Source organism: Streptomyces sp. NPDC088400 (assembly GCF_044753355.1).
Classification (GTDB): Bacteria; Actinomycetota; Actinomycetes; order Streptomycetales; family Streptomycetaceae; genus Streptomyces.
Genome location: NZ_JBIVMZ010000003.1, coordinates 724,253 through 780,823, shown reverse-complemented (window position 1 = coordinate 780,823; position 56,571 = coordinate 724,253). Strand labels below are relative to the sequence as shown.

The following is a 56,571-nucleotide window of genomic DNA, read 5'->3' as shown; positions in this document are numbered from 1 at the left end:
CGTACGGTCCTGGACGCCCACAGGACCCAGCCCAGGGCGACACCGATCAGCGACCCGACGACGAAGCCGAACGCGATGTTGCGGAGCGTGTAGCCGAGGTTGGGCCAGAGTTGGCCGTTCCGTACCAGTTCCACCGCCGCGGACCAGACCTTGTCCGGCGCGGGAAGCAGGTAGCTCGGAACGTCCGCAGTCCGGACGTACACACTCCAGGCGGCGATGACCACGAACAGGTAGGCAGCGACGGTCAGGATCCGCACCGCTGCCCGCCCGAGCGGCGCGCGCTTGCGGGCCGCTCGGGACTTCGCCGGCTGCCGCTCGCCGCCGAGGGGTGGACCCTTCCGCGTCACCGTGCCGCTGCTCATTCCAGCTCCTGTCGGAGCATGCCGGCGAACTCGGCGAACTGCGGCAGCTGTCTGGTTCTGGGAGTACGGTCGCGGTCGAGCGGCACCTTGTGCACGGCCTTGATCCGGCCCGGCCGCGCCGTCATCACCGCCACCTTGTCGGCCAGGTAAGTGGCCTCCTCCACGCTGTGCGTGACCAAAATGATGGTCTTGCGCGTGGTCTCCCAGATACGCAACAGGTCGTCGTGCAGCCGGTCCCGGGTGATCGCGTCGAGTGCGCCGAACGGCTCGTCCATGAGCAGGATCTGCGGGTCGTAGGCCAACGCCCGCGCGATGGCGGCGCGCTGGCGCATACCGCCGGAGAGCTCCTTCGGGAACGATCCGGCGAAGTCGTCGAGACCGACGAGTTCGAGCAGTGAGCGCACCCGCTGCCGGCCCGCGGGCGACTTGTCCCGCTGCGCTTCCAGTCCCAGGGAGACGTTGCGTTCCACCGTCCGCCACGGCAGCAGCGCCGGTTCCTGGAAGACGTAGCCGATGTCCTTGCCGGGGCGGGGCTGCCTGGACCAGGCGAGCTCGCCCTCGAAGTCGGTGTCCAGCCCGGCGATCATCCGCAGGAGCGTCGACTTCCCGCACCCCGACGGGCCGATGAGGGCGACGATCTCCCCGTCCGCGACCTCGAGGTCGACATCGTCCAGCGCCACGACCCGTGAACGGTTCGCGGCCACATACGTTTTGCTGACGCCACGTACGGACATGAAGGCGCTCATCGGCCGACCACACCCGTCCGTATGGACCGGGCCGCGCCCATGGCTCCGGGCCGGCCGCCGCCGGCCCACGTCCTGTGGCGATGTCGCACGAAGACCTCCAGGTCTCTCCAGATCCGTCACGGCCGGATCTCTCACTGGCCGGATCTGTCACGGCCGCCATGAACATGATGGTCACAGCGGCGTCGTGCTCGACTTCCATGGATGGAAATCGCCTTTCCGACTACGAAGATCAGAGCCTGGACCGGTTTTCGGCCATCGTCAAGCTGTGGCACCAGTGGTTACATGCGAGACATTGCTGGAAACATCCACAAAACCTACACAGACAGATGTGTCAATTCGGCAACCCTCGGCGCTATTGACGCCGAATTTAGTGATGGTGCACACTTCCGCTGCTGGAAGCCAGTCATCCACATATGGAGGTTCACCGATGGCCAGAAGTGCCCAGGATCCCTGGCAGGACGGAGCGCCACCGCACCTTCCGGCCAAACTGGGCATGCTGCCCCCGGTCTGTCTGCTGCCCGGCGACCCGGCCCGCGTCGACCTCGCCGCCGAAGTGCTCGCGGACTTCGGCATCGTGGGCGACAACCGGGAGTTCAGAATCGGAGTGGGAAGCCTGGACGGGACACCGATCGCGGTGTGCTCGACCGGCATCGGCGGACCCTCGACCGAGATCGCCGTGGTCGAGCTGGCCAGGCTGGGAGTGACGACCGTGCTCCGTACCGGAGGCATGGGAGCACTGACCCAGCGGATCGCACCCGGTTCCGTCTGCGCCGTGACACGTGCCGTCCCCGGGAGCGGCGCCGCCGCGTACTATGCCACAACGCCCGACGGCAGCACGGCGGATGACGAGGTTCTCGCCTCGCTGCGCGCCGGAGCCGCCTCCCTGGGGACCGGCCTGACCGAGGTGACCGTCGCCTCGACCGACTCGTACTACCTGGGCCAGGGCCGTCCCCTGCCCGGCCACCAGGAGAAGGCGGCGGAGCGGCTGTCCGCCCTGGTCCGGCTCGGCGTCGACGGTCTCGACATGGAGGCCGAGACCGTACTCGCGGTGGCGCGGGCCATGGGCGTACGGGCGGGTGCCCTGCTGGTGGCGCACGCCAACCGGGCCACGGACGACTGGCTGGAGGACTACCGGCCCGCGCAACTGGCCATGCTGCGGCTGGCGGCCCACTGCGCGCGGTCGTTGTCGGTGGTGGGGTGACCCACGTTCATGGTCGCGGGCCGGGGGGCAGGACCGGCATGCCAGGCACACACGCATCTCCGGATGAACGGACGGCTGAGGTATGCAGGTCACACGGGCCCTACGAGTCATCGGAACGCTGGCGGCCAGTCGCCGGGGCATGACCTTGCAGCAACTGCATGAGCAACTGGACATCCCTATCGGCAGCATGCACCGGGTGCTGGCCGCCCTCACGGAGGAGCAGTACGTCACCAGATCGCCCATCAACCGCTGCTACTTCCTCGGCCCCGCCTCCACCGAGCTGGCCGCGATCTCCTCGGGCGGCGGAGGCTCCATCGTCACTCCGCCCGCGCCCATGGAGGAAGCCGCCCGCGAGAGCGGCGAGACGGTGTTCCTCACCGAACTCGTCGGGCTGCGGCTGATCTGCGTCGCACTCGTCGAAGCACGTTATCCGCTGCGGCTGTTCGTCCGGGTGGGCCAGGAGATGCCCCCGCACGCGGCGGCCTCGGCCCGCAGCGTCCTGGCGTTCCTCCCGCCGGAGACCGTTTCCGTGATGCTCCGCGACCGGGATCTCACCGCGTACTCCGAGGAAACGCCGCGCACGGCGCAGGAGATGGAGGACCATCTCGCCGAGGTCCGTTCGCGGGGGTACGACGTGTGCGCGAACGAACTCGACGACAACGTATGGGCGGTGTCCGCTCCCGTGTTCACCTCCACCGCGCAGACGTTCTCCAGCGTGACGCTCGCCGCTGCCGGTCACCGGATGCGAGACCCGCTGGAGCGGGCCCGAGCCACGGAGACCGTGCTGCGTGCCGCCCGTACGATGTCGCAGGAACTCGGCTACACCGGCGACTTCCAGGTGCACTGAGTCAGGTCGGCGCCGGCGGCGCGGTACGCCCTGCCCGGGGGAGCGGGCAGGGCGGTCCCGGCACACCGAAGGTCTCGGCCTCGCGTGGGTCCAGGCCTCGCGCGGGTCCCGGTCCCGGCGCGCTGCCGGTCAGAGCATCCGGCGCCGCCGTCCCAGCCAGGTCTGCGCGATCACCACCACCGCCAGGAACGCCCCGCTGACCACCTGTTGGTACGCCGAATCGAGCGAACCGATCTGGTTGATGACGTTCTGGATGACCTTCAGCAGCAGGACGCCCACGAGCGATCCGCTGATGAAACCGAAGCCACCGCTCAGCAGCGTCCCGCCGATGACGACGGCGGAGATCGCCTCCAGCTCCATGCCGTTGCCCAGAATGGTCACTCCGGAGACCAGCCAGGCCGCGTTGAGCGCCCCGGCGAGCCCCGCGCAGAGCCCGGAGAGGGTGTAGACGGCGATCTTCGTACGGGCCACCGGGGCGCCCATCAGCGCCGCCGCGTCCTCGTTGCCGCCGACCGCGTACACGAACTGGCCGAACCGGCTGCGGCGCAGCAGCAACGCGCCCAGCGCGAACAGCGCCACCGTGATCCACACCGGAATGGCGATTCCCAGCAGTGTGTCCTGGCCGAGGCGGGCGAAGAAGGATGTCTCGTCCACCAGATAGGTCCTGGAACCCTCGTCGGTGACCGACAGCAGTACGCCGCGCGCCAGGAGCATCGCGGCCAGTGTCACGATGAACGGCGCCAGCCGGGCCCGCGCGATCAGCAGGCCGTTGACCAGGCCGATCAGTCCGCACACCGCGAGCGGGAGAAGCAGGGCGACGCCCGTGCCGTACCGCGAACCCCACGCGGCGAGCACACCGCCGAGCGCGAACAGCGAACCCACCGAGAGGTCGATCCCGCCGGTGATGATGACGAAGGTCATGCCGAGCGCGACAACGGCGAGGAAAGCCGAGGAGACGGCCATGTTCTCCAGATTGTCACCGGTCAGAAAGGTGTCGAAGCCGATCGAGGCGGCGACGGACACCAGGACGAGGGTGACGAGCGCGCCGTGTTGCTGGGCGAGCGCGCTCAGTCGCTCGGCCCGGCTCGCGCCGAGCGGTTCCTCCTCCGTCCGCGCCGTGTCACTCGCCGCGCTCTTGACCTGCACAGTGGTCACCGCTTCCCCCGTTCCCGTGCCGCGTACACCGCGAGCACGATCACCACGGCCTGGGCGATCTGCGTCCAGGACGGAGGCAGATCGTGCTTGATGAGCGTGGCGGTCAGCAGCTGGATGAGGACGGCGCCCGCCACCGTGCCGCCGATCCTGATCCGGCCGCCGCTCAGTGGCGTACCGCCGACGACCACGGCGGTGATCGCGGACAGTTCCATCAGCGTGCCGAGCGAGGTCGGGTCGCTCGCCTGGAGCCGGGCGGTGGCCAGCACCCCGGCGATCGCGGCGAGCACGCCCGAACAGACATAGACGAGGACCAGTACCCGGCGCACCGGGAGTCCCGCCAGCCGCGCCGCCGGCCGGCTGTCGCCGATCGCGAGGAGCTGCCGGCCGAAGGTCGTGCGCCGTACGGTGAAACCGACGGCGAGCGCCAACCCGGCGGCGATCAGCACCAGATAGGGGATACCGAGCAGATCGCCGGAGCCCAGCGAGGCCAGCCCGGGGTCCCGTACGTCCTTGAGCTGGGGGAGCAGGACCAGCGCGATCCCGCGCCCCGCGACCATCAGCGCCAGCGTCGCCACGATGGGCTGCACCCCGATGAACGCGATCAGCGAGCCGCTCGCGAGACCGACGACGGCCCCGCCCAGGACCGCCACGATCAGCGCGACCCACGGCCCGTACCCGAGATACAGCGAGAGCAGGGACGTCGACAGCGCCATCACCGAGCCGACCGAGAGGTCGACGCCCTCGCTGCCGATCGCCAGTGCCATACCGAGCGCCACGATGAGGACGGGGGCGACCTGCACGGCCTGGGTACGGAAGTTCTCGGCGGACAGGAAGTTGGGAGTGAGGACGGCGTTGGCCAGCAGCAGAACGGCCACGCCGGCATAGACGCCGTACTCCTGAAGGAGTGTCAGGAACCGTGCCCGGTCCAGGGGGACGCGTCCGAGCGTTGCCAGGTCAGTCATGGTGCTCCCCGTCCTCTCCGCGACCGCCTTCTCCGTGACCGCCTTCTTCGCGACCGCTCTCCTGGCGGTGGTCCTCTCCGTGACTGCCCGTCTCATGACCGCTCTTCGAAGCGATGGCGTGCAGCAGCCGGTCCTCCGTCACCTCGCCCCCGGTCAACTCCGCCACGACCGCGCCGTCCTTGAGGACCACGACCCGGTCCGATCCCTCGATCAGCTCCTCCATGTCGGACGAGATCAGCAGCACCCCGAGCCCCTCGTCCGCGAGTTCGTCGATCAGTCGCTGCACCTCGGCCTTGGCGCCGACATCGATGCCCCGGGTGGGCTCGTCGAGGAGCAGCACCTTGGGCTCCATGGCGAGCCAGCGGGCCAGCAGCACCTTCTGCTGATTGCCGCCGGACAGTTCGCCGACCTTCTGGTGCGGCCCCGACGCCTTGATCCGCAGCCGCTTCATGAAGGTGTCCACCACCCGGTCGATCCGGGCGTCGTCGACGAGGCCGAAGCGGGAGAGGCCGGGCAGCGCGGCCAGGGCGATGTTCTCCCGTACGGACAGTCCGGGGACGATGCCCTCCGCCTTGCGGTCCTCGGGGAGCAGGCTGATGCCCGCCCTGATCGCGGCGGGTGTGGAGCCGGTACGTACCGGAACGCCCGCCACCAGCACCCGGCCGGAGTCCGGTGGCAGTGCTCCGGCGATGGCCTTCGCGGTCTCGCTGCGACCCGAGCCGAGCAGCCCGCCGAGTCCCACCACCTCGCCCGGACGCACTGTCACCGACACCTGATTCAGGATGTGACGCAAAGTCAAATTCTGTGCTCGCAGTACGGGTTCGCCGCCGGTGTCGTGAGTGCCGGTGAATTTGGTCAGGCCCTCGTCGCGGACCTCGCCCATCTCGCGGCCCAGCATCAGCGATACCAGTCTCAGCCGGTCGAGATCCGCGATCGGGCCTGTGTGGACCCGCTTGCCGTCGCGGAGGACGGTGACGGTGTCGCAGACCTCGTACAGCTCGTCGAGCCGGTGACTGACGTAGACCACCGCGATGCCGCGCTCCCTGAGCATCCTGATCACCCCGAACAGGGTGCGTACCTCGCGCGGTTCGAGCGAGGAGGTCGGCTCGTCCATGATGACCACCCGCGCGTCGACCGAGACGGCCCGCGCCAGTGCCACCATCTGCTGGGCGCCGACGCCGAGCGAGCGCAACGGCCGCCGTACGTCGACCCGCAGCCCGAGCGCGCGCAGCGCCTCGTCCGCCTCCCGGTGCATCCGGCCGAAGTCGATCAGCCCGAGCCGGCCGCGGGGCTCACGCCCCAGGAAGAGGTTGCGGGCCACGCTCATCAGCGGGACGAGATTGACCTCTTGGTAGATGGTGGAGATCCCGGCGTGCTGTGCCTCCAACGGCGTTCCGAAGCACACCGGTTCGCCCTGGAAGACGATCTCGCCCTCGTCGGGCCGGTAGACACCCGTGAGCAGTTTGATGAGGGTGGACTTGCCCGCGCCGTTCTCGCCGATCAGCGCGTGGACCTCGCCGGGCCCGACGGCGAAGTCCACCTCGTCGAGCGCCCGGGCGCCGGGAAAGGTCTTGGTCAGTCCGGTGACCGAGAGGACGGCCGGCGGTGCGGCGGGCGGCACGGCCGGCAAAGCGACCGACGCCACGTCAGAAGGCCTTGTTCAGATCGGACGTGGCGTTCTTCTCGGTGTAGGCGCTGTCCTGGATGACGACGTCCTGGGCGACCTTCTCACCCTTGGTGAAGGTGTCGAGGGTCTGGAAGGCCAGCGGCCCGAAGCGCGGGTTGGACTCGATGACACCGGAGATCCAGCCGTCGACGATGCCCTGCACCGCGTTGCGCGTCCCGTCGACCGTCACGATCTTGACGGCGCCCGCCTCCTTGCCCGCGCTCTTCAGCGCGTTGACGGCGCCGAGCCCCATCTCGTCGTTCTCGGCGTAGATTCCGGTGATGTCCGGGTTCGACTGGATCAGCTGCTCGGTGACCTGCTGGCCCTTCTCCCGGGCGAACTCACCGGTCTGCTCGAACACCACCTGGAGGCCGGGCGCCTTGGCCTTGATCTCGTCCTTGAAGCCCTTGGTGCGCTCGGTGGTGACATTGTTCCCGGCCGCGCCGAGCAGAATGGCGACCTTGCCCTTGCCGCCCGTCGCCTCGATCATCCGGTCCGCGGCGCGCTTGCCCTGCTCCACGAAGTCCGAGCCGATGAAGCTCACATAGTCCTTGCACGCGGTCGCGTTGATCTTCCGGTCGATGGTGACGATCGGGATCTTCTTGGCGGCGGCCGTACGCAGGACAGGGCCCCAGCCGTCCGAGTTGAGCGGGGCGATCACCAGCAGGTCCGCGCCCTTGGCGATCAGGTCCTGGACATCGCTGATCTGCTTGGAGAACTGCGACTGGGCGTTGGCGGTGAGGAGTTTGACGCCCCGCCTCTCCGCCTCGGCCTTGATGGAGGCGGTTTCGGCGATCCGGAACGGGTTGGCCTCCTTCTCGGACTGGGAGAAGCCGACGGTCGCCCCGGCGAGATCGGTCTTCTTGCCACCGAACTGCTCGACGGTGCAGGTCTCGGCCTCACCGGCGCCGGGAGTGGCGACCACCTGGCCCGAGCCGCCCCCGGTCGCGGAGCCGGTGTCGCCCGTGGCGCTGTCCTCGGACTTCGCGCACCCGGTGAGAGAGAGCGTGGCGAGCAGACTTGCCGCGAGAACGTTCGTGGTGGTGCGGCGGACGGCGGACGACGACTTCATGGTGGAACCCCATCTCGGCGCGGTCCCGTCGCGCGAGGCGCTGACGGGAGGTCAACTCGTGCGTACGTGCTGGTGCGGTGAGATCGTTCGGAAGGTTTTTACATCGTTGTACGGATCCTGTAAACCCTTCGCGCGATAACAGCTGGACACGGCGCCGTCACTGCCTGCCGATCGTGCTCTCCCGCTCCACCAGCCGGAAATCCGCCCGGAGTTCACGCCTGCCGGCGCCGACGGTGTTCCCCGATGCCTCCGCCGAGTCGGGTGCCTCCGCCGTTCCTCGGATGTCCGCTGTTCCCCGGGTATCCGTCGTTCCCCGGGGTTCCGCCGCGACTCCCAGCCGCTCCACCACCGACTGCACCGCCAGCCGGGCGATGGTGTGCTTGTCGGGCGCGATCGTGGTCAGGGTCACCGCGCCGTAGCGGCCCTCGGTGACGTCGTCGAAGCCCACCACCGCCACATCCTCGGGTACCCGCAGCCCGCGCTCCGACAGCACCCGCATCGCCCCGATCGCGATCAGGTCGTTGTACGCGAAGACCGCGTCCGGCAGTTCGCCGGCGTCCAGCAGGTGCCTCATCGCCGCCGCGCCGTCCGCGTGCTCCCAGCCGCGCGTCGGGGCGATCAGGGAATCCGGGGCGGGCAGTCCGGCAGCCGCCAACTCCTCGCGCCAGCCGCGCAGTCGAAGATGGGAGGGTTGATTGACCCGGTCGGTACGGGCCCCCAGGAAGGCGATCCTCGACCGGCCGAGAGCGAGCAGGTGCCGGACCGCCGTCCTGGCCGCCGCGACATTGTCGATCGCGATGTGGTCGTAGGGCAGGTCGTACTCCCGCTCACCGAGCAGCACCAGCGGCGCGTCGTGGTCACGCCCGCGCAGATCCTCCGGCTCCAGTTCGATGGGGCTCAGGATCAGCCCGTCGATGACCCGCGCCCGGAACCCCTGGCTGACCAGGATCTCCCGCTCACGGAGACCTCCGGTGTGGTCGAGCAGCACGGTGTACTCGTGCTCGGAGGCCGCGTCGATGACCGCGCCCGCCAGTTCGGCGAAGTACGGATTGCCCAGTTCGGGCAGCGCCAGCGCGAGGATGCCCGTACGGCCCTTCCGTAGGTGACGGGCCGTCAAGTTCGGCCGGTAGCCCAGTTCGTCGATCGCCTGCTGGACCCGGCTCCGCATCGCCGGGGTGACATGCCGGTAGTGATTGACCACATTCGACACGGTCTTGATGGAGACGCCCGCGCGTTCCGCGACGTCCTTGAGGCTGACGGTCACCGACACTTCCCCTCCGAGGCGGACCCCCGCGGGCCGCCTTTCGTCCAATTTTGCACACCGTTGCATACGGAGCCGGCCCGTGCTCTGTCATGACCCTGGACAGCGGGCGGAACGGCATGTTGTCATGCCAGCTGCCGTTCCTTCCAACGTTGTACAGAGTGTCGCAACGAGCCGCCACCCTCAGCCGCAAGGAGGATTTGTGCTCATCCGAAGAAAACTGGCCCTCATGCTCGCCGCCGTTCTCGGTGTCGCGGGACTGACCGCGGTTCCGGCCGCCTCGGCCGCGGACGACCCGGTCGAGGCCCATGGTCTCAAGGGCGAGTACTACACCCAGTCCGCCCCGGGAGCCTTTGACTTCCACGAACTCAAGGCCACGGGATTCGACCCGTCCCTCGACTTCGCCAACCTCGAACCGAGGCTCACCGCCGCCACCGGACGGGCGGACGACGTCTCCGTACGCTGGACCGGCAAGATCGTGCCGGAGACCACCGGCGCGCACACCTTCTCGATGACCGGCGACAACGGATTCCGCCTCTGGGTGGACGGCCGGCTCACCATCGACCACTGGGTCGACGACTGGGACAAGGAGCAGAGCGCCCCGCCCGTCGAACTCACCGCGGGCAAGGCCTATGACATCAAGGTGGAGTACTTCGAGCACTTCGGAGGCTCGAACCTGCGTCTGAGGTGGACCGAGCCCGGCGGGGCCAAGGAGCCGGTGCCCTCGTCCGCGTTCCGGCTGCCCGACGGCTTCTCGTACGACGGCGCCGTCGCCGCCACCGTCCTGCCCGACGGCCGCACCCTGCGCCTGGACTTCGCCCAGCGCCTCGCCTCGCCTCCCGCCGGCCTAGCCGACCGTCTCAAGGCGGTCATCGGCGGCGCCGAATGGCCGCTGGGCACCGTGAAGAGGGATGACTCCGACGCCCGTCGGCTGCTCGTGTCCCTCAAGGAACCGGTCGTCGGCAAGGGCGGGTCGGCAGACCTCCGTTACGACGGAACAGGTGGCCTCACGTCCCAGGAGGGCAAGCCGGTCGGGGCCTTCTGGAGCAGCGGACCCAACAACTCGGAGTACGAGCTGAGCACCCCCTGGGCCAAGGACGTCCGGCCCGGAAACGCCCATCCCGAGTACCCCAGGCCGCAGTTGACCCGCGACGCCTGGCAGAACCTCAACGGGCAGTGGCAGTTCGCCGCGGCCGAGGAGGGCGAGAGCCCGCCGGTCGGGAAGAAGCTCGCCGAGAAGATCCTCGTCCCGTACCCCGTGGAGTCACAACTCTCCGGTGTGGAACGGCACGAGGACCGGATGTGGTACCGCCGCACCTTCACCGTGCCGTCCAACTGGCAGATCGGCCAGGGCAAGCGGCTGAACCTCAACTTCGACGCCGTCGACTGGAAGTCCGAGGTGTACGTCAACGGCACCAAGGTCACCGAACACAAGGGCGGTTACGACCGGTTCACCGTCGATGTCACCGACGCCCTCAAGCCCGGCCGTACCCAGGAACTGATCGTCGGCGTCTACGACCCGACCGACGCCAAGGACGGCGAGAACCCGCCCATCGGCAAGCAGCGCCTGGACCCGAGCGGCATCTGGTACACCCCGTCCTCCGGTATCTGGCAGACCGTGTGGATGGAGCCGGTCGCGGCCGACCACGCCGGTTCGCTCAAGCTCACCCCCGATGTGGCGGGGGAGAAGCTCGCCGTCGAGGTGCGCGGGATACGCGACGGTGTGCCCGTCACGGCCACCGCGTACAACGGGAAGCGCAAGGTGGGCACGGTCACCGGCCGCAGCGGAACCGCCCTGAGCGTGCCGGTCCGCGACCCGCACCTGTGGTCGCCGGAGGACCCCCACCTGTACCGGCTGGAGGTGAAGGCGGGCAAGGACAAGGTCGGCAGCTACTTCGGCATGCGCTCCATCGCCGTCGAGAAGGTCGACGGAGTGCCGCGTACGGTCCTCAACGGCAAGCCGGTGTTCATGATGGCCACGCTCGACCAGGGCTTCTGGCCCGACGGCCTGCACACCGCGCCGACGGACGAGGCGCTCGCGTTCGATCTCAAGAAGCACAAGGAGCTGGGCTTCAACTCCGTACGCAAGCACATCAAGGTCGAGCCCGACCGGTGGTTCTACTGGGCCGACCGGCTGGGGCTGCTGGTGTGGCAGGACATGCCGGCGATGAACACGGTCACACCGGACACCGCATCGCGTGCCCAGTACGAACACGAGATGAAGAAGATGATCGACCAGCACAGCAGCAGCCCCTCGGTGATCATGTGGGTCACCTTCAACGAGGGATGGGGCCAGTACGACCAGGCGCGTGTCGCCGCTCAGGCGAAGGCCTGGGACCCGACCCGGCTGGTCAACAACATGAGCGGCGTCAACTGCTGCGGAGCGGTGGACGGCGGGAACGGCGACATCGCCGACGCCCACGGCTATCCGAGCCCACAACTGCCCGCGCCCGACGGCAGACGGGCACTGGTCAGCGGGGAGTACGGCGGACTCGGACTGGCCGTGCCCGGCCACGCCTGGCCGGTGCAGCACACCTATGTGGGTGTCGACCAGTCCAAGTACACCGAGGAGTATCTGGGCCAGCTCGCCAACGTCCGGAAGCTTGCCTGCCAGGGCAGCAACGGGGCGGTCTACACCCAGATCACCGATGTGGAAGGCGAGTTGAACGGATTGCTCACCTACGACCGTAAGGTGATGAAGCCCGATGTGGAGCGGCTCAAGGCCGCGCACGAGGCACTGATCGACGAGGTCGCGGATCCGGCGTCGATGGAGTGCGGCACGTCCTGACCGAACGAGTGGCCCCGGTCCGTCGCACGCCATGACGGACCGGGGCTACACGGCTGCCCGGGGGAGGATCCCGCCGAAGCCGCCGCGCTCCCGCCCGCACCGGCCGTCGAGCACACCGCGACGCACACCGCGAGCCCCCGGGAATAGGCTGCCGGGTGATCGGCATTGCCGTTTGTCGTACGGAGCGGCGACCGATCGTTGTCCAGAGCGGCAACCGACGCCATCGGCCACAGCGAGGAGCCCCATGCCCCAGGCGTATGTCTTCACCGAGCACGGCGGCCCGGAGGTGGAGGCCTTCATCGACCTGCCACCCGTGAGCCCCGGCCCCGGCCAACTGCTCGTGGCCGTCCGCGCGGCGGGCGTCAACCCCGTCGACTGGAAGCTGCGGAACGGCTACCGCCGGCCCGGCTCCGCGCCCGCGGAGCTGCCCGCGGTGCTGGGCAGCGAGGCCGCGGGCGTGGTCGAGGCGGTCGGTCCGGGCGTCGAGGGCTTCGCCGTCGGTGACGCGGTCTTCGGGTCCACGCTCACCGGCGGCTACGCGCAGTACACCCTGCTGCCCGTCGAGGTCACCGCGCACAAGCCGGACGCCCTCTCGTTCACCGACGCGGCCGCGCTGCCGGTCGCGGCGGCGACCGCGTACGACGCCGTCAACCAGGTCGGCCTGGCCCCCGGCGCCACCCTCCTGATCACCGGAGCCGGTGGGGGCGTGGGCGTGGCCGCCACACAGATCGCGCGCGGCTTCGGGCTGCGTGTCATCGGCACGGCGAGCGCGGGAAAGAAGGAGTTCGTCGAGTCCCTGGGCGCCGTCCATGTCCCGTCGGGCCCCGATCTCGCCGGGCGCGTACGAGCCGTGGCGCCCGACGGCGTCGACGCCGTCCTGGACCTCGTCGGCGGCGCCGCTCTCCAGGCCGTGGCCGAGCTGGTCGAGGACCGTACGAAACTGATCAGCGCCGCCGACAAGGGCACGGTGCCGCAGCTGGGCGGCGCGGCGGTCGTACGGCTGCGGACGGCCGCCGTCCTCGACGAGGTCGCCAAGCTCGTGGTGGCCGGCACCTTGCGGCCGTACGTGACCCGGACCTTTCCGCTGGAGCGGGCGGACGAGGCGCTGCGCGCGATGGAGGACGGGCACGCCCAGGGCAAGATCGTGATCGAGGTCGGACCGTGAGCGGCACCTCACGATCCGTACCGCACCCGTCGGCGGCGGCCGTACCGCGCCCGTCCGTGCCTCCCGGCCCGGGCCCGTCCATGCCGCGTCCGCGCGTGTCGGATTCCCCGGTGCCCCACCGCCACCCGCTGGACAACCCCGTACGCTCCGCGCTCACCGGACCGCACGCCCACTTCGCCGAGCTGTGCGGCCGGCTGCTGCGCTACCCGCCCGAGGTGTCGGGCTGGCTGGCGCTGCCGGACGAGCCGGGCGGCCCCGTCGAGGCGGACTGGGCTGACGCGGCCGCGCTGGCGGGCCCCGGCGGGTTCCTCGCGCTCGCCGGATTCCCGGTCCCTCCGCCCCCGGAATGGGAGGTCACCTTCCGTATCGAGGGCGTACAGCTCGTCGGTGCGGGGATGGCCACCGCGCCGGACGAGGAGGCCGTACGCCTCGGTCCCGCCGATGTGCCGGAGATGCTCGACCTGGTCGAGCGCACCAGGCCGGGCCCGTTCATGGTGCGCACCATCGAGATGGGGGCGTATCTCGGCATCCGTCGCGGTGGCGCGCTGGTCGCCATGGCGGGGGAGCGGATGCGCCCGCCGGGCTGGTCGGAGATCAGCGCCGTCTGCACCGACCCGGCGTTCCGCGGCCAGGGGCTGGCCGCCCGGCTCGTGCCGGCCGTCGCCGACGTCATCCGCGCCCGGGGCGAGGAGCCGTTCCTGCACGCCGCCGCGGACAATACGAACGCCGTCAGGCTGTACGAGTCGCTGGGCTTCCGGCTGCGCGCGACGCCCACTTTCCTCGGACTGCGCATCCCGGCCTGACCGGGCCGGACGGGCCGCTGTTCTGCCGCGAGAAAGCACCGACGCGGCGGGACCACCCGACAACCGGATAAGATGTCGGCATTTTGTTGACCCCTGGCACGTCGGTATGCTCCTGACCTGCGGGGATCGCCGCAATAGCCAATAAAAGCCCCATCCGGGACTACGGCGTACGAGTGATCGAGGAACGGCAACAGCGATGACGGTGACAGAGGACAGCCCTGGGTACGGCGGGAGCCAGGCGCGTGGCGAGAGCCCGGAGTACGGTCCCGGCATCGACCCCGAGCGCATGGCCGTCTGCCTGGGCGTGCTCGACGAACTCGACAAGCTCGACGTCGACCACCCCGACGCGATCGCGGTCCGGCGCGCCACGGCCGGTATCTACCGGACCGTCAAGCAGCGCCGTCGCCAGGAGCGCAGGGCCGCCAAGACCGCCCACGACAAGGCCGTCACCGAAGCGACCGCCACCGGCTCCGCCGAGCGCATCGACGACGAGACGCAGGGCCTGCTGCCCTCCTCGTCGGTCAGTGGCGAGATCGCGGGCATTCTCCAGCGGCCCCGCTCCTGCTACATCTGCAAGGCCCGCTACACCGAGGTCGACGCCTTCTACCACCAGCTCTGCCAGGCGTGCGCCGCCGAGAACCGCGCCCGTCGTGACGCCCGTACGGACCTCACCGGACGGCGCGCGCTGCTCACCGGCGGCCGGGCCAAGATCGGCATGTACATCGCGCTGCGGTTGCTGCGTGACGGTGCCCACACCACCATCACCACCCGCTTCCCCGGCGATGCCATCCGTCGCTTCAAGGCGATGCCGGACAGCGCCGACTGGATCCACCGCCTCAAGATCGTCGGCATCGATCTCCGGGACCCGGCGCAGGTCGTCGCCCTGGCCGACTCCGTCGCCGCCGAGGGCCCGCTGGACATCCTGATCAACAACGCCGCGCAGACGGTACGCCGCTCCCCGCAGGCGTACAGCGAGCTCCTCGCCGCCGAGTCCGCGCCCCTGCCCGCCGGTGAACTCCCGGCCTCCCAGGTGATCGGAGCCTTCGGCAGCGGCGCTCGGGCCGTCCTGCCGGCCGCCGGGGCCCAGGCCCTGAGCGCCTCGGACGTCACCGGACTCGCGCTGGTCGGCGGATCCGCCACGCTCGCGCGGATCGAGGCGGGCACGGCGATCGACGCGGGTGGTCTCGTACCCGATCTGCACGACAGCAACAGCTGGGTGCAGACGGTCTCCGAGGTCGACCCGGTCGAGCTGCTCGAAGTGCAACTGTGCAACTCCACCGCGCCGTTCATCCTCATCAGCCGGCTCCGTCCGGCGATGGCCGCGGCGGGCGCCGGTGCGGGGGCCGGTTCCGGGAGCGGTGCCGGAACCGGGGCCAAGCGCGCCTACGTGGTGAACGTCTCCGCGATGGAGGGCGTTTTCAGCCGTGGCTACAAGGGCGCGGGACACCCGCACACGAACATGGCCAAGGCCGCGCTGAACATGCTCACCCGCACCAGTGCACAGGAGATGTTCGAGTCCCACCGCATCCTGATGACCGCCGTCGACACCGGCTGGATCACCGACGAGCGACCGCATCCGGACAAGATGCGACTGGCTGACGAGGGCTTCCACGCGCCGCTCGACCTGATCGACGGCGCTGCCCGGGTGTACGACCCGATCGTGCGGGGCGAGGGCGGCGAGGACCTCTACGGGTGCTTCCTCAAGGACTACGCGCCTGCCAACTGGTAGTCGGCTGGTTGGCCGGAATGTCACCCGAACGCGGGCCCTATAGAGCGGCCTGACGCTCATTTGGTTACTCTGACATGAACGACCGGCCAAGCAGGGGATACACCATCCCCGCGGCCGTGCTGGGACAGGCCCACTACCACGGCCGCGATCCCGTTCCTGAAACGGCGCCACCGCGACGAAGCTGCCCCTGTCCCAGAGTTACCCGACACAGAGGAGTGCGCGGTGACACCAGATCTGACGAAGCCTGAACAGCCCTTGACGGAACCCCGCGAACGGATCCGTGGGCCCGAGAAGCTCGGCAACCTCGAAGTGTGGGCGAGGTCCGCCCCGATCAGGCTGGCTGGTTACGAGGACGACCTCGCGGAGCCGCACATCCTGCCCGGTATCGACTGACGGAGCGTTCCGCGTCCCGTACTCCAGCCGTCCCGCACTCCGGCGACGGCCGGGGTGCGGGACGCTTCCGGTTCTGCCGCCGGTTCGGTCGTGGGCTCATCCGCTGGTCCGGTCGTCGGTCCGGCCAGGAACCGGACGTCGGCCACCGGCGGCGTAGTGCGCGGGGACCTGGAGCGGCGGCGCCCTCCGGCGGTTCCCACGGGTGCGGCCACGCGGTGTCGATCACCGGCAGGCCGTCGCCATGATCGGGCTGACCAGCGCGGACACCCCGCATCACCTCCAGACTTGAACGTGTTTGATTCCGCCGTGAACGAGATGTCGAGGCTTGAACGTGTTCAAGCCTCGCGCCTGTCGGCACCGGCCCGGCTTGCGGGCCGGAGGTGAATCCGGCAGACATAAAAAGGACATTCCTGGAGGAAGAGGCGGGAGATTCTGGTGCGTTCACCCATCCGTCGTCGGCATGCCGCGATCGTCGCGCTGTCCGTAGGCATTCTGATCACGGCCGGCTGCGGTGGGAGTGGTGGTGGCGAGGGTGAGAGCGCGCCGGGCGCCAAGGAGCTCTTTTTCCAGCGGGCGGCGGCCGAGGGACCCGACCCGTTCACCGTGTCGACCGCCGCGGTCCAGCCGCGCCCCGGCTCGGGGGCCCGGCCCGGCCCCGGGGTTCGGCCCGCGCGGGAGGGTTCCGGGTCCGGCACGGGCGACGGCGCCGCGCGGACGTCCCGCTCCCTGCCCGGCTCCACGCCCGGTCTGTACGGCGGAACCCGGTCCGTCTCCAGCTGTGATGTGGAACGACAGGTCCGCCTCCTCACCGAGGAGCCGGCGAAGGTCCGCGCCTTCGCGCAGGGGGCGGGCATCACCCGGACGTCCGTGCCGGGCTTCCTGAGGGGGCTCACCCCGGTGGCTCTGCGGGTCGACATCCGGGTGACGAACCACGGCTACCGCGCCGGATCCGCCCGTACCTTCCAGTCCGTCCTCCAGGCGGGCACCGCCGTCATGGTCGACAACCGAGGGCTGCCGAGGGTGCGCTGCGCCTGTGGGGGTCCGCTGAGCCCGCCGGTCGTCACGCGGGGCTCCGTGCGGCACAGGGGCGACCCGTGGCCGTCCTACCGGCCCGACCGGGTGGTCGTCATCCAGCGTGCCCCGCGGATCCTCGACAGTCTGGTCATCGTGGACACGGCGAACAACGCCTGGCTCGAACGCGGGACCGGCACCGACGGGGACGGTGACCGGACTCCCGGGACCTCGCCGGCGTACGGCCCGGAGGCCGACATCACCGATCCGGCCGTCGTGAAGCCGCCGGGGCAGGCCATGCCCGAAGCCCCCGCCGGCAACGCGCGGCCGTCCTCGCCGCAGGAGCCCGGGTCTCCGGGTGATCCGGGCGACCTGGGGGTGCTGGAAGGTCCGGATGTGGAGACAGGCCTGGACGCGGGGCTGGACGGGCCGCTGGGCGGCTCACCGGACGGGACGCTGGACGCGCCTGGGGGCGGTCCGCTCGAACCGGGTGGTGAGTCGATCCTCCCGGACGCCGACGCCCCGGCGGACCCGTCGGGGACGGCCGACGGGCTCGCCCGGCCTGATGACGCCCCGGGGGGCGTGCCCGGGGACGGGCCGGTCGGAACCGACACCTCGCAGGGTTGACGGATCAGTTCAAGACAGACCGGACCACTCGAAGAATCCGACAAATAATGACAGAGTGTCTCCATGGCTGAACGGGCAGCGGGTCCCCTGTCGCTCCCCGACGACTGGCCGGCTCATCCGGACATCAGCCTGTCCCTCAACAGGATGGGCACCTTCGACTGGGATCTCGGTCGCGAGCGGCTGCATCTCGATGCCTCGGCCCTCGAAGTCTTCGACCTGCTCCCCGACGAGTTCGACGGGCGTCCCCGGACCCTTGAGGCGCGGGTTCCGCACAGCGAGGGCATCCGGCTCGATGACGTCATCAAGCAGGCGCTCAAGGACGGCAGCGAGGGCTACGGCTCGTACCTCCGGATCCGTCGGCGGGACGGAACCATGCGCTGGACCCATATCCAGGGCCGCATCGTCCGCGACGCCGAGGGACAGCCCTGCCGTGTGATCGGTATCGTCCGCGACGCCGCCCGGGAACTCGTCGACTCCACCGCACGCCTCGAGCTGGCCGCCGTACGCCGCGTGCAGACCAGTGTCGTCGAGGGCACGGCGGCGGCGCTCGCCCACGCCAGGACCGTCAAGGACGTCATCGACGTACTGAACGAGTCCGACGGGCTCGAACACCTCGGCGCCACCAGCCTCGTCATGGGGCTGCTGGAGTCGGGACGCATCCGTCTGGTCGCCGAGGGGCCCGACGGTTCCTACGTGCCGGGGACGCGCATCACGCGGATCGACGAGGGATACCCGATGAGCGAGGTGCTGCGGACACTGGTTCCCCGCTTCATCGAGTCCGCCGAGGAGTTCGCGGCCTCCTACCCGTTGCTGTGGCCGCACATCAGTGAGCTCGCGATCAACGCCGCCGCCTATCTCCCGCTGATCGCCCAGGCACGTCCCATCGGCGCGCTCGGACTGCTCTACCGCGACAAGAACGGATTCACCGCCGAGGACCGCAACCTGCTGGTCACTCTCAGCAGCAGCATCGCCCAGAGCCTTCAGCGCGCCATGCTCTTCGAGCAGGACCACGACCTCGCGGAGGGGCTCCAGCAGGCGATGCTGCCGCGCCGGATCCCCGCCGTGTCCGGGGCGGAGATCGCGGTCCGGTACCGCTCGGCCCGGCTCGGCCAGGAGATCGGCGGCGACTGGTACGACGTCATCCCGCTGCCCGGTGGCCGGGTCGGGGCGGTCATCGGGGACGTGCAGGGCCATGACACCCACGCGGCCGCCGTCATGGGCCAGCTGCGCATCGTGCTCAGGGCGTACGCCGCCGAAGGACACGCGCCGGCCACGGTGATGGCCCGGGCGTCGGTCTTCCTGCACGAGCTGGACACCGACCGCTTCGCGACCTGCACCTACGTGGAGGCCGATCTGTCGACGGGAGTGGTCCAGCTGGTCCGGGCCGGCCATGTCGACCCGCTGATCAGGGACACCGACGGAAGCTGCCGCAGGCTGCCGGTGCCCGGCGGGATGCCGCTGGGTCTCTCGGCGTTCTTCGGCTGGCTCGACTACCCCGTGGAGACCATCGAGCTGGACCCGGGCCAGACTCTGCTGCTCTACACCGACGGACTGGTGGAGCAGCCGGGCGCGGATCTGGACGACGGGATGCTGCTGCTGGCCGGGCTGGTACGGGACGGGCCGCACGATCTTCAGCTGCTGGCCGATCAGCTCTGCGGGGCGGTGGACGAACAGGGCGGCGAGGACGACGCCGCCGTCCTGCTGCTGCGCCGTGGCGGCGCCCGGTCCCCGAGGACCGGCGGGCGGCTCCAGCAGCATGTCGGCCAGGGCGATCCGGAGGTGCTGAGCACCACACGGCACATGATCCGGGCGGCGGTGAGTGCCTGGGGAGCGAGGCAGCGTGCGGACGAGATCGAACTGGCCGCCGACGAGCTGATCACCAACGCGCTGGTGCACACCGACAACGGAGCGATCGTGGTCGTACGGGTGCTGCCCGGGGCGGAGCGGCGGCTGCGGGTCGAGGTCGAGGACCGGTCCAGTGCGCTGCCGCATCGCCGCGAGGCCGGTGAGTCGGGGGTCTCGGGCCGGGGGCTGCTGCTCGTGGATCAGCTGGCGGACGAGTGGGGAGTGGAGTCGCGCGGCAGCGGCAAGTGCGTGTGGTGCGAGTTCATCGTCCCGGAACGCTCACCACATTGAGCGAAACACATCGTTAACTGATCGCGCTTTGATCGTACTTGAACGTAACGGACAATTGGCGATTGTCTGTGTTCCCGCACTCCTCACCTTCCAGGATCTGGGGTTTCTTTGACCACCGAGCTGCTGGCACCTCTCGATCTGGCTTTCTGGCACCTCGAATCAGCCGACCATCCCATGCACCTCGGTGCGCTGGCCTTCTTCACCACGACGCCCGGAACGCCGGACGGCGCGGGTGTGCTGGAGCTGCTCGCCGCACGGGCCGCCGCCATTCCCCGGCTCCGGATGCGGGTACGGGGCGTCTGGCTGCCGGTCGGCGGCGCGGCCTGGGCGGTGGACAAGGACTTCGACGTACGACGGCATGTCAGGACGCTGTCCCTGCCCGAAGGCGACTTCGAGGCGGAGGCCGCGCGGCTGGCCGGAGAGCTGATGGAACGGCCGCTGGAGCGCGGCATCCCGCCCTGGGAGATGTACGTCCTGACGGAGCGGGGTCCGGCCGGGGGAGAGGACACGGCGGCCGGCCGGCCCTTCGCCGTCCTCGTGAAGCTGCACCACGCCCTGGCGGACGGCATGCGCGCGGTCGCCATCGGCGCGGGCATCTTCGACCAGATCGCCGACGCGCGGGCGGCCGGGGTGCGCAAGGTGCGGCCCGTGCCGCCCCGTTCCTGGCTGCCGGGACCCTGGCAGGTGGCGGGGCTGGCCCGGGGCCGGATCGAGGAGCTGGGCCGCGCGGTCGGCATCGGAGCCTCGGTCGTACGGGCCAGCCGGCTCGACCCACGAGGAACGCCCGCCCTCACTGCCGGGTCCAGCGGTACGCGCCGGCTCGCCACCGCCGTACTCGACCTGGAGGACGTCCGGCGCATCCGCAGAAGCACCGGTGGCACGGCCAACGATGTCCTGCTCGCGACAGTGGCCGGGGCGCTGCGCCGCTGGATGCTCGAACGGGGTGACCAGCTGCCCGCGGCCTCTCCACGCGCGCTGGTGCCGGTCTCCCGGCGCCGTCCCGGCAGCCAGCCCGGCTCCGGGAACAAGTTCTCCGCCTATCTCCTCGGCCTGCCGGTCGCCGAGGCCGACCCCCGGGCCAGGCTCGCCGCCGTCCGCCGGGGCATGGACCGCAACAAGTCCGGCGGCCCGTCGCGGGGGGCCGGGGCCGTCGCCGTCCTCGCCGACCAACTGCCGCCGCTCGCCCACCGGATCGGGGCGCCGCTGGCGGGCAGCGCGGCCAGAATCCTCTTCGACATCCTGGTGACGAGCGTGCCGCTGCCGCGCTCGACACTCTCGCTGGGCGGCTGCCCACTGCGCGAGGTGTATCCGATGGCGCCCCTGGCGCGCGGACAGTCCCTGGCGGTGGCGATGTCCACGTACGGCGGGCGGGTGCATGTGGGACTGGTCGCCGACGGCAAGGCCGTACCCGATCTCGACCGGCTGGCGCGGGGCATGAACGACGAACTGGCAGAGCTGCTCCAGGCCACCGGACACGTGGGACAGGCCGGCGGATCATCCTGATGAGGAAGGTGAGCCGGGGCAGGAAGACCGGGCGCGTCAGGCGGATCGGACAGGCCGCTGCCGAAAGATCGGACAGTTCGCTTCCGAAAGAGCCGTAGAAGCTCCTCCCGGGGTGTTGACGGCCTGTCAGCCATCCGATGAATATTCATCGTGATCGAACGGCGGACCACCTTCGGGAGGCGGTAGCGGTATGCGGCACACCACGCTCGGACGCGGTGCGGTCAGCGTGAGCGGACTGTCCTTCGGGGCGGCCGGGATCGGAAATCTCTACACCCCGGTCTCCGCCGAGCAGGCCCTGGCAGCGGTCGACGCCGCCTGGGACGCGGGCATCCGTTACTTCGACACCGCACCGCACTACGGCCTCGGGCTCTCCGAACAGCGGCTCGGCGAAGCGCTGCGGGACCGGGCGCGCGACTCGTACACCCTCTCCACCAAGGTGGGCCGACGCCTCGAAGCCGTGAGCGACACCACGTCGGCGGGCGACGATCTCGCCCATGGCTTCGCCGTACCGGCCACGCACCGCCGCGTATGGGACTTCAGCGCCGACGGGGTACGACGCGCCCTGGACGACAGCCTCGGGCGGCTCGGCCTCGACCGTGTCGACATCGTCTATCTGCACGACCCGGACGACCACGAGGACGAAGCCTTCAAGCAGGCCTATCCGGCCCTGGAGAGGCTGCGCGCCGAAGGGGTCGTCGGTGCGATCGGAGCCGGGATGAACCAGACCGCGATGCTCACCCGCTTCCTCCGCGACACCGACGTCGATGTCGTCCTGTGCGCCGGGCGCTTCACCCTGCTCGACCAGTCGGCGCTGACCGGACTGCTGCCCGAGGCCGGGGCGCGCGGCCGGAGCGTGATCGTCGGCGGGGTCTTCAACTCGGGCCTGCTCGCCGACCCGCGCCCCGGCGCGACGTACGACTACACCGCCGCACCGCCCGCCCTGCTCGACCGGGCCCTGCGCATGGACGCCGTCACCCGGCGGTACGGACTCCCCCTGCGCGCCGCCGCGCTGCACTACCCGCTGCGCCAGCCGGCCGTCGCCGGCGTCCTGGTCGGCACCAGATCCGCGGCCGAGGTGCGGGACGTGGCCGACCTCCTCGGCCGTACCGTTCCCGAAGAGCTGTGGGCGGAGCTGCGCGCCGAAGGCCTGCTGAGTGAGGAGCCCGCGCCCGGAGAACCGACGGCCGAGGGCGGAGCCGCGTCATGAGAGTCGCTCTGCACACCCGGGTCCGCGCCGACCGTGTCGCGGAGTACGAGGCCGCGCACCGCGAAGTGCCCGCCGAACTCACCGGCGCGATCCGCGCGGCCGGCGCCACCTCCTGGACGATCTGGCGCAGTGGTACCGATCTCTTCCATCTGCTGGAGTGCGAGGACTACGCACGCCTGCTCGCCGCGCTGGAGCGGCTGCCGGTCAATATCGCCTGGCAGGCCAGGATGGCCGAGCTGCTCGATGTCGTGCACGACTACTCCGAGGGCGGCGCCGCAGCCGGACTGCCCGTGGTCTGGGAGCTCTGACGTCCGATGCCCCGGCCGGCCCTCGTCGATGCCCACCACCACATCTGGGATCTGTCCGTACGCGACCAGGACTGGATCACCGGCCCCGCGATGGCGCCGATCCGCCGGAACTTCACCCTCGGCGAGCTGGAGACGGAGGCGCGGGCAGCCGGAGTGACGGCGACCGTTCTCGTCCAGACCATCGGTGTCCCCGAGGAGACACCGGAATTCCTGGCGGCCGCCGCAGGCAGTGACCTCGTCGCGGGGGTCGTCGGCTGGACCGATCTCACCGCGCCCGGCATCGCGGACACTCTCGCCGCGCTGCGCGGACTGCCCGGCGGGGACCGGCTCGTGGGGATCCGCCACCAGGTGCAGGGCGAACCCGATCCGCGGTGGCTGCTGCGCCCGGACGTCCTGCGTGGGCTCGCCGCGGTCGCGGCGGCGGGGCTCGCGTACGACCTGCTCGTCCTCCCGCACCAGCTGCCCGCGGCGATCAGGGCCGCGGAGCTGCTGCCCGGCCTCACTCTCGTCCTCGACCACCTGGCGAAACCACCGGTCGCCATGGGCGAGACGGAGCCGTGGGCGGGCCGGATCCGAGCGCTGGCCGCCCGCCCCAACACCGTCTGCAAGCTCTCCGGGCTGGTCACCGAGGCCGCCTGGGACTCCTGGACGGCCGACGTGCTGCGGCCGTACGCGGACGTGGTCCTGGACTCCTTCGGGCCCGGACGGCTGATGTTCGGTTCCGACTGGCCGGTGTGCGGGCTGGCCGCCACGTACGGCGAGGTGCTCGACGCGGCCCGGACGGTGACCGACGGGCTGAGCGAGGACGAGCGCGACGCGGTCTTCGGGACCACCGCGCGGCGCGTGTACGGCCTGTGAACAGGTCCTGCGGCTCATCCGCGGGCGGCATCGCGTGGTCGCGGCCCGCCGGCAGGTCCACCGGCTCACCGCGCGGTGGTACGGGGCCTGCGGCACGCTGGACGCATGCCGGAAGTACCCGAGGTCGAAGCGCTGCGAGAATTCCTCGACGCCCAGCTGGTGGGCAAGGAGATCGTCCGCGTCCTGCCCCTGACGGTCAACGTCCTCAAGACCTATGACCCGCCCGTCTCCGCGCTGGAAGGAGTCACGGTCACCTCCGTCGCCCGGCACGGCAAGTACCTCGACATCGTCGCGGGCGACGCCGGACTGCATGTCGCGATCCATCTCGCCCGCGCGGGCTGGCTGCGCTGGAAGGACTCGTTCCCGGCCGCCCCGCCGCGGCCCGGCAAGGGACCGCTCGCGCTGCGGGTCGTGCTCAGCGAGGGGGACGGGTTCGATCTGACGGAGGCGGGCAGCACCAAGCGCCTCGCGGTCCACGTCGTACGCGCCCCGGCGGACGTCCCCGGCATCGCGCGGCTCGGTCCCGATCCGCTGGACGACTCCTTCGACCGCGCCGCTTTCGCCCGGCTGCTCGCCGGTGAACACCGGCAGCTCAAGGGCGCCCTGCGGGACCAGCGGCTCATCGCGGGGATCGGGAACGCGTACAGCGACGAGATTCTGCACGCCGCGAAAATGTCGCCGTTCAAGCCGGTGAAGAACCTCTCCGAGGAGGAGATCACGGTCCTCTACGAGGCGATGCGGTCCACTCTGAGTGAGGCGATCGAGCGCTCGCACGGGGTCGCGGCGGGGCGGCTCAAGGCGGAGAAGAAGAGCGGACTGCGGGTGCACGGCCGTACCGGCGAGACCTGCCCGGTCTGTGGTGACACCATCCGGGAGGTCTCGTTCAGCGATTCCTCGCTCCAGTACTGCCCCACCTGCCAGACGGGCGGCAAACTGCTCGCCGACCGCAGAATGTCCCGGCTCCTCAAGTAAGACCGACTCAAATAAGACCGACCGGCAATAAGACCGACCGGCAATTGGGGGGCGGCGTCGCCGGTAGGTTCCGTACGTCGCGCGGCGCGGACCCCGGTCATCCGCCGATGACCACCAGCCTGACGCCGTCCGTGCACCGCACCTCGAAGTGGTCGATCTGGCCCCGCCGCAGTGCCGCCCCGCCCCGGATGACCAGTGGTTTCCTGCTGCCCGTACGGGCAGCCCAGGTCGTCACCGTCTCCTGCGACCCGTCCTGCCCCACCGCGACCAGGGAGCAGACTCCGGAGTCGGCGGGGCGGACCAGTTCGAGTCCGACATCCGTCCCCCAGTCCCTCTCCACGACGGTCACCACGGCCGATGTCCCCGCCGCCCGGTCCGACGCGGCCCACCGCGCCGTCAGGGGAGTTGCCAGCAGTACCTCCTGCCGCGAAGACGCGCTGAGGACGGCGAGCGGAGCGCCCACGGCGAGCACCGCCGCCACGGCCACCAGCGCGAACCGCCGCCTGCGGCCCCTGCGCCGCTCGGCCGCCGTACTGCCGAGCAGCTTGGTCAGCAGCTCCGGGTCCGCGCCCGTTACCGGCGTCATCCCCTCGGGAGTCCGCCGGGCGAACGTGTCGAGCTGTGTCTTCAATCCGTCGAAGTCGGCCAGCAACAGGGTGCATTGCGGGCATTCCATCAGATGATCTTCGAAGCGGAAGGCGTCCGGGGCGTCGAGCACGCCAAGTGCGTAGGCGCCGACATCGCGATGGAGGTCCAAGGTCCGCATGATGTCTGGTACGTACCGGAGCCCGGATTCATTCAAGGCATATGCAGGTCCTGTCCGGCCGATCTCTGCCGCGCCCGCAAGACCGGCCGGGCAGGACCTAAACTCCGGCACATGCTGCGTGTACTGGCCGTGGACGACGAAGAACCCGCCCTCGAAGAGCTGCTCTACCTGCTCCGGGCCGATCCGCGGATCCGCGCCGCCGAGGGGGCGACCGGTGCCACGGACGCGCTGCGCCGGATCGGGGCCGCGCTCGACGCGGGCGCAGGCGACTCCGCCGCCGTCGATGTGGTCTTCCTCGACATCCATATGGCCGGGCTGACCGGACTCGATGTCGCCCGGCTGCTGGCCGGCTTCGCCGAGCCCCCGCTGATCGTCTTCGTCACCGCCCACGAGGACTTCGCCGTCCAGGCCTTCGACCTGAAGGCCGTCGACTACGTCCTCAAACCCGTCCGCAAGGAGCGGCTCGCCGAGGCCGTCCGCCGGGTCGCGGAACTGGTGGGGGAGCGGGCGCCGCTGCCCGCCCAGCCCACCGACCAGATACCGGTCGAACGGGGCGGTGTGATCCGCTTCGTGGCCGTCGAGGACATCGCCTATGCCGAGGCGCAGGGCGACTACGCCCGGCTGCACACCGACACCGGCAGCCACCTGGTGCGGATCCCGCTCAGCACGCTGGAGGAGCGCTGGCGGGCCCGCGGGTTCGTACGGATCCACCGCCGCCATCTCGTCGCCCTGGCCCGGATCGACGAACTGCGCCTGGACGCGGGCGCGATGAGCGTTCGCGTCGGTGACGCGGAGCTGGCCGTCAGCCGACGCCACTCCCGCGCCCTGCGCGATCTGCTGATGCGGCAGGGCGGGCGCTGACCAGGGCCTTCCCGCCGCGACGCCGGGCTGCGTACACTCCGGGCGACCGGGCCGGCCGGACGGGGAGGAGGCACCATGACGGAAGAGCCCATGTCCCGCTCGTCCACGTTCCGGCAGTCGGCGCCCCGCACGTCGGCGCCTCGCTCGTCCATGCCCCGGCAGCCCGCGCCCCGGCGCGAGGTCGTCACCGGTGAGCCCCGTCGCGTACGCCCTCTGCCGCGCTACCGGGCCCAGGCCGAGATCGAGGAACAGACCGCGCTCGGCGATGCCTATGTCCGTTCTCTGATGCGCAGTCAACTCCGGGCCGGGCTCACGGCGTTCGGCGTACTCGTCCTGGTCGCCGGCACACTGCCGCTCGCCTTCGCCACGCTCCGCGACGCGACGGTGGTCTGGTCTGTGCTCGGCTTCGCCGCCTACCCACTGCTCACCCTCCTCGCCTGGTGGTACGTACGGCGCGCGGAACGCAACGAGCGCGACTTCGCCCGGCTCGTGAAGGGCCGGCCCGTCCCGTGAGCCAGAGCTACACGGTGACGGCCATCGTCGTCGTCGTACTCGCCACCGTGCTCGTGGGCGGCTTCGGGCTGCGGATATCCCGTACCACCTCTGACTTCTACGTAGCCTCCCGTACGGTCGGACCCGCGCTCAACGCCGCCGCGATCAGCGGCGAATACCTCTCCGCCGCCTCCTTCCTGGGCATCGCGGGCCTGGTGCTGCTGCACGGTCCGGACATGCTCTGGTACCCGGTCGGCTACACCGCCGGTTATCTGGTCCTCCTGGTCTTCGTCGCCGCCCCGCTGCGCCGCTCGGGGGCGTACACCCTCCCGGATTTCGCCGAGGGACGGCTCGAATCCCGTCCGGTGCGCCGACTGGTGAGCGTGTTCGTGGTGGGAGCCGGCTGGCTCTACCTGGTGCCCCAACTCCAGGGCGCGGGAATGACGTTGAAGATCCTCACCGGGGCGCCCGACTGGTTCGGCGGGGTGCTCGTCGCGCTGGTCGTGGTGGTGGCGGTCGCCGCGGGCGGCATGCGCAGCATCACCTTCGTCCAGGCATTCCAGTACTGGCTCAAGCTCACCGCGCTGCTCGTCCCCGCCCTCTTCCTGCTGCTGGCCTGGCAGGGCGACGACCGCCCGGGTGCCGATCTCGATGTGACGGCCGCCGTCGCGGGACGCGCCGACCATCCGCTGTACGCGACCTACGGACTGATCGTGGCGACCTTCCTCGGCACGATGGGGCTGCCCCATGTCGTCGTCCGCTTCTACACCAGCCCCAACGGCCGGGCCGCGCGCCGCACCACCGTCGTCGTGCTGGCGCTGATCGGCGCGTTCTATCTGCTGCCGCCCGTCTACGGCGCTCTGGGCAGGCTGTACGTACCCGAACTCCCGTACGGCACAGACGCCGACGCCGCCGTACTGCTGCTGCCCGAGCGGGCGATCGGCGGACTCGGCGGAGACCTGCTCGGCGCGCTGGTCGCGGGCGGGGCCTTCGCCGCGTTCCTCTCCACGGCCTCCGGCCTGACCATGGCCGTCGCGGGAGTCCTCACCCAGGATGTCCTCCCGTCGCGCGGCGTACGGCACTTCCGGCTGGCCACGCCGCTCGCCATGGCCGTACCGCTCGGTGGATCGCTGCTGGTCAGCGGAATGCCCGTGGCCGACTCGGTGGCCATGGCCTTCGCGGTCTCCGCGTCGTCGTTCTGCCCGCTGCTGGTGCTCGGCATCTGGTGGCGGCGGCTCACCCCGCCCGGTGCCGTCGCCGGGCTGCTCCTCGGCGGCGGTCTCGCGTTCGCGGCCACGATGATCACGGTGAGCGGGACCGTACGGTCCGGCTGGCCGCACGCGCTGCTCGCCTGGCCCGCCGTCTGGTCGGTGCCGGTCGGCTTCCTCGCGATGATCCTGGTGTCCCTCGCCACGCCCGACCGGATACCTCCCGGCACCAACGCCGCCATGACGCGCTTCCATCTGCCGGAGGCCCTGATGCCGGGCGGCCGCGCCGGCCCGGACTGCGCGGGCGGCACCGGCGGCAGTACGGGGCGTACGCGATGAGTGGGGAGGCCTTCGCCGTACTCATCGTCCTCGGCCCGCTGTTGCTGGCGGGCGGCTTCCTGCTCGGCCGCCGCACCGCGCGCCCCGAGCGGATCAGCGACGTCGGAACCCCCGTCGAACACGCCACCTTCGAGACCCTGCACACCGCCTCGCTCGCCGCGCCTCCGCTACGGGCCGGTCTCACCGAGGAGAGCGCCCGCAAGGCGGCCCACCGGCTGCGGTCCCTGCTGGGCACCGACGCGCTGTGCCTCACCGACCGCGAGCGGGTCCTCGCCTGGGACGGTCTCGGCGAGCACCACGGCACACACGTGATGGAACAGGTCGACGGACTGCTCGGCAGCGGCCGCGGTACGGCCTTCGCCAGTGGCTGCGACGACCTCGACTGTCCGTTGCGCTGGGGCGTGGCCGCCCCGCTGACCGTCGACCACCGGGTGCTCGGCACTCTCGTCGCCTACGCGCCGCGCGAGTCGGCCGTTCTGGCCCGCGCCGCGGGCGAGGTCGCGCGCTGGGTCTCCGTACAGCTGGAACTGGCCGAGCTGGACCGCTCCCGCACCCGGCTGATCGAGGCCGAGATCAAGGCGCTGCGCGCCCAGATCTCCCCGCACTTCATCTTCAACTCGCTTGCCGCCATTGCCTCGTTCGTCCGCACCGACCCCGGGCGAGCCCGTGAACTCCTGCTGGAATTCGCCGACTTCACCCGCTACTCGTTCCGCAGTCACGGTGACTTCACCACGCTCGCCGACGAACTGCACTCCATCGACCAGTATCTGGCTCTCGTCCGGGCCCGGTTCGGCGAGAGGCTCTCGGTCACGCTTCAGGTCGCACCGGAGGTGCTGCCCGTCGCCATGCCGTTCCTCTGTCTGCAACCGCTCGTCGAGAACGCGGTCAAGCACGGGCTCGAAGGGGCCTCCACCACAAGCCGTATCACCATCAGCGCACTCGACGCCGGAGCCGAGGCCGAGGTGGTGATCGAGGACGACGGGGTCGGCATGGAGCCGGACCGGCTGCGCCGGATTCTGCGCGGCGAGGGCGGCGTGTCCACCGGAATCGGGCTGCTCAATGTGGACGAACGGCTGCGCCAGGTGTACGGGGACGCGTACGGCCTGGTCATCGAGACGGGCGTCGCAGCCGGAATGAAGATCACGGTACGGATCCCCAAGTACCGCGCGGGTGTGCACGGCACGTGACGGACGAACCGCCACGACGGACGAACCGTCAACGACGGACGATTCCCGCGGCGCGGCCACTGCGCCGCTTCGGAATCGGACGGGGCATCAGAACAGATGGATCGCCAGATGCCCCAGCGGCAGGCCCAGTTGCCAGGCCGGCGTCCACACCTGCGGTCCCTCCTCGCCGGTCCCGAACGGGTCGTCGCCCGCCGGTCCCACCGCGTCGAGATCCGGCGCCAGCAACTCCGTCTCCTCCAGCCACCGCCAGGCCGCGCCCGCCAGCTCCAGGTCCGGGTCACGGCTGCGCGTGCCGGCCTCGAAGGCGACCGCCTCAAGACGGTCGAGGCGCCCGCAGACCCACTCCTGCCAGCAGGTCCCGTACGCGGTGAGGGAGCGCCACTCCTCCATGTGCGCCACCATCCGCGGGCCGCCCACCGAGCCGTCGGTGAGGAAAATGGTCAGGGCCAGCGCGTCCCGGCCCGCCCGGTACTCGAGCGTCGTGGGCGGCATGAGATCGCCGGTGCGCAGCAGTTCGTCGGCGAGGTATTCGGCGTACATCCATGCCATCGGCACCAGCAGATCACCACCATCAGCCCCTTCGGTACTGTCCGGACGCATCGCTTTTCCGCCTTCCTTTGTTTCTTCCTCCGAAGCGTGCTTCAGGGAGCATTGAACCGGCGGAGACCGCCGCGCGTGGCCAGAAGGGCAGGATCGGACGGCGGACGGGAGCGGATTGTGACGGGTGTGGCCGACGGTGACGCGACCGATGCTGGAACGGCCGATTGCGGCCCACATGTACGGCCGCTCCTCGGCGCCTATGTGCTGGGAGCGCTCGCGCCCGAGGAGGACCTTCGGGTCGTGGACCATCTGGCCGGCTGTGACCCGTGCGGCGCCGCCTATCTGGAGGTGGCCGAAGTGCCGTCGCTGCTCGCGCTCTTCGACGAGGACGACCTGCTGTAGCCGGGCAGGGACCGGCTCAGTGCCCGAAGGGCGTAGTACGAGCGGGACTTGACCGTGCCGGGCGGGATCCCCAGTACCCGCGCGGTCTCGTCCACGCTCAGCCCGCGGAAGTAGATCTGCGCCAGCACCGCACGGTGTTCGCGGCTGAGGGCCCTCACCGCCTCCCGTACGTCGAGCACCGCGACCGTGCTCTCCGTATGGTCCTCCGGATCGGGGGTGGCGGCGAGGATCCCGTCGCTGACCTCCGGAGGCCGCGCCATCCGGGACCGGCGGGCATCGATCGCCAGCCTGCGCGCGACGGTGAACAGCCAGGGCCGCATGGAGTCGAAGGGCCCGTCGAACGCCTCGGGGTGCTGCCAGGCACGTACCAGCGTCTCCTGGAGCAGATCCTCGGCGCGCTGCCGGTCGCCGTACGTCAGCCCGAGCAGAAAGTTCAGCAGGGCGGGTCCGTGTTCACGCTGAAGCTCCGCCAGAACCCGCTCGTCGGCCGTCTCCGTTGACGTAGCCGTGGTCATCGTGAACGCCCTTTCCCCGCCGGGATCGCTGTCGTGGCGAGATCGCGCCACCCGGCGTATCCGAACGCATAGCGACGCCTGAGGACAGGCGGCGCACAGAGGTCTGCGACGAGCGGTCGCTCACTGCGGCGAGCGGTGCGGTGAACGGTCCGGCCGAGGCGTTTGGGCCCTTTGGGGGCTCTTGTCGGCTTGGTTACTTGACATCCATTTATGCGACTATATGGATTCATCGGGACGGTATCCCCGGAAAAACGGAGCCTGGCCGATGACGAAACGTATGCGCAAAGGAGTGGTGGCTGCTGTGGCGCTGCTCATCGGAACGGCGGCGGCCTGCGCCGGACCCGAGCGGATCCCCGCCTCCGACCGGGCGCCGCACCAGGGCGCCGCGGGGCCCGCCGCGGCGGAGGGCGCGGAGCCACCCGGCGGATTCACACTCGTCGCCTCCGGCGATGTCCTGCCGCACGAGTCCGTCATCAGGCAGGCCAACATCGACGCGGGCGGGGACGGCTACGACTTCGCTCCGATGCTCGCCGCCGTGAAGCCGGTGGTGTCCGGCGCCGATGTGGCGATCTGTCACATGGAGACCGTGTACGGGGAGGAGAACGGCCCGTTCAGCGGCTACCCCGACTTCGTATCACCGCCCCAGATCGCGCAGGGCCTGCGGGACACCGGCTACGACTCCTGCTCCACGGCCTCCAACCACGCCCTGGACGACGGATCCGAGGGCGTGCGCCGCACCCTGGACGCCCTCGACAAGGCGGGCGTCAAACACGCGGGCTCGGCCCGCTCGGCCGCAGAGGCCGCCCGCCCCGCCCTGATGACGGCGGGCGCCGCCAAGGTCGCCCAACTCGCGTACACCTACGGCACCAACGACTCCTCACTGCCCGACGGACAGCCCTGGGCGGTCTCCCTCACCGACGAGCGGAAGATCATCGCCGATGCCCGCGCGGCCCGGAAGGCCGGCGCCGATGTCGTCGTGGTGAGTGTCCACTGGGGCACCGAGTGGCAGACGGCCCCCGACGAGGACCAGCTCGATCTCGGCAGGAAGCTCACCGCGTCCCGCACGGGCGGCCGGCCCGACATCGATCTGATCCTCGGCACCCACGCCCATGTACCCCAGGCGTACGAGCAGGTCAACGGCGTCTGGATCATCTACGGGATGGGTGACCAGATCGCCGGCACCATGACCAACGACGACGGCGAGCTCGACTCGCGCGGCAACCACGGCTCGATCGGCCGGTTCACCTTCGAGCCGCCCGCGGTGAAGGGGGAGCGCTGGCCGGTGAAGAGGGCCGAGTTCATCCCGCAGATGATGGATCTGGGGACCATGCGCGTGGTCAATCTGCCGGAGGCCGTACGCGAGGATCCCGACCGGGACGACTACAGCGAGGTCCAGGAGGAGATCAGCGCGGCGGTGCTCAGCCGTGGCGCGGCGGTCGACGGCCTGTCCATGGCGAGGTAGTGCGCCGCGGAGGGACTCGACGCCGTTTCGGGTGCCGGTGCCGTGCTGGTTGCGGTTCGGGGTGTCGGTTCCGATTCCGGCTATGGCACCACTACGGCTACGGGACGACCGTGACCGGCCAGCGCCCGGCCTTGACCAGCCGTACCGCCACCGATCCGATCAACCGGTGCCCCGCCGATTCCGAGGCGCCGACCACCACGGCATCCGCCTTCAGTTCGTCGGCAGCGCTGACCAGCCCGTTGTACGGGTCGCCGTGGAAGGTGTGGAACTCCCAGCGGACGTCCCAGACATCCCTGACCCGCTCTATGGCCACGCGGAGCTCCGCCACCAGCGCCTCGGCGATCTCCCCGGTCGTCTCCGCGACCGGGGCGCCGAGGGCGGCGCCCGCGGGCAGTACCGGCTGCACATAGACGATGGCGAGCAGCGCGTTCTGCCGCCTGGCGAGGCCGCCGGCGTACGCGGCCGCGCGGAAAGAGGACTGTGATCCGTCCACACCGGCGACGATCACCTTGGGGCCGTCGGTTCCGCGTTCGAATTGAGTGGGCTGCTGCTCAGTCACGGCAGGCAGGCTATCCGCTCCTGAAGCACAGCTCGCGGGCGGTGTCCCTCGGGGCGGTCCGTGCCGGGCCTCTGCGGAGTCTTGGGCCGACGACCGTCGGGCCATCGAACACAGGGGCGCCACCGGTGGAGCGCCACCGTTCCACCGGCGCACCGCTGTTCCACCGGAGCAGGGCTTGGTTCCTCGCCCCGGCACAGCTCATCCCATCGGGTGCATTACCCCGGATTGCCGGTGTTGCTGAGCGGCACGGAGCATCCCCCGTGCGAGCTATTAATCATGAAAAACGATCAGCTGGTTCCGGGACGCCGTACCGTCCTTCGGATCGCGGCCTGCCTCGGCGCCGCCGTCACCGCCCGGATCCTGACCGCGGGTCAGGCCGGCACGCCGGGCCGCCCCCCGGCTCCGGCTCCGGCGGCGGGGCCGAAGGCGGCCGCGGCCCTCAGGCCCTCCGCGTACCGGCTGGATCCGATGACGGAAGTCGTACTGCCCGGCAGCCGCAGGAACCCGCCCCCGGTACGTCAGGTGCCTTTCCTGGAGTTCCCCGAGCTGGGTCACACCATGGTGCTCACCTTCGACGACGGGCCCGACCCCGCCTACACGCCCGGCATCCTGCGCACCCTGCGCGAGCACGACGTGCGCGCGATGTTCCTGGTCTGCGGGGAGATGGTCGAATCGAGCCCCGATCTGCTGCGGGAGATCGCCGACGACGGGCATGTGATCGGCAACCACACCTGGTCGCACCCGCGGATGACGAAACTCGCCAGGTCGGAGATCCGCAGCGAGATGGAGCGGACCAGCGAGGCCATCGAGAAGGCCATCGGCACCGCACCCCTGTGGTACCGCGCGCCCTACGGCGCCTGGAACCGGCACTCCTTCGAACTCGGCGCCGAACTGGGCATGGAACCGCTCGCCTGGACCGTCGACAGTCACGACTGGACCACCCCGCCTCCTCCGGCGGACAGCATCGTCAGCAGGGTGCTGGACGGGGCGGGCCCCGGGGTCGTCATCCTCTCGCACGACGCGGGCGGCGACCGTACGCAGAGCGTGGCGGCGCTGCGCCGTTATCTGCCGCAGCTGCTGGACGAGGGCTACCGCATCGCCGTACCGCACCGCTGAGCCGGGCCGCCCCGCCCGCCCCGCTCCCGGCTGGTCAGCGGGTCTTGACCAGCCGGGCGAAGACGACGACATTCCCGTCGTAGCCGTTCGCCTTCGAATAGGTGCCGCCGCAGGTGATCACCCGGAGTTCGGCGTGACCGGTGTCGCCGTAGACCTGAGGTCCGGGGAAGCCGTTCTTGGAGAAGACCTCGACGCCGTAGATCTCGAACACCGCTGTCCGGCCGTCGAAGCGGCTCACCTCGACGTGCTGCCCCTTCTCCAGCGAGCCGAGCCCGAAGAACACCGCGGGCCCGCCCTTGTTGTCGACATGCCCGACGACCACCGCTGTGCCACGCTGGCCGGGGGCGACGCCGTTCTGGTACCAGCCCGCCAGATTGGGGTCCTGCGGCGGCGGGGCCGCGATCCAGCCGTTCTGGTCGAGCCCCACGTCCACGACCGGTGCGTCGATCTTGATCGCGGGGATCCGTACCCGGGACATCGGCGCGTACGGCAGCGGTTTCACGACCGGGAGGGGCACGGTGGCGGCCACCGCCGGGTCGGCCTGGTTGTCCAGCGAGGCGGCCGCCGCCGGCTGCGGGGGCCCCAGCGGTGTGTCCACCCCGTTCCGCATCATCGCCAGGCCGGTAAGCATGACAAGAGCCAGTACGCCCCAGGGAGAGCGTTTCCTCGACTGCTGGGCGCTGTGGTCCTGGCCCATGGTTCTCCCTTCGTGGGCACCTGGGGGCACGCTAAGCGCGGACCGTCCCGGTGGCGATCACTGGCGGGCGAACGGGTGGCCGGTCCCGCCGCGATGGCCCATCCGAGTAGGCGGCGTACAAAAACTTCTGACGGTCTGTGACCTGCGGCTCCGTCAGGCGGAGGCGCGTTCCTCGGCGTGTCGCCTCACCGGGGTGGACCAGTGCCGAAATGCGGCGATTGGATCATCCGGTGAGGGTTCGTCATGGAAGGCGTACTCGTCGAATTTCCCGGAGCACCGCTTTGGGGCGTCTTCCGCTGGAGGTTCAACGATGCGTGCTTCACGCGCTCTCGCGGTGACCGCGACCGCCTGCGCGGCCGTGGCGCTCTCCGCCCCGCTGGCCGGCGCCAGCAACGGTCCGACCAATGTCACCGTCAACCCGTTCTCGGTCCACCAGGGCAGCCGGATCGAGATCTCCGTCCGGGGCTGCGGCCACGGAGGCACCGTCACGTCCAACGCCTTCTCGAGGGCGGAGCTGTCGGTGAACGCCTCGGGACACTCCACGGCCACGGCCCGCATCCATGACAACGCCACGCCCGGCCGCTACAACCTGGCCGTGCGGTGCAGCGACAACCCCAGAGTCGCGACGCACCAGTTCGAGGTGCTCGCCGGACGCGGTGCGCTCGGCGGCCTCGGTGGTTCCGTCGGTCCCAGCTCGACGGAGATGGCGTTCGGCGGGGGGCTCGTCGTCATGGCCGCCGCGGGTGGTTCGCTGTTCCTCGCGAGGCGTCGCCGTCTGACCGGTGTGCGGGTCTGACCGGTCGCCCGTGCCCCGGTCGCCCATGACCTCGCCGCTCTTGTCCGCCCGTCCCGCCCCGGTCGACTCCGTGAGCGCCCCGACATCGCGAGTGCCCCCAGACGCCCGTCGCCCCGAGTCCTGGCAGAGGACTCGGGGCGACGGGCGCGACGCGCGGTGGTGAGCCGCGTCAGTGTCCGCGGGCGTCAGCCCGCCGACGGACGGTGTAGATGGTTCCGGTGGCCGCCGCGACCACCAGTGCGGTACCGGCGACCATCTCCGCGGCGCTCACGCCGCCGACGCTGCCGCCGAGACCGCCCTGGACACCCGCGGGCAGAATCGAGGTGGAACTGGCCGTGGGCGTCACCGCCCCGGTCGGCGACGGGGCGCGGGCGATGGTGAGCGTCCTCGTACCCGTCGTGCCGTTGCAGGAGAAGGTCACCCGGTACGACGCGCCGGGCTTGGCGTCCCAGTCCACCGTGGCGGTGGCCGATCTGCCTGACGGGACGGTGACGGTGTCGAAGACCGCGGAGGAGGCGGTGGCGGACGAGGCACAGTTGGTGACGGACAGGGTCACCCTGCCTCCTGGCGCGACGGTGGAGGGGGTGACGGTGTATCCGAACTGCGTGCTTCCGCCGTTGACCGCGGCCGCCGCCGTGGGGGCGGTGAGTGCGAGTGCGGCCACTCCCAGCAGAGCGGCGGATGCGGCACGTATCGCGCGCATGGTCAATCCTCCGGGTCCCCGAGGAGCAGCTGCGGAACCGTTTTCCACAAAGGACAAGGGATGCGCCTCGATGCCGGAAACGCTAGGAGCGCCCTATCACACCCGCGATCGCTGACGGGCGAATGGGGCACGGGTGTCCCCCGGGCGGCGGACACCCGTGCCGGGCCACGCCCCGGTGTCATGGCCGAAGGCATGGCAGGGAACATGACCCGGCGTCACGGGCCGAGGCCACCGCCCGGTGTCACGGGCCGACGTCGGAACCGAACGTCAGAACCGGACGTCGGAACCGAACGTCAGGACCGGACGTCGGAACCGGACGTCACGAACGGATCTGCGGGAAGAGATCGAGGAACGGGGCCGTCGTCGCGCCGATACCGCGGCCGTAGGGGGCGTCGAAGTCCCAGATGAGGAAGAGCAGGAAGGCGATCAGCACGCTGAAGAGTCCCGCCAGCAGGAGCTCGCGGAAGGTGCGGCGGATCTGGAGCACGAAGATCATCCCCACCGTGACCAGGGCGCCGCCGATGAGGCCGGCCCAGACGACGCCGGGCATGGTGGCGCCCGCGTTCTCCCCACGGGAGCCTCTGGCGTCGTCGGCGGCGGCCACCTGGTCGAGCAGCGGCTGGTACGCCTGGCCCTCCAGGTCCGTCCGCGGCACGTGCTGGGTGACGTCGCGGCGGAGCTGATCGAACAGCCGCGTGCCCTTCGGGTCGAGTGCCTCGTGTTCGGACATGTGCGGCCACTCGGTGTGGACGACGTACGAGACGTAGGCGTCCACGTCGGAGCGGATCCGGTTCCTGGCGTCGGCCGGGTAGACCTGGACCCGCTCGCGGATCTCGTGGAGGGCCTGGGCCTCCTGGCGTACGGACTCCTGGGCCGCGCCCCGCGCCTCCCAGACGCCGGCGATCGCGAGGCCCAGCACGATCGCGTAGACCACGCCGATCATCATCGTCATGTAGTCCATGACGTCAGGGGTTTCGGAGGGATCGTCGTCGTCCTCGTCGATACGACGGTGGTTGACGATGACGGTGGTGATGACGACCGCGCAGACAGCGGCCAGAGCGATGCTCAGAACGAGCCATTCCGACATGAGGTCTCCGTCGGTCAGCGGGAACGGGGGCGTAATACGGCCGCGGCGAGCACGGCCGGGGCCGTGATCAGGAGCATCAGGAGAACCGGCGAGGTGCCGCTCTTGGGCTGCTTGCGGGGTGCCTTGTGGTACGCGGGCATGGCCACCTGGGGTGGCGTGGGGTCGACGGACGGAGTCGGCGACGGACGGCTCGGCCTCGGGCTCGGCGCAGGCGGCGGCGGCTCGGGCGCTGGCGTCGGCGGCGGTGTCACCCTGGGCGGGCGAGGGGCCGGCCGGGCCCGCGGCGGTGGTGCCGGCGGCTCCGGTTCGACGCTCGGCGGCCTCGGTGGCGACGGCCTCGGAGGCTTCGGCGGTTCCGGAGGCGTCGGTTCCGGAGATGCCGGTGGCGTAGGAGAGGGCGTCGGTTCGGGCGGGGACTCGGACGGCCGGGGAGGAGTCGGAGTCGGAGTCGGGGTCGGCCGGCAGTCGCCGCTGCCCGCCACGGCCACCGCCCAGACCGAACCACCGGGACCGATGGAGGCGTAGGCACAGCTGTGGGCCGAGGCGGGCGTGGAAGTGGCCGACAGCGCTATGAGTGCGGAGGCTGCCAACAGCCGTCCGACGAACGATCCATACACGGGCAGGAGCTTGGTCCCGATCCGGTCAGATCATGCCTGAAGTACTTCAAATTCCCTCGGACGAGGGTATTTGGCGGTCCCTGTGAGGGGTCCGTCAGAAGTTTTTTTCGGCCGCGTTGAACGCTACGTGCACCCGGACCCGTATTGAGGGCTATGAACGGCGGCGCAGTCGAGCGCCTCAACTGGAGTCACTGACAACAGGAGTTGACATGAACACCTGGCGGAACGCCTCGCTCGCGGTGACCGCGGCGGCCGTACTGGCCCTGACGACGGCGTGCGGTCAGGACCCAGGCACCAACACCAACGGACAGTCTGTCGGGGCGGCTTCACCGGCCGGTCAGCCCGGCTCCGCCGGTTACGGCGACACCGACTACGGCTCCGGCGCGGGCGCGGGAGCAGGAGCAGGAGCGACAGGGGCGGCGGCCGCCGCGGCCAAGCCGGCGGGGCAACTCGCCGTGTTCGACAGCAAGAAGCTCGGCAAGGTCGTCACCGACAGCGAGGGGTTCACGCTCTACCGCTTCGACAAGGACACGCCGAGCCCGCCCAAGTCGAACTGCGTGGGTGACTGCGAGAAGACCTGGCCGGTCGTCAAGGCGGGCGACGCCAAGGCCCCGGCCGGCACCGACGCCGCGCTGCTCGGCGAGGTCACCCGCGCCGACGGCACCAAGCAACTCACCATCGACGGCTGGCCGATGTACCGCTACGCCAAGGACGCCAGCGCCGGCGACGCCAACGGCCAGGGTGTGGGCGGCACATGGTTCGCCTCGGCGCCCGACGGCAAGAAGGCCTCCGCCGAGGGCTCCGACTCGGGCGGCAGCCCGGCCGACCTCGCGGGCCTGTCGGTCCGCAAGGACCCCAAGCTCGGTGACATCGTGGTCGACGCGAAGGGAATGACGGTCTACCGGTTCACCAAGGACACCGCCTGGCCCATGAAGACGGCCTGCACCGGAGCCTGCCTCGACAAGTGGCCGGTGGTCGCTCCCGTCGCCAAGAACGATGTCGAAGGCGTCACCACGAAGGGCTTTGTGACCTTCGACCGTCCCGACGGAATCAAGCAGCAGACCCTCAACTGCTCGCCGATCTACACCTTCGCCGGTGACAAAAAGCCGGGCGACACCAATGGTCAGGGCGTCGGCGGCACCTGGTACGCCGTCTCCCCCGACAATGAGCTGGTCGGAGCGTCCAAGTAGTCCCCACGCCCACGCTCCGGCCCACCGGTCCGCCGTCACGCCCCCGTGTGACGGCGGACCGGTTGCATGTGCCGTTGACGTGTGACCAAGACGTGTGACCAAGAACGGATCGTTAATTTCCGTTTGGGCTCGCTCTCTTGGCGGGCGATCAGTAGCCTCGGCTCGAACAACCGGCCGTGTACACGGCCGTGACTCCGTGGCGACTTGTTGGAGACATCGATGGAGCGTCCCGCCTGGGCCCCGCAGGGCATCGACATATCGATGCCAAGCGTTTCCCGCATTTACGACTACTATCTGGGCGGTTCGCACAATTTCGAGGTGGACAGGGAAGCCGCACGCCGGGCGATGGGTTTCATGCCGGGACTTCCCACGATCATGAAGACGAACCGCGCGTTCATGCGCCGCGCGGTGAAATTCGCGGTGGACGAAGGCATCTCCCAGTTTCTCGACATCGGATCCGGCATTCCGACCTACGGCAATGTCCATGAAGTCGCCCAGGCCGCCCACCCCGACAACCGGGTGCTCTACATCGATCACGACCCGGTCGCGGTGGCCCACAGCCAGGCGGTCCTCGCCGGCAACGACAACGCCGCCATCCTGGCCGCGGACCTCCGCAAGCCCCGCCAGATCCTGGACAGTCCCGAGACTCTCCAACTGCTCGACCTGGACCGGCCCGTGGCGCTGCTCCTCGTCTTCGTACTGCACTTCCTGGAGGACGAGGACGAGCCGTACAAGGCCGTGGCCGAGCTGCGGGACGCACTCGCGCCCGGCAGCCTGGTCATCCTCACCCACGCCTCGTACGACGGTGTCCCGCTCCCGCAGGAGCAGGCGGGCGGCGCGGTCGACGTCTACAGGGAGATCCGCAACCCGCTGGTGATGCGGAGCCGCGAGGAGACGGCACGGTTCTTCGACGGCTTCCAGATGGTCGCGCCCGGCCTGGTGTCCATGCCGGACTGGCGGCCCGACTGCCCCGCCTCCCAGGAAGATCCGTACGCCTACTCGGGCTTCGCCGGAGTGGGACGCAAGGCGTGAGGATTCCGGCGCAGGCGACGGGCTCCGGGGCGGACCCGGACGGCCCGGAGGACAGACTCAGGCGTTTCGCGACGATCTGGAGCCGGGCGATCTTCCCGTCGACAGCCACGTCCTTGACGCGCCCCGAGTTCGAAACACATCTGACTCCGCTGGCACGGGAGTTGAAGGAGGCGCTGCACGCGCGTCACTTCGACACCACACCCGCCGGGCGAGTCGGGGCCGACCTCGTGGCGGCCAACTGCACCGACCCCGACGCCCTGAGCCGTACGCTCGGCGTCATCGACTCCTATCTGGTGCTGTACTGCGGTACGGAGGACCTGCCCGCGGAGGAGTGCCGGGCCCGCTGCTCGCGCCTCCAGCACGTGCTCGCGGCCGGTTTCGCCCATGCGCTGCGCGAGCGGACCCTCGCCGAGCAGGAGGCCATCGCCCGCTCCGCGCTCGCCGCGCGCAGCGAGGCCGAGGTGGCGCTGCACGCCACCGAGGCCCGCTTCCACGCGGTGTTCGAGGGCGCGGCCATCGGTATCGGCATCGCCGACCTCGACGGCAACGTGCTGGAGGTCAACGACACGCTCACCCAGATGTTCGGCGGGCTGGAGCATCACGTCCGCAGCCGCAAGGTGAGCGAGTGGGTCCATCCCGAGGACGGGCCCCACGTCTGGCGCATGTACGGCGAACTCATCCAGGGAGAGCGCGAGCACTTCCGTGTCGAGAAGCCGTTCTACCGCAACGACGGCACGGTGCTCTGGACCAATCTGACGCTCTCGCTGCTGCGGGACGCCGAGGGTGCCCCGCAGTACCAGCTGGCGCTGATGGAGGACACCACCGAGCGGCGGCTGCTCAATCTGCGGCTGAGGTACGAGGCCACCCACGACGCCCTGACCGGACTGCCCAACCGGACACTGTTCTTCGAACGGCTGGAGAAGACTCTCGCCGCGGACGAGGGCGCGCGCTTCGGCCTCTGCTATCTCGACCTCGACGGCTTCAAGGCGATCAACGACAGCCTCGGCCACGCGGCGGGGGACCGGCTGCTGGTCGAGGTCGCCGACCGGCTCCAGAGCTGTGCCACGGCGCCGGGCGAGATGGTGGCCAGGCTGGGCGGCGACGAGTTCGTCGCGCTGACCACCGGGCCGGGCACCGAGAGCGGCGCGACCGATCTCGCCTCCCGGATCCTCGGCGCGCTGTCCCACACGGTCCGGCTCGACGGCCGGGAGTTCACGGTCCGGGGCAGCGTCGGCATCGTGGAGGGGCTCGCCGCCGAGCGCAGCGCCGCGGAGGTGCTGCGCAGCGCGGACATCACCATGTACCGGGCCAAGGCGGCGGGCGGCAACCGTTACGAGGTGGCCGACGCGGAGGCCGACGCCCGCGCCATCACCCGGCACGGACTGACCACGGCGCTGCCGGCCGCCCTGGAACGCGGCGAGTTCTTCATCGAGTACCAGCCGCTGGTGCACCTGGGCGACGGCACGGTGCACGGTGCCGAGGCGCTGGTGCGCTGGTCGCATCCGCAGCACGGCGTTCTCGGCCCCGACCGGTTCATCCCGCTCGCGGAGCACACCGGGCTGATCGTGCCGCTCGGCCGCTGGGTGCTGGAACAGTCCGTACGGCAGGCCATGGCCTGGCAGGAGCAGTTGCCGGAAGGGACGCCCGGCGCACCGCCGCGGATCAATGTGAACCTCTCGCCCACCCAGCTGCACCACCCCGGACTGGTCACCGACACGGTCGAGGTGCTCGACCGGATCGGCCTCCCGCCGGGATCGCTCTGCCTGGAGGTCACCGAATCGGCGCTGATCGGCGCCGACGAGGATCTGCTGAAACCGCTGCGCCAACTCGCCGAGATGGGCGTGGACATCGCGCTGGACGACTTCGGCACCGGCTACTCGAACCTGGCCAACCTGCGCCGGCTGCCGGTGAGCGTACTGAAGCTGGACCGCTCCTTCACCCAGGGCATGCAGCAGCATCCGGCCGATCCGGTCGACCTGAAGATCGTGGAGGGGATCGTCTCACTCGCCCACAGCCTGGAGCTGGCCGTGACGGTGGAGGGTGTGGAGACCGGGGCACAGGCGGAGCATCTGCGGCGGCTCGGCTGCGACACCGCACAGGGCTGGTACTACGCCAGACCGGGGCCGCCCGAGCAGCTTCGTTCGCTGTCGCTCGCGGACGCCGTCTGATCCGTCGTCCGTGCCGGCGCGCGTATCGCCGTACACCCGGGTCCTGTGCGATCCGGTCGACCGGTTCACTCCGTCCGGTTCGGCCGCGGTGTTTTCCGGGCCCGGGCCCCGGCTTCTGCCGGGTCCCGGGATCCGGCTGCGGTCCGGGTCCCGGCTGCGGATCCGGCTGTGGTCCGGGCCCCGGCCTGGGTGGACAGCAGCACCTTCTGAAGTTCGCGGGCGGCGCGCGGCGGGGCGACATCGCTGCGGTGCGCGAGCGCGATCGTACGGCGCAGCCCCGGCCGGGCCAGGGCGGTGACCCGTAGATCGCGGGCCCGCGCCGCCACCATGCTCGGTACGACCGCCAGGCCGAGACCGGCCCGTACGAAGCCGAGGACGGCGTCCATCTCGCCGCCCTCCACGGTGAACGACGGCTCGAACCCCTCGGCCCGGCAGGCGGCCACCGTCAGCTCGCGCAGGTCGTAGCCGTGCCGGAACATCACCAGCGGCTCGCCCTCCAGGTCGGCGATCCGGACCGGGCGCCGTGGGGCGGGTGAGGCGGCCGAGGAGACCACGACCAGATCCTCGTGCAGCAGCTCGACCGTGGTGAGCGCGGGGGAGGCGGCCGGCAGGGGCATCACCACCAGCGCGAGATCCAGCGCGCCGCGCGCCAGCTCCCGTACCAGATCGTGCGAACCGCTCTCCTCGATCAGCAGCTCGATGCCCGGGTGAAGATCGTGGAAGGCGCGCAGCACCTCGGGCAGCAGCCCCGTGCACAGACTCGGTGGCGCCCCCAGCCTGACCCGGCCGCGCCGCAGCTGCACCAGCTCCAGTACCTCGTGCCGGGCGGTCTCGGTGTCGGCGAGGATGCGCCGGGCCAGCGGGAGCAGTGCCTCACCTGCGTCGGTGAGCGCCACATTGCCCCGGGCCCGGCTGAACAGCTCGGCCCCCAACTCCTTCTCCAGCGCCCTGATCTGCTGCGACAGCGACGGCTGCGAGACATGGACACGCTCGGCGGCGCGCGTGAAGTGCCTGGTCTCGGCGACGGCCACGAAGTAGAGAAGCTGCTGGAACTGCATGCCTCCATGATAGGCGCAGGCTATGGATATGAGCCGGACCATGTCTTGGACCTCTGAGCCGCCGAGACCTAGCGTTCTGTTCATGGCTCTGGCAACGCGGACGGACCGACGGCCGTCCTTGACCCGCACCCTGTGGGTATCGACGGTCGGGAAGAAGACGGTCATGGCCGTGACCGGCCTGATCATGCTCGGCTATCTGGTCGCGCACATGTACGGCAACCTGAAGATCTTCTTCGGGCTCGACGCCTTCAACGAGTACGCGCACTGGCTACGGACCATGGGCGAGCCCATGCTGCACTACGAGTGGGCGCTCTGGATCGTACGAGTCGGCCTCGTCGTCGCCGTCGTCCTGCACGGCGTCTGCGCCTACCAGTTGAGCCGCCGCGACCTCGCCGCCCGCCCGAGCAAGTACGTACACAAGCGACCGCGCGCGAGCTACGCCACCCGCACCATGCGCTGGGGCGGGATCATCCTCGCCCTGTTCATCGTCTGGCACATCCTCGACCTGACGACCGGCACCGTGCACACGGGCGGCTTCCAGTCCGGCCGCCCGTACCAGAACGTCGTGGACACCTTCTCCACCTGGTACGGCAACGTCATCTACATCGTCGCGATGCTCGCCCTCGGCCTGCACATCCGGCACGGCTTCTGGAGCGCCGCGCAGACCCTCGGCGTGGGCAACGCCACCCGCGACCGCGTCCTCAAGGCCACCGCCAACGTGCTGGCGCTGGTGCTGACCGCGGGCTTCGTCGCCGTACCTGTCGCCGTCATGACCGGAGTGGTGAGCTGACATGAAGAACAAACCCACCGACTATCCCGACTACGCCGACTACAGCGCGTACGCCCTCGGCGAGCCGATCGCCGACACCAAGGCCCCGGACGGCCCCGTCGCCGAGCGCTGGAACCGGCGCCGCTTCGAGGCCAAGCTGGTGAACCCCGCCAACCGCCGCAAGCACACCGTGATCGTCGTCGGTACGGGGCTGGCGGGCGGCGCCGCCGGCGCCACGCTCGCCGAACAGGGCTACCACGTCGTCCAGTTCTGCTACCAGGACTCGCCCCGCCGCGCCCACTCCATCGCCGCCCAGGGCGGCATCAACGCCGCCAAGAACTACCGCAACGACGGCGACTCCGTCCAACGGCTCTTCTACGACACCGTCAAGGGCGGCGACTTCCGGGCCCGCGAGTCCAACGTCCACCGGCTCGCCGAGGTCTCGGTCGAGATCATCGACCAGTGTGTCGCCCAGGGCGTGCCCTTCGCCCGGGAGTACGGCGGACTCCTCGACACCCGCTCCTTCGGCGGCGTGCAGGTCTCCCGTACCTTCTACGCGCGCGGCCAGACGGGCCAGCAACTGCTCCTCGGCGCCTACCAGGCACTGTCACGGCAGATCGCCGCCGGCGCCGTCGAGATGCACCCCCGTACCGAGATGCTCGACCTGATCGTCATCGACGGACGGGCCCGGGGCATCGTCGCCCGCGACCTGATCACCGGCAGGATCTGCACCTACTTCGCGGACGCGGTGGTCCTCGCCTCCGGTGGCTACGGCAACGTCTTCTACCTCTCGACCAACGCCAAGAACAGCAACGCGACGGCGATCTGGCGGGCGCACCGGCGTGGCGCGCACTTCGCCAACCCCTGCTTCACCCAGATCCACCCCACCTGTATCCCCCGCTCCGGCGAGCACCAGTCCAAGCTGACGCTGATGAGTGAGTCGCTGCGCAACGACGGCCGGATCTGGGTGCCGAAGGCGCGCGGCGACCGGCGTCCGCCGGCCGGGATCCCCGAGGACGAACGCGACTACTACCTGGAGCGGATCTACCCCGCCTTCGGGAATCTCGTCCCGCGTGACATCGCCTCGCGCGCGGCGAAGAACGTCTGCGACGAAGGACGCGGTGTCGGGCCCGGCGGCCAGGGCGTCTATCTCGACTTCGCCGACGCCATCGCCCGGCTCGGCCGCAAGGCGGTCGAGGAGAAGTACGGCAACCTCTTCGAGATGTACGAGCGGATCACCGCCGAGAACCCGTACGAGGCGCCGATGCGTATCTACCCGGCGATCCACTACACGATGGGCGGACTCTGGGTCGACTACGACCTCCAGACCACGATTCCCGGCCTGTTCGCGATCGGCGAGGCCAACTTCTCCGACCACGGGGCCAACCGGCTCGGCGCGTCCGCCCTGATGCAGGGCCTGGCCGACGGCTACTTCGTCCTGCCCTCCACGATCAACGACTATCTCGCCCGTCATCCGCACCACGACGAGATCGACGACTCCCACCCGGCTGTCGAGGAAACCGTCGCCGAGACCGAGGACCGGCTGCGGCTGCTGCTCGCCGTCGACGGCGACCGCACGCCCGACTCCTTCCACAAGGAGATCGGCGAACTCCTCTGGGAACACTGCGGGATGGCCCGTACCGAGGAAGGCCTGCGCAAGGCGCTCGACCGGATCCCGCAGATCCGCGCGGAGTTCTGGCGCCGGATCAAGGTGCCGGGCACCGGCGAGCAGCTCAACCAGTCGCTGGAGAAGGCCAATCGCATCGTCGACTACCTGGAACTCGCCGAGCTGATGTGCCTCGACGCCCTGCACCGCGCCGAGTCCTGCGGCGGCCACTTCCGTGAGGAGTCACAGACCGAGGGCGGCGAAGCGGCGCGCCGCGACGGGGAGTTCACGTACGCGGCGGCCTGGGAGTTCACCCGGACCGGCGCGGCGCCCGTCCTGCACAAGGAAGACCTCGTCTTCGAGTACGTCCACCCCACTCAGCGGAGCTACGCATGAGGCTCACCCTGCGCGTCTGGCGCCAGCCGGACGCCGACACCCCCGGCGCCATGGTCACTTACGGCATCGACGGCATCTCCGAGGACATGTCGTTCCTGGAGATGCTCGACACCCTCAACGAGGAGCTGATCCTCAAGGGCGAGGAACCGGTCGCCTTCGACCACGACTGCCGCGAAGGCATCTGCGGAGCCTGCGGCGTCGTCATCAACGGCGACGCCCACGGCCCCGAACGCACCACCACCTGCCAGCTCCACATGCGGCACTTCGACGACGGCGACACCATCGACGTCGAGCCCTGGCGGGCCGGGGCCTTCCCGGTGGTCAAGGACCTCGTGGTGGACCGTACCGCCTTCGACCGGATCATCGGCTCCGGCGGCTACATCACCGTCCCCACCGGCGCCGCGCCCGAGGCCCACGCCACCCCGGTCCCCAAACCCGACGCCGACTTCGCCTTCGAACACGCGGAGTGCATCGGCTGCGGCGCCTGTGTCGCGGCCTGCCCCAACGGCTCGGCGATGCTCTTCACCTCGGCCAAGGTCAATCACCTCAATGTGCTGCCACAGGGCGCGCCCGAGCGTGAGACCCGCGTCCTCGACATGGTCGCGACCATGGACGAGGAGGGCTTCGGCGGCTGCACGCTCGCGGGCGAGTGCGCCACCGCGTGCCCGAAGGGCATTCCGCTGCCGTCGATCGCGGCGATGAACAAGGAGTGGCTGCGGGCGGCCCGTAAGGTCGCGCGTTAGGTCCTGTCCGGACAGGACCTGAAGCATGTACGGCGGCTCCGCGCGGTCCCGTACCCCAGCGCATCCGGTACTTCGCGCAGCGTTAGGGTCGGCGGGCAGGTGGTCCTGGCCCGGTCAGGACCTGGCGGGAGACGACCGCTTTGCCTGCCGCCCCGCCCGGCTGACGTACGGAAAGAGAGCATGGCCGTGACACGAACCGACGGAAACAGCACCGACGGAAACAGCACTGACGGAAACAGCACTGACGGAAACAGCGCCGAAGGAAGCGTCGCCGACGGAAGCGGCGCCGGGGGAAACGGCACGATGCGGGCAATGGTCTACGAGAGCTACGGCGCGCCCGATGTGCTGTCCCTGGCGCGGCGGCCCCGGCCGAAGGTGGGTCCCGGTGAGGTCCTCGTACGGGTGCGTACCGCCTCGGTCAACCCGGTCGACTGGAAGCTGATGTCCGGTGGCCTGGACGGGCTCATGGACGTTTTCTTCCCCGTCATCCCCGGCTGGGACGTGGCCGGCGTGGTCGAGGAGACCGGCATCGACGCGCCGGAGTTCGCCGTCGGCGACGAGGTCATCGCCTACGCCCGCAAGGACTATGTGCAGGGTGGCACCTTCGCGGAGCTGGTCACGGTGCCGGTCCGGGCTCTCGCGCGTAAGCCCGCGTCCCTGAGCTGGGACCAGGCCGCAGGCCTCCCGCTGGCCGGGCTCACCGCCTACCAGTTGCTGACCCGGCTCGGCGTCGGCCCGGAAGACGTCGTGCTCATCCACGGCGCGGGCGGGGGAGTGGGTTCACTCGGCGTTCAGATAGCCCGCGCGCTCGGGGCGCGGGTCATCGCGACCGCGTCCCGCGCCAACCACGACCGGCTGCGGGACCTCGGGGCCGAGCCCGTCGAATACGGAGAGGGCCTGGCGGACCGGGTCCGTGCCCTCGCGCCCTCCGGGGTCACCGTCGTCGCGGACTTCGTCGGCGGGGTCCTGGAGGCGACCCTGGCGGTTCTGGGCGAAGGCGGCCGTCACGCCTCGATCGCCGACGACTCCGTCATCGGGGCGGGCGGCCGGTGGATGTGGGTGCGCCCGGACAGCGCCGACCTCACCGCACTGGGCGAACTCGCCGACGACGGCAAGCTCACGGTCCCGGTGGCCCGGACGTTCCCCCTGGAGGAGTTGGCGGACGCCTTCGCACTCAGCCAGTCCGGACACGCGCAGGGCAAGATCATCGTGCGTGTGTGAGAGCGGGAGCCCGCTGAGGCCCGAAGGACCGCGAGAGGCCCCGGCCGGACGTCGGCCGGGGCCTCAGGCGTGCCCGGAACTCTCATCGCGATCCGAACATGCCACAACTCACTGATCTAGGCTGGCGGATGTGACGAAGAGCAGCAGGCCGCTGGCCGTATTCGATCTCGACGGAACCCTTGCTGAGACGGGTCACCGCCAGCACTTCCTGGAGTGCAGTCCCCGGGACTGGAAGGGCTTCTTCGGCGCGGCCGGGCAGGACCCCCCTCTCGCCGAGGGCGTACGGCTGGCGGCGGAGGCGGCGGAGAGCTGCGAGGTCACCTACCTCACCGGCCGCCCGGAGCGCTGCCGCAAGGACACCTTGGCCTGGCTGGCGGCGCACGGTCTGCCCGAGGGGCGGGTCTGGATGCGCCGTGACAACGACCGGCGGCCCGCGCGGAACACCAAGCTGGAAATCCTGCGCGAGCTGGCCGGGGGCCGCGAGATCCGGATGCTGGTGGACGACGACGAACTGGTCTGCGTCGCGGCCGAGCGTGCGGGCTTCAGGGTCATACGGGCGCGCTGGGCCAGTACGTCACAGGTCCTCAAAGACGCGCAGGAGCGCGAGGGCCGCACCTGAGGGCCGGCACCGCAGTGGCCCGCGGGTCCTGACGTACCGCACCGCCCGTACCGCACCGCCGCCCGTACCGTCCTGCTACGGCCTGTCAGATGCCCTCCTCCAGGCGGAAACCGAGCTTCAGACCCACCTGGTAGTGCTCGATGTCGCCGTCGACGATATGGCCGCGGACTTCCGTCATCTCGAACCAGTCCAGGCCTCTCAGCGTCTGGGACGCCCGGTTGATGCCGTTGCGGATGGCGTCGTCGATCCCCTCGTGGGAGGTGCCGACGATCTCCGTGACCCGGTAGGTGTGGTGGGACATGAGTCGCTCTCCTTCGCGCGTTTCATCCATCTCGCACGTCTCGTACATCTCGTACGCACACGTCTTACTTCTCGTATGTCATGGATGTCGCCAGACATCGCCAATGTCCGGCTCGTCACTCCACCGTGCCCCACCCCGCGGCGCTCCGCGAGGCGCGGGGCGGGAAGTGGCCCCCTCTCGTGGGATGCCCTTTTCGCGGGAGACCTCTTCATTCAGACGTCTCACATCCGGACTCCTCCGTGTGGTCATGTCAAATCCAGTCGGTCACGGAAGAAACGAAGGGACAGCGTGCGGGGCCCGACGTGCCGACATCGGGCCCCGGTCACCGGCCTTCCCCACCGGCACAGGAGTTCGTCATGCCCGCCATCGCACCCGCTCCGTTCCCTTCGACCACCCTGTCCGCAGCCACACTCGCCCCCACCGTCGCTCCGGCTCCCCCCGTCGCGCCTTCCGCCGTCGGTGACGAGTCGCGGTACGTGGTCTCCCTCGCCCGCACGCAGGACGACGTACGGGCCGCACAGCGCCTGCGCCACCTGGTCTTCGCCGGCGAGTTGGGCGCCCGGCTCGACGGGCCCGAGCCCGGCCTCGACGTCGATGCCTTCGACGAGTTCTGCGATCACCTGCTGGTACGGGAAGAGAGCACCGGCGAGGTCGTCGGTACGTACCGGCTGCTGCCGCCCGCCGCGGCCAGGGCCGCCGGACAGATCTACTCCGACAGCGAGTTCGACCTCACCCGGCTCGCCCCGATCCGGCACGACCTGGTCGAGGTCGGCCGCTCCTGCGTCCACCCCCTGCACCGCACCGGCGCCGTCATCGCCCTGATCTGGGGCGGACTCGCCCGCTACATGGCCACCACCGGACACAACTGGCTGGCGGGCTGCTGCTCGATTCCGCTCGCTGACGGCGGCACCCTGGCGGCCTCGACCTGGCACGCGGTGAAGAGCAGGAATCTCGCGCCCGAGGAGTTCCAGGTCACCCCGCGCCGCCTCTGGACCCCGGACGCCGCCGTCGCCGCCGCGGCCCACTCCGAGCTGCCGCCCCTGCTGCGCGGCTATCTGCGGCTCGGCGCCTGGGTGTGCGGGGCGCCGGCGCACGACCCGGAGTTCGGCGTCGCCGACCTGTACGTCCTGCTGTCGATGCGCCGTACCAACCCCCGCTACCTGCGGCACTTCCTCTCCCTCGTTCCCGCCGCATGAGCGCCTGGCTGCCCACCGCGCCCTGCACCCCGCACGACTGCGCCACCCACAGCGGCCCCAGGACCCGTGTGGCGGCCGCGGTGGGACGGCTGCTGGTGGGGATCCCCCTCGTCCTGGCCGGGGCGCTGCTCACGCCACTGCTCGCCCTGTTGGGTGCGGCCGTACGGGACCGGATCACCGTGTTGTGGGCCCATTCCGTCCTCCGGGTCTTCGGACTGCGGATCCGTGTCGTGGGGCAGCGCCCGGCCCCGCGTCGTCCCGGGCACGCGGGCGGCGGAATGCTGGTCGTCGCCAACCACATCTCCTGGCTGGACATACCGGCTCTCGGCACCGTCTTCCCGTCGCGGATGCTGGCCAAGAGCGAGATCCGGAGCTGGCCGGTCATGGGTGTGCTGGCCGCCAGGGGCGGCACGCTCTTCGTGGAGCGCGAACGGCTGCGGGCCCTGCCCGGCGCCGTACGGACCGTCTCCGCGGCGCTCACCGCCGGCTCCCGGGTGGCCGTCTTTCCCGAGGGCTGTACGTGGTGCGGCCAGGACCAGGGCCGGTTCACCTCGGCGGTCTTCCAGGCCGCGCTCGACGCGGGGGTTCCCGTACGTCCCGTACGCATCACCTACCGCGCGCCGGACGGACAGGCCTCCGGCGCCCCGGCGTTCGTCGGGAACGACACACTGCACGCGTCGCTGTGGCGGGTCGTGACGGCCGGCGGGCTCACGGCGGAGATCACGGTTCTGCCGCCGATCCCCGCCGGGCGCCACACCGACCGCCGCGCGCTGGCCCACGAGGCCCGGACGGCCGTACTCGGGACCGCTGCCGCAGGGACCGCCGGCTCCGGGACCCCCGTCGCTCACGCGGTCGGCATGCCCGGTGCCGTCGTACGCGCCGCGGTGCCTCAGACCACCGTCGCGAGCGACAGCGCGAACCGGCCGGCCTCATCGGTCCACCAGTGCGACAACTCCATTCCCGCATCGGCCAGTTCGGTCCGTACCCGGTCCTGACGGAACTTCGCCGACACCTCTGTACGTACCTCCTCACCGGCCTCGAAGTGCGCCACCAGATCGAGTTCGGGGATCTTCACGGTGAGGGCCCGGCGTGCCCGCAGCCGCATCTCGATCCACTCCCGCTCCGGATCCCAGAGCGCCACATGCTCGAAGTCGGCCGGATCGAAGTCCGCGCCGAGCTCCCGGTTGATGACGGTCAGTACGTTCTTGTTGAACGCGGCCGTCACACCGGACGCATCGTCGTACGCCCTGACCAGTACCGACTCGTCCTTGACCAGGTCCGTACCGAGCAGCAGCGTGTCACCGGGCACCAGCAGCGCCCGGATCGACGCCAGGAACGCCGAACGTTCGGCGGGCAGCAGATTGCCGATCGTGCCGCCGAGGAACGCGACCAGCCGGGGCCCCGGAGTGCCGGGCAGTGTCAGCCCCCCGGTGAAGTCGGCGATCAGGGCGTGCACATGGAGTCCGGGCCGCTCGCCGAGCAGGGCTTCGGCTGCCCCGGTCAGCGCGCTCTCGCTCACATCGACCGGCACATAGCTGTGCAGGCCGGTCAGCGCGTCGAGCAGATGGCGGGTCTTCTCGGACGATCCCGAGCCCAGCTCGATCAGGGTGCGCGCGCCGGTCGCCGCCGCGATCCGCGGTGCGCGGGCGACGAGGATCTCCCGTTCGGCCCGGGTCGGGTAGTACTCGGGCAGCCTGGTGATCTCCTCGAACAGGTCGCTGCCCCGGGCGTCGTAGAACCATTTGGGCGGCAGCGTCTTGGGCGTACGGGTCAGCCCCTGGAGCACATCGGCGCGCAGCGCGGCCTCCGTGGCATCCTCGGGCAGAGTGCGGGTCAGCAGGAACGGGCTCACGCGGGGGGCTCCTTGAGGGGGGAGAGCAGAACGTCGGTGCGGGTCGCCACCAGCAAAGTGCGGTCCGGGACCTCGCGCCAGCGCGGATCGTCGTCGTACGGCTCCGAGGCCACCACCGAGCGGTCACCGGGGCCGGTGAGATACCAGAGCGTGTCGCCCCAGGAGGTCGCCCCGATCCGTTCACCATCGGTGACCAGCAGATTGAGCCGGGAGCCGGGCGCGGCCGTCGCGACGTCGAGGACGGTGTCGGCCAGCGCCTGGCCCAGTTCGTCCCCGGCCCGCAGCCGGTGCAGCAGCAGCGCCCACACCAGCGCGGAGTCGTTGCGGGCCGCGAGGGACAGCAGTTCCTCGGCGGGGAGCGAGGCGGCCAGGGGCGCCACACTGCCGGGCCAGCCGCCGACCGCGCCGTTGTGACTGAACAGCCAGGGTCCGGCGGCGAACGGCGCCGCGGCCGCCTCGCCGTCGGCGCCCGGTACGGTCGCGTCACGCACCGCGGCGAGCAGGGATCCGGTACGGACCACCCGTGCCAGATCGGTGAATCCGAGGTCCCCCCAGATGGGGCCGGCGCGCCGGTAGCGGGCGGGCACCGGATCGCCGTCGGCATACCAACCGACGCCGAAACCATCGGCGTTGACGGTCCCGTTACGCTGCCGTCGTGGTGCCCAGGACTGCCGGTACAGGGCGTGTGGAGGCTGGAGGAGTGTCTCGCCCAGCGCCACCGGCGGCCCGAGGTAGGCGATATGACGGCACATCAGGCACCACCGGATCCTGCGGAACCCGCCGTGCCGGAATCGGCGATCACGGAATCAGCGATCACGGAGTCGGTGATCACGGAGTCGGCGGAACGGGCCGTGCGGAAGCCCGAGAAGATCTGGCGGCGCACCGGCAGATCCCAGTTACGGAACGTCCCCCGGCAGGCCACCGCGTCCACCGCGAACGAGCCTCCCCGCAGCACCTTGTGCGCCCCGCCGAAGAACACCTCGGAGTATTCGCGGTACGGGAAGGCGGCGAAACCCGGATACGGCAGGAAGTCGCTCGACGTCCACTCCCAGACGTCCCCGATCAACTGCCGTACACCCAGCGGGGAAGCGCCTTCCGGATAGCTGCCCGCCGGGGCCGGCTGGAGATGGCGCTGGCCCAGGTTGGCCCGCTCCGGTGTGGCCTCCTCGTCGCCCCACGGATAGCGCGAGGACCGGCCCGACGCGGGGTCGTGCCGGGCCGCCTTCTCCCACTCCTCCTCGCTCGGCAGCCGGCGCCCCGCCCAGCGGGCGTACGCGTCGGCCTCGTACCAGCTCACATGCAGCACCGGCTCCTGGGCGGGGACCGGCTCCACCGCCCCGAAGCGGCGGCGCAGCCACTGCCCGCCCTCGCGCCGCCAGAACAGTGGCGCGCCGATGTTGTGCTCCCGGATCTGCGCCCAGCCCTCGGGCGCCCACCAGCGCTCCTCCGTGTAGCCGCCGTCCTCGATGAACTCCAGGTAGGCGCCGTTGGTCACCGGCACGGTGTCGATGAGGAAGGCCGGTACGAGCCGCTGGTGCGCCGGGCGCTCGTTGTCCAGTGCCCATGGCTCGGTGGAGGTGCCCATGGTGAACGGCCCGGCCGGTACGAGCACTTCGGAGGGCAGTCCAGACGTGTCCCCGGCGGGCGGCGGGGGCGCGGTCAGCGCGGCGGGTCCCCGCCGCAGCTGGTGGGTGATGAGCATGGTCTCGTCGTGCTGCTGCTCGTGCTGCGCGATCATCCCGAACGCGAAGCCCGCGTCCAGCAGCGGACCGCCGCCGTGCAGCGGTGTGCGCTCGACGATGTCCAGGACCCGGCCCCGTACGTCGGCGGCATACGCCCGTGCCTCGGACGGCGGCAGCAGCGGCAGCGTGGGCCGCGCGGACCGGGGATGCTCGAAAGCGTCGTACACCGAGTCGATCTCCGGGCGGATGGCGTCACGGCCTCCGACGGTCCGCAGCAGCCACTGCTCCTCCTGATTGCCGATGTGCGCCAGGTCCCAGACCAGCGGGGACATCAGCGGCGAGTGCTGTGCGGTCAGTTCACGGTCGTCGACACAGGAGGTCAGCAGGGAGGTACGGTCCCGGGCGGCCGTCAGGGAGTCGAGGGCGCGGCGCCGCAGCTCCTCGGCCGGTATGGCGGCGGGCGGGTCGGCCGGCAGGCCGGCGGTCCGGGTGGGGCGGTCGGTCATGAGAGGAGATCCTTCCCGGTCACGGGCGTGCGCAGATCGTCGGCGGGACATCGGCCCGGCAGGACATAGCGGTCGGTGAAGGCGGCGACCGCGTCCCGCACGGCCGGGGTGGCGCCGATGCGCGGAAGAGCTTCCTGGGCGGCGGCGAAGCAGGCCCTCGCGGCGGAGTGCAACTCGGGGTCGGCCAGGCCGTACCGGGCGGCATTGCCCCAGAGAGCATTGTGGGGAGCGGGCAGGGGGCCAGCCGTCTCGGCGAGTGATTTGACGGTGCGGTACACGGTCTCCGACGCCTCGGCATCGTCGAACAGCGCGGTGGTGACGGCGAGCGGCACCATCCAGCCGTCCTCCCCGGACTGCGCGTCGATCATGCGCAGTTCCAGATGGCCGCGCGGCCGGATGGGTGGGAAGAGCGTGGTGAGGTGGTAGTCGAGATCGGCGCGGACCGGCGGACGCGGCAGCCCCGACCGGATCCAGTCCCGGAAGCTCAGCCCCTCCGGCACGGACCAGGGGCCCCGGTCCGCCCTGATACACATCACCGGCGCGTCCAGGGCGTGCGTGGCCCACGCCTCGCGCGGACCGGACCGGCCGGACGGCGCGGCGGTGCGGGCCGGGTCCAGTTGGGCCCACATCGCCTGCCGGGTGGAGCGCCAGCCGGTCTGTCCGCCCTCCCTCATCGGCGAGTTCGCGAACGCGGCGACCAGCACCGCGCCCAGCAGATGGGCCAGTTGCCAGCGCCGGCCGTAGCCGAGCGGGCCCGGCTCCTCGTGGCCCGCGTCCAGACACACCTGGATGGAGGCCGTCGACCGCATCATGGCGCGCCCGGCCGGACCGATCCGGTCCAGATAGGTCTCCATCGCTTCGTAGCGCGGCTCACGCAGCATGCGATGGGGGGAGTGCCAGGGATCGTGGCCGAGACCGGAGAGCCTGAGGCCTGCCGTACGCAGCGCCGGGCGTACGGCGTCCAGGTCAGCGGCGGTGGTGGTGATGCACTCCATCAACGACGCGGCGGGCGGGGAGCTGAGCTCCAGCTGGCCGCCGGGTTCGAAGGTGAGTGCCGATCGCAGGTGCAGGGTCCGCAGGTCGTCGAACGCGTCGTGGAGACGCGGGGCCGGGACCGGTCGTTCGGGGGAGTGCAGGTCGTGGACGAGCCATTCCAGTTCTACGCCCACGGTGCGGGGCGGGCCCGTCTTGAAGCAGATACCGCGGATCAGATCCACTGCGTCGCTCTCGCCGAGTGGTGATCCCTCATCGGTGACACTGTCGGGTGGCATGGCCGGATCCTTCTGTCGAAGACCGTGACCGGACTCCGTCCCGGGGGCGGGACGGAGCGCTTCGTCCAACCTAAAGCCACTCTTGCCGCTTCGCACAAGAGTGCCCGTGCGATCACTGTTTCGTCAGCTGACCGATTGCCCCGGACCAGATCATTCACGCACGATTTCCCCCGTGAACACACGGCTACGGGGGATCGCGAAGCACACCGAGGAGATCGTCCGAATGGGGAAGTACCACGCCCCGGACGGGCGTGAGGTGAGGAGTCGCGAGGAGGCGGACGCGGCGCCTCCCACGACGCGGCTGCACGGGCCAGGGCCGGTTCCGGTCACCTCGAACGGGCCGTGCGGGCGGGACCGGCCGTACGGGCCGGGCGGTGGCCCTCGCCCCCGCCCGCACCGTAGGGCTTCGGCTCAGCGCCAGCCGTAGAGCTCCCTCAGCCGGTTCACGACCAGATTGAACCGCCCCCGGTCCAGCGCGCACGCCTCGCGCCGCATGCCCTTCTCGTGGACCCGCAGCACCCGGTCGACATTGACCCAGGAATCACGGCCCGCGCGGTCCCACGGCCCCACGCCGATCGGCACCCACTCGCGGTCGTTGTTGTGGCGCTTGCTGGAGAGCTGTACGGCGAGCAGTGTGCCGGCCGCCTCGCGGGCGACCACCAGCACCGGGCGGTCCTTGCCGCGTCCGTCGTTCTCCTCGAAGGGCACCCAGGTCCAGACGATTTCGCCGGGGTCGGGGTCGCCGTCGTGTTCCGGGGCGTACGAGGTCCGGACGGCGCCCACCTGGCGGGGCTCGGCCTCGGTCGTCGCGGCCGGACCGCCGCGACCGGGCAGGTCAAGGC

At 70.5% G+C, this 56,571-nt stretch carries 54 protein-coding genes (1 of these 54 running past the window's edge); 33 read left to right on the top strand and 21 right to left on the bottom strand.

All coding sequences use genetic code 11. The features are described 5' to 3' along the window. A protein-coding gene (locus ACIQD6_RS11035; protein WP_401880634.1) for an ABC transporter permease crosses the window boundary here: on the bottom strand, positions 1-362 show its beginning. Its footprint begins 484 nt before the window's first position; the window shows 362 of its 846 coding nt (coding positions 1-362); its start codon is at positions 360-362; its stop codon lies beyond the left edge, outside the window. Beyond that, positions 359-1,108 carry an ABC transporter ATP-binding protein gene (locus ACIQD6_RS11030; RefSeq protein WP_401880632.1) on the bottom strand — a complete coding sequence of 250 codons (750 nt, stop codon included), beginning with the start codon at positions 1,106-1,108 and terminating at the stop codon, positions 359-361. Before ACIQD6_RS11030 ends, ACIQD6_RS11035 begins: the two co-directional genes overlap by 4 nt. 427 nt (positions 1,109-1,535) lie before the next feature. Between ACIQD6_RS11030 and ACIQD6_RS11025 the strand changes: the two genes are divergently transcribed. Continuing rightward, positions 1,536-2,309, top strand: a complete 774-nt coding sequence (locus ACIQD6_RS11025) for a nucleoside phosphorylase (RefSeq protein ID WP_401880630.1) — start codon at positions 1,536-1,538, stop codon at positions 2,307-2,309. 82 nt (positions 2,310-2,391) lie between these two features. Further along, complete coding sequence (locus ACIQD6_RS11020; RefSeq protein ID WP_401880628.1) at positions 2,392-3,156, top strand: IclR family transcriptional regulator; 765 nt, start codon at positions 2,392-2,394, stop codon at positions 3,154-3,156. Between the two features lie 129 nt (positions 3,157-3,285). Here the strand turns inward: ACIQD6_RS11020 and ACIQD6_RS11015 are convergent, their stop codons facing one another. From ACIQD6_RS11015 to ACIQD6_RS10995, 5 genes are all read right to left on the bottom strand, one after another. Next, positions 3,286-4,302, bottom strand: coding sequence for an ABC transporter permease (locus ACIQD6_RS11015; RefSeq protein WP_401880820.1), 1,017 nt, complete (start codon positions 4,300-4,302; stop codon positions 3,286-3,288). A 5-nt stretch (positions 4,303-4,307) separates the two neighbouring features. Continuing rightward, a complete protein-coding gene (locus ACIQD6_RS11010; protein WP_401880627.1) occupies positions 4,308-5,273 on the bottom strand; it encodes an ABC transporter permease in 966 nt (321 codons plus the stop codon). Then, the gene (locus ACIQD6_RS11005) at positions 5,266-6,918 is read right to left on the bottom strand and encodes a sugar ABC transporter ATP-binding protein (protein WP_401880625.1); all 1,653 of its coding nucleotides are present in this window, start codon (positions 6,916-6,918) and stop codon (positions 5,266-5,268) included. The genes ACIQD6_RS11010 and ACIQD6_RS11005 overlap by 8 nt, the downstream gene beginning before the upstream one ends. 1 nt (position 6,919) lies before the next feature. Then, entirely contained in the window at positions 6,920-8,011 is a 1,092-nt protein-coding gene (locus ACIQD6_RS11000) for an ABC transporter substrate-binding protein (protein WP_401880623.1), read from the bottom strand. 157 nt (positions 8,012-8,168) lie between these two features. Next, positions 8,169-9,275, bottom strand: coding sequence for a LacI family DNA-binding transcriptional regulator (locus ACIQD6_RS10995; RefSeq protein ID WP_401880621.1), 1,107 nt, complete (start codon positions 9,273-9,275; stop codon positions 8,169-8,171). A 226-nt stretch (positions 9,276-9,501) separates the two neighbouring features. On the opposite strand from ACIQD6_RS10995, the gene ACIQD6_RS10990 reads away from it, so the two are divergent. The 12 genes from ACIQD6_RS10990 to ACIQD6_RS10935 all read left to right on the top strand — a co-directional run bounded on the left by ACIQD6_RS10990 (position 9,502) and on the right by ACIQD6_RS10935 (position 24,772). Continuing rightward, entirely contained in the window at positions 9,502-12,060 is a 2,559-nt protein-coding gene (locus ACIQD6_RS10990) for a PA14 domain-containing protein (protein WP_401880818.1), read from the top strand. A gap of 244 nt (positions 12,061-12,304) precedes the next feature. Then, positions 12,305-13,225: an NADP-dependent oxidoreductase gene (locus ACIQD6_RS10985; protein WP_401880619.1), complete on the top strand. Its 921-nt coding sequence runs from the start codon at positions 12,305-12,307 to the stop codon at positions 13,223-13,225. 80 nt (positions 13,226-13,305) lie between these two features. Then, positions 13,306-14,028 (top strand): GNAT family N-acetyltransferase, encoded by a 723-nt coding sequence (locus tag ACIQD6_RS10980; protein ID WP_401880816.1) that lies wholly within the window; start codon positions 13,306-13,308, stop codon positions 14,026-14,028. A 196-nt stretch (positions 14,029-14,224) separates the two neighbouring features. Next, positions 14,225-15,757 carry an SDR family NAD(P)-dependent oxidoreductase gene (locus ACIQD6_RS10975; protein ID WP_401880617.1) on the top strand — a complete coding sequence of 511 codons (1,533 nt, stop codon included), beginning with the start codon at positions 14,225-14,227 and terminating at the stop codon, positions 15,755-15,757. Between the two features lie 222 nt (positions 15,758-15,979). Then, a complete protein-coding gene (locus ACIQD6_RS10970; protein WP_401880615.1) occupies positions 15,980-16,150 on the top strand; it encodes a hypothetical protein in 171 nt (56 codons plus the stop codon). 435 nt (positions 16,151-16,585) lie between these two features. Further along, on the top strand, positions 16,586-17,788 hold the full coding sequence (locus tag ACIQD6_RS10965) for a DUF6777 domain-containing protein (RefSeq protein WP_401880614.1): 1,203 nt from the start codon (positions 16,586-16,588) through the stop codon (positions 17,786-17,788). Positions 17,789-17,851: 63 nt separating this feature from the next. Further along, on the top strand, positions 17,852-19,924 hold the full coding sequence (locus ACIQD6_RS10960) for a SpoIIE family protein phosphatase (protein ID WP_401880612.1): 2,073 nt from the start codon (positions 17,852-17,854) through the stop codon (positions 19,922-19,924). A gap of 108 nt (positions 19,925-20,032) precedes the next feature. Then, a complete protein-coding gene (locus ACIQD6_RS10955) occupies positions 20,033-21,427 on the top strand; it encodes a wax ester/triacylglycerol synthase family O-acyltransferase (RefSeq protein ID WP_401880610.1) in 1,395 nt (464 codons plus the stop codon). A 190-nt stretch (positions 21,428-21,617) separates the two neighbouring features. Next, positions 21,618-22,634: an aldo/keto reductase gene (locus ACIQD6_RS10950; RefSeq protein ID WP_401880608.1), complete on the top strand. Its 1,017-nt coding sequence runs from the start codon at positions 21,618-21,620 to the stop codon at positions 22,632-22,634. Continuing rightward, the gene (locus ACIQD6_RS10945) at positions 22,631-22,942 is read left to right on the top strand and encodes an L-rhamnose mutarotase (protein ID WP_401880606.1); all 312 of its coding nucleotides are present in this window, start codon (positions 22,631-22,633) and stop codon (positions 22,940-22,942) included. Before ACIQD6_RS10950 ends, ACIQD6_RS10945 begins: the two co-directional genes overlap by 4 nt. A gap of 6 nt (positions 22,943-22,948) precedes the next feature. Beyond that, positions 22,949-23,800, top strand: coding sequence for an amidohydrolase family protein (locus ACIQD6_RS10940; protein ID WP_401880604.1), 852 nt, complete (start codon positions 22,949-22,951; stop codon positions 23,798-23,800). A gap of 105 nt (positions 23,801-23,905) precedes the next feature. Continuing rightward, a complete protein-coding gene (locus ACIQD6_RS10935) occupies positions 23,906-24,772 on the top strand; it encodes an Fpg/Nei family DNA glycosylase (RefSeq protein WP_401880602.1) in 867 nt (288 codons plus the stop codon). A gap of 97 nt (positions 24,773-24,869) precedes the next feature. On the opposite strand, the gene ACIQD6_RS10930 is transcribed toward ACIQD6_RS10935, so the two are convergent. Further along, positions 24,870-25,529: a zf-HC2 domain-containing protein gene (locus ACIQD6_RS10930; protein ID WP_401880600.1), complete on the bottom strand. Its 660-nt coding sequence runs from the start codon at positions 25,527-25,529 to the stop codon at positions 24,870-24,872. Between the two features lie 120 nt (positions 25,530-25,649). On the opposite strand from ACIQD6_RS10930, the gene ACIQD6_RS10925 reads away from it, so the two are divergent. The 4 genes from ACIQD6_RS10925 to ACIQD6_RS10910 all read left to right on the top strand — a co-directional run bounded on the left by ACIQD6_RS10925 (position 25,650) and on the right by ACIQD6_RS10910 (position 29,625). Continuing rightward, entirely contained in the window at positions 25,650-26,399 is a 750-nt protein-coding gene (locus ACIQD6_RS10925) for a LytR/AlgR family response regulator transcription factor (RefSeq protein WP_401880598.1), read from the top strand. Between the two features lie 150 nt (positions 26,400-26,549). Then, the gene (locus tag ACIQD6_RS10920) at positions 26,550-26,912 is read left to right on the top strand and encodes a hypothetical protein (RefSeq protein WP_401880814.1); all 363 of its coding nucleotides are present in this window, start codon (positions 26,550-26,552) and stop codon (positions 26,910-26,912) included. Continuing rightward, positions 26,909-28,438, top strand: a complete 1,530-nt coding sequence (locus tag ACIQD6_RS10915) for a cation acetate symporter (protein ID WP_401880596.1) — start codon at positions 26,909-26,911, stop codon at positions 28,436-28,438. Before ACIQD6_RS10920 ends, ACIQD6_RS10915 begins: the two co-directional genes overlap by 4 nt. Further along, positions 28,435-29,625, top strand: a complete 1,191-nt coding sequence (locus ACIQD6_RS10910; RefSeq protein WP_401880594.1) for a sensor histidine kinase — start codon at positions 28,435-28,437, stop codon at positions 29,623-29,625. The genes ACIQD6_RS10915 and ACIQD6_RS10910 overlap by 4 nt, the downstream gene beginning before the upstream one ends. An 87-nt stretch (positions 29,626-29,712) precedes the next feature. On the opposite strand, the gene ACIQD6_RS10905 is transcribed toward ACIQD6_RS10910, so the two are convergent. Next, positions 29,713-30,225, bottom strand: coding sequence for a hypothetical protein (locus tag ACIQD6_RS10905; RefSeq protein ID WP_401880592.1), 513 nt, complete (start codon positions 30,223-30,225; stop codon positions 29,713-29,715). Between the two features lie 126 nt (positions 30,226-30,351). On the opposite strand from ACIQD6_RS10905, the gene ACIQD6_RS10900 reads away from it, so the two are divergent. Next, positions 30,352-30,567 carry a zf-HC2 domain-containing protein gene (locus ACIQD6_RS10900; RefSeq protein ID WP_401880812.1) on the top strand — a complete coding sequence of 72 codons (216 nt, stop codon included), beginning with the start codon at positions 30,352-30,354 and terminating at the stop codon, positions 30,565-30,567. Here ACIQD6_RS10900 and ACIQD6_RS10895 read toward each other — a convergent pair. Then, positions 30,504-31,082, bottom strand: coding sequence for a sigma-70 family RNA polymerase sigma factor (locus ACIQD6_RS10895; RefSeq protein ID WP_401880590.1), 579 nt, complete (start codon positions 31,080-31,082; stop codon positions 30,504-30,506). The genes ACIQD6_RS10900 and ACIQD6_RS10895 overlap by 64 nt on opposite strands. A 265-nt stretch (positions 31,083-31,347) precedes the next feature. On the opposite strand from ACIQD6_RS10895, the gene ACIQD6_RS10890 reads away from it, so the two are divergent. Further along, entirely contained in the window at positions 31,348-32,544 is a 1,197-nt protein-coding gene (locus ACIQD6_RS10890) for a CapA family protein (RefSeq protein WP_401880589.1), read from the top strand. 97 nt (positions 32,545-32,641) lie between these two features. Here ACIQD6_RS10890 and ACIQD6_RS10885 read toward each other — a convergent pair whose 3' ends face one another. Further along, entirely contained in the window at positions 32,642-33,103 is a 462-nt protein-coding gene (locus ACIQD6_RS10885) for a universal stress protein (protein WP_401880587.1), read from the bottom strand. A 276-nt stretch (positions 33,104-33,379) separates the two neighbouring features. On the opposite strand from ACIQD6_RS10885, the gene ACIQD6_RS10880 reads away from it, so the two are divergent. Further along, positions 33,380-34,219: a polysaccharide deacetylase family protein gene (locus tag ACIQD6_RS10880; protein WP_401880585.1), complete on the top strand. Its 840-nt coding sequence runs from the start codon at positions 33,380-33,382 to the stop codon at positions 34,217-34,219. A 34-nt stretch (positions 34,220-34,253) separates the two neighbouring features. On the opposite strand, the gene ACIQD6_RS10875 is transcribed toward ACIQD6_RS10880, so the two are convergent. After that, on the bottom strand, positions 34,254-34,916 hold the full coding sequence (locus ACIQD6_RS10875) for a class F sortase (RefSeq protein WP_401880584.1): 663 nt from the start codon (positions 34,914-34,916) through the stop codon (positions 34,254-34,256). Positions 34,917-35,226: 310 nt separating this feature from the next. Here ACIQD6_RS10875 and ACIQD6_RS10870 point away from each other — a divergent pair, with 310 nt between their 5' ends. Beyond that, positions 35,227-35,712, top strand: a complete 486-nt coding sequence (locus ACIQD6_RS10870) for a hypothetical protein (RefSeq protein WP_401880583.1) — start codon at positions 35,227-35,229, stop codon at positions 35,710-35,712. 169 nt (positions 35,713-35,881) lie between these two features. On the opposite strand, the gene ACIQD6_RS10865 is transcribed toward ACIQD6_RS10870, so the two are convergent. Both ACIQD6_RS10865 and ACIQD6_RS10860 read right to left on the bottom strand, forming a co-directional pair. Further along, positions 35,882-36,415 carry a hypothetical protein gene (locus ACIQD6_RS10865; protein ID WP_401880581.1) on the bottom strand — a complete coding sequence of 178 codons (534 nt, stop codon included), beginning with the start codon at positions 36,413-36,415 and terminating at the stop codon, positions 35,882-35,884. Positions 36,416-36,734: 319 nt separating this feature from the next. Then, positions 36,735-37,502, bottom strand: coding sequence for a hypothetical protein (locus ACIQD6_RS10860; RefSeq protein WP_401880579.1), 768 nt, complete (start codon positions 37,500-37,502; stop codon positions 36,735-36,737). A gap of 138 nt (positions 37,503-37,640) precedes the next feature. Between ACIQD6_RS10860 and ACIQD6_RS10855 the strand changes: the two genes are divergently transcribed. From ACIQD6_RS10855 to ACIQD6_RS10840, 4 genes are all read left to right on the top strand, one after another. Next, positions 37,641-38,027, top strand: a complete 387-nt coding sequence (locus tag ACIQD6_RS10855; RefSeq protein ID WP_401880577.1) for a hypothetical protein — start codon at positions 37,641-37,643, stop codon at positions 38,025-38,027. Positions 38,028-38,328: 301 nt separating this feature from the next. Next, the gene (locus ACIQD6_RS10850) at positions 38,329-39,309 is read left to right on the top strand and encodes an SCO0930 family lipoprotein (protein WP_401880575.1); all 981 of its coding nucleotides are present in this window, start codon (positions 38,329-38,331) and stop codon (positions 39,307-39,309) included. 219 nt (positions 39,310-39,528) lie between these two features. Next, on the top strand, positions 39,529-40,341 hold the full coding sequence (locus tag ACIQD6_RS10845) for an SAM-dependent methyltransferase (protein ID WP_401880573.1): 813 nt from the start codon (positions 39,529-39,531) through the stop codon (positions 40,339-40,341). Continuing rightward, complete coding sequence (locus ACIQD6_RS10840; protein ID WP_401880572.1) at positions 40,338-42,509, top strand: putative bifunctional diguanylate cyclase/phosphodiesterase; 2,172 nt, start codon at positions 40,338-40,340, stop codon at positions 42,507-42,509. Before ACIQD6_RS10845 ends, ACIQD6_RS10840 begins: the two co-directional genes overlap by 4 nt. Positions 42,510-42,574: 65 nt before the next feature. Here the strand turns inward: ACIQD6_RS10840 and ACIQD6_RS10835 are convergent, their stop codons facing one another. After that, on the bottom strand, positions 42,575-43,567 hold the full coding sequence (locus ACIQD6_RS10835) for a LysR family transcriptional regulator (protein WP_401880570.1): 993 nt from the start codon (positions 43,565-43,567) through the stop codon (positions 42,575-42,577). A gap of 82 nt (positions 43,568-43,649) precedes the next feature. Here ACIQD6_RS10835 and ACIQD6_RS10830 point away from each other — a divergent pair, with 82 nt between their 5' ends. From ACIQD6_RS10830 to ACIQD6_RS10810, 5 genes are all read left to right on the top strand, one after another. After that, positions 43,650-44,357, top strand: coding sequence for a succinate dehydrogenase (locus tag ACIQD6_RS10830; RefSeq protein WP_401880568.1), 708 nt, complete (start codon positions 43,650-43,652; stop codon positions 44,355-44,357). A gap of 1 nt (position 44,358) precedes the next feature. Next, complete coding sequence (locus ACIQD6_RS10825; protein WP_401880566.1) at positions 44,359-46,338, top strand: fumarate reductase/succinate dehydrogenase flavoprotein subunit; 1,980 nt, start codon at positions 44,359-44,361, stop codon at positions 46,336-46,338. Beyond that, positions 46,335-47,081 carry a succinate dehydrogenase/fumarate reductase iron-sulfur subunit gene (locus tag ACIQD6_RS10820; protein WP_401880564.1) on the top strand — a complete coding sequence of 249 codons (747 nt, stop codon included), beginning with the start codon at positions 46,335-46,337 and terminating at the stop codon, positions 47,079-47,081. The genes ACIQD6_RS10825 and ACIQD6_RS10820 overlap by 4 nt, the downstream gene beginning before the upstream one ends. 303 nt (positions 47,082-47,384) lie before the next feature. Further along, positions 47,385-48,302: an NADP-dependent oxidoreductase gene (locus ACIQD6_RS10815; protein WP_401880810.1), complete on the top strand. Its 918-nt coding sequence runs from the start codon at positions 47,385-47,387 to the stop codon at positions 48,300-48,302. Between the two features lie 130 nt (positions 48,303-48,432). Further along, complete coding sequence (locus ACIQD6_RS10810; protein WP_401880563.1) at positions 48,433-48,921, top strand: hypothetical protein; 489 nt, start codon at positions 48,433-48,435, stop codon at positions 48,919-48,921. A gap of 85 nt (positions 48,922-49,006) precedes the next feature. Here ACIQD6_RS10810 and ACIQD6_RS10805 read toward each other — a convergent pair whose 3' ends face one another. After that, the gene (locus tag ACIQD6_RS10805; RefSeq protein WP_401880561.1) at positions 49,007-49,222 is read right to left on the bottom strand and encodes a dodecin; all 216 of its coding nucleotides are present in this window, start codon (positions 49,220-49,222) and stop codon (positions 49,007-49,009) included. A 356-nt stretch (positions 49,223-49,578) separates the two neighbouring features. Between ACIQD6_RS10805 and ACIQD6_RS10800 the strand changes: the two genes are divergently transcribed. After that, positions 49,579-50,418 (top strand): GNAT family N-acetyltransferase, encoded by an 840-nt coding sequence (locus tag ACIQD6_RS10800; RefSeq protein ID WP_401880559.1) that lies wholly within the window; start codon positions 49,579-49,581, stop codon positions 50,416-50,418. Continuing rightward, on the top strand, positions 50,415-51,413 hold the full coding sequence (locus ACIQD6_RS10795) for a lysophospholipid acyltransferase family protein (RefSeq protein WP_401880557.1): 999 nt from the start codon (positions 50,415-50,417) through the stop codon (positions 51,411-51,413). The genes ACIQD6_RS10800 and ACIQD6_RS10795 overlap by 4 nt, the downstream gene beginning before the upstream one ends. On the opposite strand, the gene egtD is transcribed toward ACIQD6_RS10795, so the two are convergent. The 5 genes from egtD to ACIQD6_RS10770 form a co-directional block, all read right to left on the bottom strand. Continuing rightward, the gene (gene egtD, locus ACIQD6_RS10790; protein ID WP_401880555.1) at positions 51,308-52,270 is read right to left on the bottom strand and encodes an L-histidine N(alpha)-methyltransferase; all 963 of its coding nucleotides are present in this window, start codon (positions 52,268-52,270) and stop codon (positions 51,308-51,310) included. The two genes, ACIQD6_RS10795 and egtD, sit on opposite strands and share 106 nt — an antisense overlap. Next, the gene (gene egtC, locus ACIQD6_RS10785; protein WP_401880553.1) at positions 52,267-53,022 is read right to left on the bottom strand and encodes an ergothioneine biosynthesis protein EgtC; all 756 of its coding nucleotides are present in this window, start codon (positions 53,020-53,022) and stop codon (positions 52,267-52,269) included. Before egtC ends, egtD begins: the two co-directional genes overlap by 4 nt. Continuing rightward, positions 53,022-54,458: an ergothioneine biosynthesis protein EgtB gene (egtB, locus tag ACIQD6_RS10780; protein ID WP_401880551.1), complete on the bottom strand. Its 1,437-nt coding sequence runs from the start codon at positions 54,456-54,458 to the stop codon at positions 53,022-53,024. Before egtB ends, egtC begins: the two co-directional genes overlap by 1 nt. Beyond that, a complete protein-coding gene (gene egtA / locus ACIQD6_RS10775; protein ID WP_401880550.1) occupies positions 54,455-55,729 on the bottom strand; it encodes an ergothioneine biosynthesis glutamate--cysteine ligase EgtA in 1,275 nt (424 codons plus the stop codon). Before egtA ends, egtB begins: the two co-directional genes overlap by 4 nt. 411 nt (positions 55,730-56,140) lie before the next feature. Then, on the bottom strand, positions 56,141-56,563 hold the full coding sequence (locus tag ACIQD6_RS10770) for a type II toxin-antitoxin system PemK/MazF family toxin (protein ID WP_401880808.1): 423 nt from the start codon (positions 56,561-56,563) through the stop codon (positions 56,141-56,143). Between the last annotated feature and the right edge of the window lie 8 nt (positions 56,564-56,571).

Bases quoted from the DNA above. Each gene is read 5' to 3' on its own strand.
- ACIQD6_RS11030 (WP_401880632.1), bottom strand. From the start codon at position 1,108: ATGAGCGCCTTCATGTCCGTACGTGGCGTCAGCAAAACGTATGTGGCC.
- ACIQD6_RS11025 (WP_401880630.1), top strand. From the start codon at position 1,536: ATGGCCAGAAGTGCCCAGGATCCCTGGCAGGACGGAGCGCCACCGCAC.
- ACIQD6_RS11020 (WP_401880628.1), top strand. From the start codon at position 2,392: ATGCAGGTCACACGGGCCCTACGAGTCATCGGAACGCTGGCGGCCAGT.
- ACIQD6_RS11010 (WP_401880627.1), bottom strand. From the start codon at position 5,273: ATGACTGACCTGGCAACGCTCGGACGCGTCCCCCTGGACCGGGCACGG.
- ACIQD6_RS11000 (WP_401880623.1), bottom strand. From the start codon at position 8,011: ATGAAGTCGTCGTCCGCCGTCCGCCGCACCACCACGAACGTTCTCGCG.
- ACIQD6_RS10990 (WP_401880818.1), top strand. From the start codon at position 9,502: ATGCTCGCCGCCGTTCTCGGTGTCGCGGGACTGACCGCGGTTCCGGCC.
- ACIQD6_RS10985 (WP_401880619.1), top strand. From the start codon at position 12,305: ATGCCCCAGGCGTATGTCTTCACCGAGCACGGCGGCCCGGAGGTGGAG.
- ACIQD6_RS10980 (WP_401880816.1), top strand. From the start codon at position 13,306: ATGCCGCGTCCGCGCGTGTCGGATTCCCCGGTGCCCCACCGCCACCCG.
- ACIQD6_RS10975 (WP_401880617.1), top strand. From the start codon at position 14,225: ATGACGGTGACAGAGGACAGCCCTGGGTACGGCGGGAGCCAGGCGCGT.
- ACIQD6_RS10960 (WP_401880612.1), top strand. From the start codon at position 17,852: ATGGCTGAACGGGCAGCGGGTCCCCTGTCGCTCCCCGACGACTGGCCG.
- ACIQD6_RS10950 (WP_401880608.1), top strand. From the start codon at position 21,618: ATGCGGCACACCACGCTCGGACGCGGTGCGGTCAGCGTGAGCGGACTG.
- ACIQD6_RS10945 (WP_401880606.1), top strand. From the start codon at position 22,631: ATGAGAGTCGCTCTGCACACCCGGGTCCGCGCCGACCGTGTCGCGGAG.
- ACIQD6_RS10940 (WP_401880604.1), top strand. From the start codon at position 22,949: ATGCCCCGGCCGGCCCTCGTCGATGCCCACCACCACATCTGGGATCTG.
- ACIQD6_RS10935 (WP_401880602.1), top strand. From the start codon at position 23,906: ATGCCGGAAGTACCCGAGGTCGAAGCGCTGCGAGAATTCCTCGACGCC.
- ACIQD6_RS10925 (WP_401880598.1), top strand. From the start codon at position 25,650: ATGCTGCGTGTACTGGCCGTGGACGACGAAGAACCCGCCCTCGAAGAG.
- ACIQD6_RS10920 (WP_401880814.1), top strand. From the start codon at position 26,550: ATGCCCCGGCAGCCCGCGCCCCGGCGCGAGGTCGTCACCGGTGAGCCC.
- ACIQD6_RS10910 (WP_401880594.1), top strand. From the start codon at position 28,435: ATGAGTGGGGAGGCCTTCGCCGTACTCATCGTCCTCGGCCCGCTGTTG.
- ACIQD6_RS10905 (WP_401880592.1), bottom strand. From the start codon at position 30,225: ATGCGTCCGGACAGTACCGAAGGGGCTGATGGTGGTGATCTGCTGGTG.
- ACIQD6_RS10895 (WP_401880590.1), bottom strand. From the start codon at position 31,082: ATGACCACGGCTACGTCAACGGAGACGGCCGACGAGCGGGTTCTGGCG.
- ACIQD6_RS10890 (WP_401880589.1), top strand. From the start codon at position 31,348: ATGACGAAACGTATGCGCAAAGGAGTGGTGGCTGCTGTGGCGCTGCTC.
- ACIQD6_RS10880 (WP_401880585.1), top strand. From the start codon at position 33,380: ATGAAAAACGATCAGCTGGTTCCGGGACGCCGTACCGTCCTTCGGATC.
- ACIQD6_RS10875 (WP_401880584.1), bottom strand. From the start codon at position 34,916: ATGGGCCAGGACCACAGCGCCCAGCAGTCGAGGAAACGCTCTCCCTGG.
- ACIQD6_RS10870 (WP_401880583.1), top strand. From the start codon at position 35,227: ATGCGTGCTTCACGCGCTCTCGCGGTGACCGCGACCGCCTGCGCGGCC.
- ACIQD6_RS10865 (WP_401880581.1), bottom strand. From the start codon at position 36,415: ATGCGCGCGATACGTGCCGCATCCGCCGCTCTGCTGGGAGTGGCCGCA.
- ACIQD6_RS10860 (WP_401880579.1), bottom strand. From the start codon at position 37,502: ATGTCGGAATGGCTCGTTCTGAGCATCGCTCTGGCCGCTGTCTGCGCG.
- ACIQD6_RS10855 (WP_401880577.1), top strand. From the start codon at position 37,641: ATGGCCACCTGGGGTGGCGTGGGGTCGACGGACGGAGTCGGCGACGGA.
- ACIQD6_RS10850 (WP_401880575.1), top strand. From the start codon at position 38,329: ATGAACACCTGGCGGAACGCCTCGCTCGCGGTGACCGCGGCGGCCGTA.
- ACIQD6_RS10845 (WP_401880573.1), top strand. From the start codon at position 39,529: ATGGAGCGTCCCGCCTGGGCCCCGCAGGGCATCGACATATCGATGCCA.
- ACIQD6_RS10835 (WP_401880570.1), bottom strand. From the start codon at position 43,567: ATGCAGTTCCAGCAGCTTCTCTACTTCGTGGCCGTCGCCGAGACCAGG.
- ACIQD6_RS10830 (WP_401880568.1), top strand. From the start codon at position 43,650: ATGGCTCTGGCAACGCGGACGGACCGACGGCCGTCCTTGACCCGCACC.
- ACIQD6_RS10825 (WP_401880566.1), top strand. From the start codon at position 44,359: ATGAAGAACAAACCCACCGACTATCCCGACTACGCCGACTACAGCGCG.
- ACIQD6_RS10820 (WP_401880564.1), top strand. From the start codon at position 46,335: ATGAGGCTCACCCTGCGCGTCTGGCGCCAGCCGGACGCCGACACCCCC.
- ACIQD6_RS10815 (WP_401880810.1), top strand. From the start codon at position 47,385: ATGCGGGCAATGGTCTACGAGAGCTACGGCGCGCCCGATGTGCTGTCC.
- ACIQD6_RS10805 (WP_401880561.1), bottom strand. From the start codon at position 49,222: ATGTCCCACCACACCTACCGGGTCACGGAGATCGTCGGCACCTCCCAC.
- ACIQD6_RS10800 (WP_401880559.1), top strand. From the start codon at position 49,579: ATGCCCGCCATCGCACCCGCTCCGTTCCCTTCGACCACCCTGTCCGCA.
- ACIQD6_RS10795 (WP_401880557.1), top strand. From the start codon at position 50,415: ATGAGCGCCTGGCTGCCCACCGCGCCCTGCACCCCGCACGACTGCGCC.
- egtC (WP_401880553.1), bottom strand. From the start codon at position 53,022: ATGTGCCGTCATATCGCCTACCTCGGGCCGCCGGTGGCGCTGGGCGAG.
- egtB (WP_401880551.1), bottom strand. From the start codon at position 54,458: ATGACCGACCGCCCCACCCGGACCGCCGGCCTGCCGGCCGACCCGCCC.
- egtA (WP_401880550.1), bottom strand. From the start codon at position 55,729: ATGCCACCCGACAGTGTCACCGATGAGGGATCACCACTCGGCGAGAGC.